Source organism: Clostridium sp., assembly GCF_036643715.1.
GTDB lineage: Bacteria > Bacillota > Clostridia > Clostridiales > Clostridiaceae > Clostridium.
In genome coordinates this window covers 1-43,437 of sequence record NZ_JAVXRL010000027.1, presented here as the reverse complement: position 1 = coordinate 43,437, position 43,437 = coordinate 1, and the positions used below count along the sequence as shown (strand labels likewise).

Below are 43,437 nucleotides of genomic sequence, written 5' to 3'. Positions count from 1 at the left end.
TAGATTATTGACAAGAAAATAAATATATAATCACAACAACAATTAATTAGAACATAGTTATATGTTTATATATTTTATAATGGAAACCATAAGCACTATAGGAAAAATATTAACGATGATGTATAATGAAAAAAAGTTTAAGAATTTGTTAAGGAATTAATAGTAAATTATTTAAGAAGTGATTTTTATACTTATAATATAACCGAAAATAGTGTGGGTATGATGCACTAGTAGAAAGGGAGTTTGAAAATTGAAAAAAGAGAGAATTTTAATTGTTGATGATGAAAAAGAAATAAGAGATTTAGTTGAGATATATTTAAAAGGCGAAGGTTACGATACACTAAAGGCAGGAGATGGTGAAGAAGCGTTATATTTACTTAAATGTAATGATATAGACCTAGTTATACTAGATGTTATGATGCCAAAATTAAATGGTATAGAAACATGCCTTAGAATAAGAGAAGAAAGCCAAATGCCAATAATAATGCTTTCAGCAAAATCTGAAGATGTTGATAAAATATTAGGGTTAAATATGGGTGCAGATGATTATTTAAGTAAACCATTTAATACATTAGAGTTAATGGCGAGAGTTAAATCTCAACTTAGAAGATATAAGAAATTTAACTCTTATCAAAGTAGAGAAGAAAACGAACTTACAATAGTAATCGACGATCTTGTAATTAAGCTAGATACTCATGAAGTTTTATTAGGTGAAAAAAGTATAAAGTTTACACCAACAGAATTTGATATTTTAGTTTTACTTGCGAAAAACAGAGGAAAAGTATTTTCAATGGTAAACATATATGAAAGTGTTTGGAATCAAGAATATATGGAGTCAGATAATACTGTAATGGTTCATATTAGAAAGATAAGAGAAAAAATAGAAGAAAATCCTAGAAGTCCAAGGTTTATCAAAACTGTTTGGGGGGTTGGATACAAAGTTGAAAAATAAAAAAAAGACTGAAAAAGTGAAAAAAGAAAAGCTTAGAACAAGAGTGTATAACAGGATTTTAAAATTAAAAATCATTGAAAAATCAAAAGAAGCTTTCTATTATGTTGATGAAAAAGTAAAAAAGAGCATAAGATTTGAACTTGTTATTGTATTTGGAGTTTGTTTTGGAATATCAGCTTTATCATATGTCCTTATGAATGACATGTTTAGAGATGTAAAAACAAATGCTGAAATAAGATATGATTATAGTACTATCGAAAGAAATGCACAGCAGATAGTAGACAATATAGAAAGAGATAAAAGAGAAAAAGGGTTTGACATAAAAGATGATGAAGCATTCAATGAAGCATTTAGAGTTGATACTACATCTGATAAAATTTATGTTACAGATATAGACGGAAAAGTTCTCCATAGAAATCAAAATGCATCAGAAGAAAAAATAGATATATTTAATACTTTAAAAAATGTATCGAAGAATACTAAAAGTGAAGTGGATGGAAATGAATACACATTAATATATCCTTTAGATATTAATGGCGGAAAATACTACTTAATATATAATGGAATACCACCAGCTGGAATTGAATATGTAAATTACGAAGTTTCAAATTCCTTCCTAGCATTAAGTCTTTCAATAATAATGTTTATTATAATTTTCCTTCTTGCAACAAACAAAAAAGCAAAATATTTAGATGAAATTGCAAAAGGAATTAAAAGTATAGCTGAAGGTGATTTAGAATATAACATTCCTGTAAAAGGAAATGATGAAATAAGTAATATAGCTATTAATGTTAATAATATGGCAGATGAAATAAGTACTAGAATAAATGCACAAAAAATATCAGAGCAGACAAAAGCTGATTTAATAACAAATGTTTCTCACGATTTGAGAACGCCTTTAACATCAATAATGGGTTATATAGGACTTGTTAAAGATAAGAAGTATGGTGATGAAGAAACAAGGGATGAATATTTAAATGTTGCTTACAATAAAGCTGAAAAACTTAAGATTTTAATTGAAGATTTATTTGAATATACAAAGCTTAATAATAACGGAATGAAATTAAATAAGGCGGAAGTAAATCTTGTTGACTTCGTATCACAAGTATCAGAAGAAATGAGACCATACTTTGAAGATTCCAATGTAGATCAAATAAAAACATTAACAGATCAAAAAATAATAGTTAGTATTGATACTAGTAAAATGGTAAGAGTTATTGAAAACTTATTAACAAATGCTGTAAAATATTCTTATAAGCCTGGAGCTGTAATTATAGGTGTTTATGCAAAAGATGGATACGCAACTATTGCAGTTAAAAATAGAGGGGAGAATATTCCACAAGCTAAACTTGATAAATTATTTGATAGATTTTATAGATTAGATGAATCAAGAAGTGCTGAACTTGGAGGCTCTGGCCTTGGTCTTGCAATTTCTAAAAATATAGTAGAAATGCATGGCGGAGCAATATGGGGAGAATGTTATGGCAATGACATTAGTTTCTATATAAGAATAAAAATATAAAAGTAACCAAATTTTAATAATATCTTAATCATATTTTAATCGAAGAATTGTTTATAACATTTAAAATATAGTAGAGATTAAGTAATTTGATGTAACCTTATTAGGGGGAATACAATATTCTATTATAGAGTAAGTATTTTTTCTTGGAGGCGTTATGCAAGATAAGGATGCTAATAGTAGATTTGGCATAGATTTAAATGAATATAGTACTGGAGTTAATTTTAAAACATTAGCAAGTAAAATTGACTTCTTGTACTTAAGATCTTCAGGTTCTGGAACGGGGAATTTTAGAGTAGATAAAAAGTTCCTAGAATTTGCGAACGAAAGCAGAAAATATGGTATACCAGTAGGAGCATACCACTTTGGAGTACCATCACTTAATTTAGTAAGTGCAGATTCTCAATGTGATGATTTCATTGATATTCTTCAAAAGGGATTTGGTAATAAAAATTACGGAGATTTATTCCCAGTACTAGATATAGAAACACCTATAGAACCTAAAATGGATACAGATGCACTGCTAAAATGGATAGACAGATTCAGAAAAAGATTCGAAAAGAAAACAAGAAGAAGATTAATGCTTTATACAGGATTATTCTTTATACAGCTTTATAACAATTTTAAAGCTTCTGATGGCACATATCCACTCAAAAACATGCCTTTATGGATAGCTATGTATAAGAGTGTTCCAAGCAATCCACCGTTTCCACCTGATATAGGGGGATGGACAAGGTGGAGGATATGGCAATTTACTGAATCACAAATAGTAAGCGGAGTTTCAAATCCAGTTGATGCAAACTGGGGTCCAAATAATTTGGACCTACTTGTTCAACCTAGTCAAGTTAAAGGATTAACTGCAACTATGGATAATGAATATATTTATGTTTCATGGAATAAAAATAGTGATATAGATTTATTAGGATATAATATTTTTGTTGATAACTATTGGGTTGGTACAGTTGATAAAAAAGATACAACTTTTAAGATTCCACTTAAGAGGATTTTTAGACCAAAGAGTCGAATATTAGATATAAGTATAGAAGCTTTTGATTATGATGGAGAAACATCTCAAATAAGAAGTAGAGTAAAGCTTGATGGTAGAAAAAAGATAAAGTAAAAAAGATTATAATATTTTGAAATTACAGGGTAGCGAATTACTAGTAATCTACTAGTAATTCGTTGACCTATAATATATTTTTAAAGGAATAATAATTTATAATTAACAAATTTAAGATGGAGGTAAGAACTTAGTGAAAAGTAGGGTTGAAAAGACTGCTTCTAAGGACGGAAGCAAAAGGAAGAAGCAAATAATAATTGCAAGCATTGCCCTTATTGTATTGGTTTGCGGTGGTATAGGTGCATATGCACTATCAATAAATAGCACTGTAAAAGAGTGGAATAATAAAATTTACCCTGGTGTAACTGTTGGGGGAATTGACTTAAGTGGAAAGACAAAAGAAGAAGGTATGACTTTATTAAAGGATAACTTCTCAAATAAAATTTTAGATAAGAAAATAGTAGTTAAAATAAAGGACAAGGATAAAGAATATGATGCAAAATATTCAGAACTTGAACCACATTATGAAATTGAAAAAGCTGTAGATGAGGCTTTTAGTTATGGGAAGGATTCAAATGTATTTGAACAAAATTCTATAATAAAGAAAGGTACATCAGACAAGCACGAAATTCAACTTAACTTTACTTATAGTGAGAAGAATTTAAATAATTTAGAAGATAAAATGATTAAAAAGTTCAACATAGCACCTAAAAATGCAAAAATGAACATAAGTAGTGGTGGAAACATTTCAATAACACCAGAAACAGTTGGATATGGTGTAAACAAAGAAGAACTAAATAAATCTCTTAAAGAAAATATAAATGGAGATCTTGATACGGAAACTTTAGTACAGTTAGAGTATAAAGAAGACAAGCCTAAAGTTACTAAAGAAGAGTTATCAAAAATAAATGGAGTAATTGGTTCATCTACTTCATCATATCAATCTTCAGATGCTAACAGATCAGCTAATATAGCTGCAGCTACTGAATTCGTTAATGGAACTCTTTTAATGCCAGGGGAAGTATTTAGTTATAGTGAGGCAACTCAAAGAGATAAAAGTAAGTACAAAGAAGGAAATGTATATATTAATGATAAGGTAGAAAAAGATATTGGTGGCGGAATATGCCAAGTATCATCAGCTTTATATAGAGCTGTAATGAAGGCTAATATAAGACCTGTAGAAAGACACAACCATTCAATGACAGTAGGATATGCAAAACCTGGACTTGATGCTACAGTTGCTTGGGGATATTTAGACTTGAAAATTAAGAACACATATGATACTCCAATATATATTCTAGGTACAACTTACAATAAAACAGTAGATTTTAAAGTGTATGGTGATACTAAAGAATTAAATGGAAAAACATACGATATGGTAAATGAAATTGTTAAGACTATTCCATCAACACAAGAAACTATAAATGATCCAAGCCTTCCAGAAGGAACAAGAGTAGTTGAATCTGCTGGAATAACTGGATACGTTGCAAAGGGATATCAAGTTACTTATGAAAATGGAAAAGTTATAAAGAAAGAATTAATTTCTACAGATACTTATAAAATGATTCCACAAAAAATAAAAGTTGGAACTAAGAAAAAATAATAAAAGTTAAAAAAAGTTTAATTAAGTAAATAAAAGTGGAAATTTTAACTAATTTCTCATAGAATATAAGTATATAAGATTATATAATAGAACAAGCTACGCTTAAGTGTAGCTTGTTTTTCTATAAACTGTTCTAATAAATAAAACTTGGAGATGGATAGATGACTTACAAAATGGTATGTATTGATATGGATGGAACATTGCTTGGCAAAAGGAAGTCTATATCAGAAGAGAGTAAGAAAGTAATAAAAAAAGTCAATGATAAAGGTGTAAAAGTAGTTGTTACAACTGGAAGATTATATAATAATGCAGCTTATTATTCAGATATAATAGGAGCGTCAGATGCAGTTATTGCTGGAAATGGAGCTGTTATTAGAGAGAAGAGAAAAGATGATATTATTTATAGAAGTAAAATAGATTCTAATATATGCAAAGAACTTCTTATGAAAGCTAAAGAGTGTGGAGTAATACTTCATCTTCACACATTAGATAGAATAATTACAAATAGTTATTTTAGTAATTTGATTGCAAAAATAGTACTTCCAGGAAGGAAATATAAGGATTTCCCTATACATACTGAAACTATAACCAATTCTAATGTAGAAAAAATATTAGAAAAATATAATGGTAAAGTTACAAAATGTATAATGTTTTCTACTTCAGCTCAGAAAACTAAAGATTTCAGAAAAGAAATAGAAAATATAGAAGGTATAGTTTGTTATTTATCTGGAGATAAAAGCATTGAAATAAATAAATGTGGTGTATCAAAAGGAAATGCAGTTAAAGCTTTAGGAGAGCACTATGGAATAAAAAAAGAAGAAATAATATGCATTGGTGATAATGAAAATGATATTTCTATGATTGAGTATGCTGGACTTGGAATTGCAATGGGCAACGGAATAGATAAGCTTAAAGAAAAAGCAAACTATATAACTGACACTAATGTAAATGACGGAGTACGTAAAGCTTTAGAAAAATTTATTTTAAAAAGTAGATAGTTATAATTAGTTATATTAATGAAAATACTACTTAGAGGAGGAGATTTTATGTTTAATCCATATAAAGTAGTATTTGATGAAAAAGCTTTACAATATTCACTTGGCACAGAACTTTTAAATAGATTTAAAGAAAGTGATTTAGAGGTTTTAGTAAATAAAGGTGGAAGAGTACTTGGCAAAAAAGATGATAGCGATTCTAAAAATTTCTTTTTAGGAAAGAGAACTTTAGTAATCGGTGTTAGAAAAATAACAGAATTTCAAAGTTGTAAGCCTTCAGCTAATTACCAATTACCACTATTAAGTGGCTGTAGTGGTATGTGTGAGTATTGTTATTTAAATACTCAACTTGGAAAAAGACCATACACTAAAGTGTATGTAAATATTGATGAAATATTAAATAAAGCATTTAAGTACGTTGAGGAAAGAAAGCCAGAGAAAACTGTATTTGAAGGTGCAGCAACATCAGATCCGATACCAACTGAACAATACACAGGTGCACTTAAAAAAACTATTGAGAAAATAGGTGAAAATGAATTTAGTTATTTTAGATTTGTAACTAAATTTTCAGAAATTGATTCATTAATTGGAATTAAACATAATGGTCATACGACTATAAGATTTAGTTTAAATACAAATAAAATAATTGATGAATTTGAAAAAGGAACAGATAGTTTTGAAGACAGGATTAATGGAGCTAAAAAGCTTTATAATGATGGATATAAAATAGGATTTATAATAGCACCAGTATTTTTATATGATGGATGGAAAGATGATTACTTAAAGCTTATAAGGAAAATTTCAGAAGAATTTAGTAATGCTAAAGAAGGTAGAGAAATAGAAATAGAAATAATATCACATAGATATACAGAACGTGCTAAAAATCAAATATTAACTGTTTATCCAAATTCTAAGCTTCCTATGGGGAAGGAAGGAAGAAGTTTGAAATATGGTCAATTTGGTTATACAAAGTATGTCTATGACAAGGAAAATATAAAAGAAATGAAAGAATTCTTCGAAGAAAAAATAAGGAAATATATGAATAAATGTATAATAAAGTATATAATTTAAAAGACTAATTTACTTAGGTTAAAATAAAGTAATTACAATTTACGTATTCTATAAATGCTTTGACTAATGAGAATTCATGTAGTATTATTTTTATTATAGCTTAATTTTTAGGCTTAGAAGAGTGAAAGATGAATGAAAATTCATCTTATTTTTTCTTTTTAGTTAATCAATGGAAGGTGATTTTTTGAATTTAAATATAGTAATGTATCAACCAGAGATACCTCAAAATACAGGGAATATAGCAAGAACATGTGTTTTAACAGGAGCTAAGTTACATTTAATTAAACCACTAGGGTTTGATATTAGTTCTAAGCAAGTTAAAAGAGCTGGCCTTGATTATTGGAGTGAATTAGATCTTGAGGTACATGAAAGCTATAAAGATTTTATGGAGAAATATGGGGAAAATAAAATATATTTAGCAACAACTCACGGGGGAGAACACTATGATGAAGTGAAATTCGAAGAAGGGGATTTCATAATGTTTGGAAGGGAAACATGTGGAGTGCCTGATGATGTTCATAATGCACATGAAGGGCTAAGAGTACCGATGATTAAAACTAGTACAAGAAGTTTAAATCTTTCAAATACAGTAGCCATAATTGCATATGAAGCATTAAGACAATTTGGATTTCCAAACATGAAGTAGAATTGAAAGGGGAATAGGGATGGAAAAAATAAAAATTATTACAGATAGTACTGTTGATTTACCGAAGGAACTTTTAAGGGAATTAGATATTGACGTACTACCAGTTCTTATAAATTTTGGGGAAGAAAGTTATTTAGATGGGGTTGAAATGGATCTAAATGAAGTGTTTAAAAGAATTGATGAGGGAGATGTATTTCCAACAACAGCTCAAATAACACCAAATAGATTTGTTGAAGTATATAAAAAGTACATAGATGAAGGATATAAAGTTTTATCAATAATTATGTCATCTGGTATGAGTGGAACTTATGAATCTGCTTGCCTTGCAAAGCAAATGCTTGAGACTGAGGATGTAGAAATAATAGATTCACAAACAATAACATCAGGACTTGGATTACTTGTTATAAGAGCAGCTAATTTAAGAGATCAAGGAAAATCAATTAAAGAAATAGCTACAGAATTAGAAGAGTTAAAACCTTATATAAGAAGTTCATTAAGCTTTGAATCATTAGATAATCTTGTAAGAGGTGGAAGACTTCCAAAGGCTGTAAGTGTTGTTACAGGAATTCTTGGAATTAGACTTATTTTAGAAGTTAGAGATGGGGTTATGGCTCTAAAAGATAAAGTAAGAGGAAATAAAAAGGCAGCTAAGAAGATTATTAATGATATAGAAAAATTAGTGCCTAGAAAAGATATACCAGTTGCGCTTATTAATTTAGATAGTGATGAGATTTATAACGTAATTAAAGAGTATTTAGATGATAATAATATAAACTATATAAATGTACCAATTGGTTGTTCAGTAGGAATACATTCAGGTAATAAAGCAGTTGGAGTATTTTTTGCAAGCGAAAATTAATAAATTATTATAAATAGTTAAAAGAAAAAAGCATCAAATTTTGATGCTTTTTTTTTTGAATTAAAAATTGTTATTTGGAGAAAATAATAGAGATAATTAAATATTGAGGTGAACATATGGATAAGGTGAAAAAGAACAAAGAAATAATAATTCTATTAATAATGGTATTTTATTTATATTTAATTTTTTTTATAAGTGGTTGTAGTTTGATGGATAAGAAAAGTTTAAGTGGGAAGTTGAAGGTTGGGCTCGTTGCACAAAGTTTTAATGATTTATCATTTGGACAAATAGCAAAAAAGGGGTTAGATGAAGCTGCGACTACTTATGATATTAAAACTGAGTTTGCAGAATTGAATGGAAAAACAGATGATGAAGATAAAATCTTTAGAAAATTTGCTGAAAATAATAATATTACTATTGCTATAGGAGAAGAGATGAAAGGAGAAATCCAAAAAGCGTCAAGGGAAAGAAGAGATAAAAATTTCACTATAGTTGATGAAAAGATAAATGAACCAAATGTTAAATCAATTACATTTAAACATCAAGAAGGTGCATTTCTGATGGGTATAATAGCTGGCAATGAAACTAAAACAAATAAAGTTGGTTTTATTGGTGGTATGGACAATAGAGTTGGTAATGAATTTTATGCAGGATATACAGCAGGGGTGAAAATTTCTAATGAGAAAGCATTAGAAGGTCTAATGGGAAGATCATTAGTTAGATTTACAGAAAATTTTTTAGATGAAAAAAAAGCATATGAAAAAGCTATTGAGTTATATGATTTAGGTTGTGATGTTATATTTCAAGCAGCGGGTAAGTCAGGACTTGGAGTATTTAAAGCAGCTAAAGAAAAGGGAAAGAAGGCAATTGGAGTTGATACAGATCAAAGAGTTACAGCACCGGAATATAAAGATGTTATTATATCATCAATGATAAAGAGTACTGATAAAGTTATGTTGAATTTATGTAAAGAAGCAAGAGAAGGAAGTTTTAAAAGTGGAATAAGGAATGTAGAGGAACTTGGATTAGCAGATGATATGATAAATTATGCACCATCAACTAAAGAGTGTGTTAGTAAAAAAACTATGGATGATGTTGAAAAATATAAGAAAATGATCATAGAGGAAGTCTTTGAAGTGCCATCAAAATTATTTGAAGTTGTAGGATTTAAAACCATTACACAATAAAATTTCTATGCTATAATTATAAAGAAAATAAAGAGTGAAATGGGTGAGCGCATGAAAATGGAATATTCTATTAATCTAACTCAAGAACAAAAGTTAGTTATGACTCAAGAAATGCAATTATCAATAAAAATGCTTCAAATGTCAGTTAATGATTTAAGAGAATACATAGATAAAGAATATGAAGAAAATCCAATACTTGATATAAAAGATCATAGCCAAGAGAAATCTTCAATTTCAGAAGATAAAACTATGGATAAATATGACTACAAAGAAATGGTAAAATATTTTGAGTTTGATAATTATGGAGCTCAAAGTTATGGATCATATGATAGTGATGATGATGTATCACCTTTTAATTTTATATCAGAAAAAAAATCACTAAAAGAATATTTAAAAGAAGAATTGATGGAATTATCAATTGATCAATATAGTAAAGAAATTGCAGAATATATTATAGAAAATTTAGATCACAGAGGATATTTAGAATGTGATTTAAAAGATATTTGTGAAGAACTTAAAATTCCCCTTCAAAAAGGGGAAGATGTTTTGAAAATAGTACAAGACCTAGAGCCTTATGGAATTGGAGCTAGAAATATTGAAGAGTGTTTACTTATTCAATTAGATAAGCTTGCTTTAGATGATGATATTATGGTTAAAATAGTAAAAAATCATTTAGGGGACATAGCTGAAAATAAATATGCAGCTATTGGAAAAAAATTAGGGATATCACCAAGAGAAGCTCAAAGGTATGGTGATGTAGTTAAGAAATTAGAACCAAAGCCTTCTAGAGGTTTTTATACAGGTGAAGAGGTTAAGTTTATAATACCTGATGCTGCAATTAGAGAGATAGATGGTGAGTACATAATTATAATGAATGATAGCGTACTGCCAAGATTATCTATAAATAATACTTACAAAGAGGTTATTAACAAAGATAAAGATAATGATGCGTCTAATTACGTTAAGGACAAACTAAATAAAGCATTATTCTTAATTAAGAGCATTGAGCAAAGAAGAAGTACTTTATATAGAGTATTAGAAAAGATAATATTAAAACAAAAGGAATATTTCGAAAAAGGTTATAATTATTTAAAACCTATGACTTTAAAAGAGATAGCAGAAGAGTTAGAAGTACATGAATCAACAATAAGTAGAGCAGTTAAAGATAAATACATATTAACTGATAGAGGAACTGTCAAAATAAAGGATCTCTTTACAACAGGAGTTTCTAATGGCGATGAGGACTTAGGAGTTGTTAAAATAAAGAATAAAATAAAAGAACTTGTTGACGGAGAAGAGAAAACAAAACCTTATTCTGATCAATTTATTTGTGATAAATTAAAAGAAGAAGGTATGAATATATCAAGAAGAACTGTGGCAAAATACAGAGAGGAACTTGGAATTAAGTCATCAAGCAAAAGAAAAAGACTTTAGCTTAAGTCTCTTTATATAAGGAATTGCAGTAGTTTTATATAGTAAATTAGGCAGAAAAATCAAAAAAAATTAAAATTATACTTCCAAAATTCATGAATTTAATTTATAATAGAACCTGTGGGACATAAAAGATAAGTATGGGACGTTTTGTGACCAAAGGGGTGTTGAAGGTGCAGGAAATATTAAGTTTGCAAAAGAAAATAGTTCCTGAACTTGTAGAGGTACTCGAAAAAAGGTACAATATACTAAGGACTATATTTTTAAACCAACCTATAGGAAGAAGAGTTTTAGCTAGTGAGCTTGATTTAAGCGAAAGGGTAGTTAGAACAGAAGTAAGTTTTCTTAAAGGTCAAGGGTTAATAGAAGTTAATACACCAGGTATGAATGTAACAAAAAGTGGTGAAGAAGTTGTTGATAAATTAAGTTCATTTATACATGAACTTAGAGGTTTGTCAGATATTGAAAAAGATATTAAAAATAAACTTTCACTTAAAAAAGTTATAATAGTTCCAGGAAATGTAGATAATAATCCAGCTGTTCTAAAAGATATCGGTAAAGCAGCTTCTAATTATTTAAGAAAAATAATTAAGAATAATTCGATTATTGCTTTAACTGGAGGTAGTTCAGTTAAAGAAGTTGTAGAGTCATTTAGAGAAGTAAAGAATTTATCTAATGTATTAGTAGTTCCAGCAAGAGGCGGTATGGGTAGAACTGTAGAGATACAGGCTAACACTTTAGCTGCATCGCTTGCAAAGAAAGTAAATGGAAGTTACAAAATGCTTCATGTTTCTGAAAATGTTAGCTTTAAGCTTTTAAAATCATTAAAAGAAGAAAATGATATTAAAGAGGTTGTAAAAAGTATACATAATGCAGATATATTTGTTTATGGAGTTGGTAACGCTGTTGAAATGGCACAGAAAAGAGGACTTTCCGAAGAAAGCATCTTAAGTCTTACAAAGCTTAAAGCTGTTGGAGAAGCATTTGGATGTTACTTCGATAAAGATTCAAAAGTGGTTTCAAAAACAACCGCTATTGGAATAAATATAGATGAAGCCAGAAAAATTAACACACATATTGTGGTTGCTGGTGGAGAAAATAAAGTAGAGTCGATTATTGCGACTCAAAGAGGTAATAAAAACGCTGTTTTAATTACTGATGAAGCTGCAGGAATAGAAATTTTAAGAGTTCTATGCAGTAAAAATAATTAATTTGTTTATAAAAAAAATTTTTATAAAAGCTATTTTTTAGGAGGTATTTACAATATGGTAAATGTAGCAATTAACGGTTTTGGAAGAATAGGAAGATTAGCATTAAGATTAATGATCAACAACCCTGAATTTAATGTGGTTGCAATCAACGACTTAACAGACGCTAAGACATTAGCTCACTTATTCAAATACGATTCAGCACAAGGAAGATTCGATGGAGAAATCGAAGTTAAAGAAGGAGCTTTCGTAGTTAACGGAAAAGAAATTAAAGTAACTGCAGAAAGAGACCCTAAGAACTTACCATGGGGAGAATTAAATGTAGACATCGTTTTAGAATGTACAGGATTCTTCGCTTCAAAGGAAAAGGCTTCAGCTCATATCGAAGCAGGTGCTAAGAAAGTTGTTATATCAGCTCCAGCTGGAAACGACCTTCCAACAGTTGTATTCAACATAAACAACGAAATATTAAAAGCTAGCGATACAGTTATCTCAGGTGCTTCATGTACAACTAACTGTTTAGCTCCAATGGCTAACGTATTAAATGAACAATTTGGATTAAAAGAAGGATTCATGACTACAATCCACGCTTACACAAATGATCAAAATACATTAGACGCTCCACATGCAAAAGGAGATTTAAGAAGAGCAAGAGCTGCTGCTGCTTCAATCATCCCTAACTCAACTGGTGCTGCTAAAGCAATCGGATTAGTTATCCCTGCATTAGCTGGTAAGTTAGACGGAAACGCTCAAAGAGTTCCAGTAATAACTGGTTCATTAACTGAGTTAGTTTGTGTTCTTGACAAGAAGACTACAGTTGAAGAAATAAACGCTGCAATGAAAGCTGCTGCAAACGAATCATACGGATACACTGAAGATCCAATAGTATCATCAGACGTAATCGGAATAAGCTTCGGATCATTATTCGATGCAACTCAAACAAAGATCATGGAAGTTAACGGAGAACAATTAGTTAAAGTTGCTTCATGGTACGACAATGAAATGTCATACACTAACCAATTAATCAGAACTTTAGGATACTTCGCTAACTTAAAGTAATCTATTAATTAGATAGCAAATAAAAAAGTTTTATAAGTCTGGTTTTGTAGTTAAGGCTATAAAGCCAGACTATTTTAAAATATAATTAAATTTATTTAAGAGGTGAAAAGAATGAACTTCAATAAAAAGACTGTAGAAGATATAGATGTAAAGGGTAAAAAAGTCTTAGTAAGATGTGACTTTAACGTACCATTAAAAGATGGTGTTATAACTGATGAAAATAGATTAAACGGAGCACTTCCAACTATTAAGTATTTAGTAGACAACGGTGCAAAGGTTATACTTTGCTCACACATGGGTAAGCCAAAGGGTGAACCAAAGCCAGAATTATCATTAGAACCAGTTGCTAAGAGATTAAGCGAAATGCTTCAATCAGAAGTTGTTTTCGCAGCTGACAACAATGTTGTTGGAGAAAACGCTAAAAAAGCAGTTGCAGAAATGAAAGACGGAGACGTTGTTTTATTACAAAATACAAGATACAGAAAAGAAGAAACTAAGAACGGAGAAGAATTCTCTAAAGAATTAGCTTCACTTGCTGATATCTTCGTAAACGATGCATTCGGAACAGCTCATAGAGCTCACTGTTCAACTGTTGGTGTAACTGATTACTTAGATACAGCTGTATGTGGATACTTAATCCAAAAAGAATTAAAGTTCTTAGGAAATGCTGTTGAAACTCCAGAAAGACCATTCGTTGCTATCTTAGGTGGAGCTAAAGTTTCAGATAAGATTGCAGTTATAAATAACCTTTTAGATAAAGTTGATACTTTAATAATTGGTGGAGGAATGGCTTACACATTCTTAAAAGCTCAAGGATACGAAATCGGAACTTCATTAGTTGAAGAAGAAAGAGTTGACTACGCTAAAGAAATGATCGAAAAGGCTGCTGCAAAGGGAGTTAAATTCTTATTACCAGTAGACCACAGAGTAGCTCCAGAATTCAAAGATATGGAAGCAACTATAACTGAAGATCAAAACATTCCAGCTGGAAACATGGGATTAGATATCGGACCAAAGACAGAAGCAATATATGCTGATGCTATAAAAGATGCTAAGACTGTAATCTGGAACGGACCTATGGGAGTATTCGAATTCGATAACTTCAATAAAGGTACAATTGCAGTAGCTAAGGCTATGGCTGATTCAAATGCAACTACTATAATCGGTGGTGGAGATTCAGCTGCAGCTGTAAACATCTTAGGATTCGGAGACAAGATGACTCACATCTCAACAGGTGGTGGAGCTTCACTTGAATTCTTAGAAGGTAAAGTATTACCAGGAATAGATGCTTTAAATAGCTAATATTTAAGTTTAGCCTAAATAGTTTTTATAAATAGTAGCCGCTCTTAGAAAATACAAAGAGTGGCTACCTTATTCCAAATAACAATAAAATAATTTAGAGGTGATTTTAATGAGAAAAGCAATAATCGCAGGAAACTGGAAAATGAACAAGACAATAGATGAAGCTGTAGAATTCATAAATGAATTCAAACCATTAGTAAAGGATGCTACTTGTGATGTAGTTTTATGTCCTACTTTTGTATGCTTAGATGCTGCTGTAAAAGCTGCTAAAGGATCAAATGTAAAGATAGCTGCACAAAACATGCACTTCGAAGAAAATGGAGCTTTCACTGGAGAAGTTTCACCAGTAATGCTTGAAGCTATGGGAATCGAATACGTAGTAATCGGACATAGTGAAAGAAGAGAATACTTCAATGAAACAGACGAAACTTGCAACAAGAAAGTTAAAGCTGCTTTCAAGCACAACATGACACCAATCCTTTGCTGTGGAGAAACTTTAGAGCAAAGAGAATCAGGGAAATTCGTTGAAGTTTTAGCTGCACAAATCACAGCTGACTTAGCAGGATTATCAAAAGAAGAAGCAGAAAAAGTTGTAATAGCTTACGAACCAATCTGGGCTATCGGAACAGGAAAGACTGCTACATCAGAACAAGCTAACGAAACAATAGCTGCAATCAGAAATGTTGTTGTAGAAATGTTCGGAAAAGAAGTTGCTGATAAAGTAAGAATCCAATACGGTGGATCAGTTAAACCAGCTACAATTAAAGAGCAAATGGCTCAATCAGACATAGATGGAGCTTTAGTTGGTGGAGCTAGTTTAGTAGCTTCAGACTTTGCTCAAATCGTTAACTACTAATATTAATTTATTAATGTAAAGTATTAACATACAAAGCAATAGTCATGATTGAATAATACCAATTCATTCATACTATTGCTTTTTGTTGTTTATGATAATTTCTTGTAGTATAATATAAGAGAAAAAATCACAATTAATATAAAAAAAGAATTTAATTATATTTTTTATAAATAGATGGAGGTAGAGTTATGGCAAAGAAACCAGTAATGTTAATGATATTAGACGGTTTTGGAATAGCAGAGGCTTCAGAAGGCAACGCTGTTTCATTAGCTAAAAAACCAAATTTTGATAGATTAGTAAAGGAATATCCTCATTCAATGCTTCAAGCTTCAGGAATGGCTGTTGGTCTTCCAGAAGGACAAATGGGTAACTCAGAAGTTGGTCATTTAAATATAGGAGCAGGAAGAGTAGTATATCAAGAGCTTACTAGAATAACTAAGTCAATAGCAGACGGAGAATTCTTCCACAATGAAGAACTTCTTAAAGCTATGAAAAATGCAAAAGAAAATAATTCAGCATTACACTTAATGGGATTATTATCAGATGGTGGAGTTCACTCACACATAAATCATTTAAAAGGACTTTTAGAATTTGCTAAAAAGGAAGGACTTCAAAAAGTATACGTTCATGCATTCATGGATGGTAGAGATGTTGCTCCTTCATCAGGTAAAGAATTCATAGAAAAGACTGAAGAAATGATGAAAGAAGTTGGAGTAGGGGAAATAGCTACAGTAAGTGGTAGATACTACGCAATGGATAGAGATAACAGATGGGAAAGAGTTGAACTTGCATACAATGCAATAGTTAAAGGAACAGGCGAAACTGCAACTAGTGCAGTAGAAGCTATAGAAAGCTCATACCATGATAATAAAACTGATGAATTCGTATTACCAACAGTAATAGAAAAAGATGGACACCCAGTTGCAACAGTTAAAACTGGAGATTCAGTTATATTCTTTAACTTTAGACCAGATAGAGCTAGAGAACTTACAAGAGCATTAACTCAAAAGGATTTCGATGGATTTAATGCAGAAAAGTTAGATGTAACATTTATAACAATGACTCAATATGATAAGACTTTCGAAGGTGTTAATGTAGCATTTAAAGCTCAAACATTAGAAAATACTTTAGGTGAATATGTCGCAGATAAGGGATTAAACCAATTAAGAATTGCTGAAACAGAAAAGTATGCTCACGTAACATTCTTCTTCAATGGTGGAGTAGAACAACCTAATGAAAATGAAGATAGAGCACTTATATCATCACCAAAAGTTGCAACTTATGATTTAAAGCCAGAAATGAGCGCGTACGAAGTAACTGATGAATTAGTAAAAAGATTAGATAGTGAAAAATATGACATGATCATATTAAACTATGCAAACCCAGATATGGTAGGACACACTGGAGTAATTCCAGCTGCTATTAAAGCTGTTGAAACTGTTGATGAATGCTTAGGCAAAATCGCAGCAAAAGTTCTTGAAAAAGATGGATCATTATTTATAACTGCTGACCACGGAAATGCAGAAACAATGATTGATTTCTCAACAGGAACACCATTTACAGCTCACACAACTGATCCAGTTCCATTTGTATGGGTATCAAACCATTCAGAAGGAAAGACATTAGAAGATGGTAAGCTATCAGACATCGCTCCAACAATGCTTGGAGAAATGGGTCTTAAAGCACCAGAAGAAATGACTGGACATTCATTAATAAAGTAATTTATTATAATTAATATAAAGAACTCACAGAATTTACTGTGAGTTCTTTTTTTAGCATTCAGGGTGAGATATTAAATCTCGCATGGAAATTTCATAATCGCCAAGTTGTGTTTTGAAGATTGTGACTTTAATATATACATAAGTATCTTCTTTAAGGTTCTCATAAACTAAAAATTTATGGGTTTTTCCATGAGGATCAGTAAATAAAATATAAATTGAAGTAGAATCTAATTTATTTATGTGAAATAAACTAGATTGTATTTGGAATAAGTGATTATAATTTGGACTTAAACTTTTTCTCATTTCTTTAATGTCCATGTCTTTAGAAAAAAGTCTTGTTATAAATATATTATCATCTGTATTATTTAATACTTTAAACGTTACCTTTGAATCTGTATTATTAGAAAACCAAAACATACTAATCTCCTAAAATTTATCTTTCACTTATAATATATAATTTATAGATTAAAAAGATTACTTTAGATTCATTTTATTTATAGTGTATTTTAATTTTGAATAATTATATATTGAAATGTTTTATATACACAAAATATAAAAGATGATAAAATAAGATATTGATTACTAAAGAATAATCAGTATTATTAAAGGGGGATTTATAATGAGAAAATTAATTAATGCATCATTTATTTATGCTATTTTAGCATTAGTAAGTGGAGTTTTTTATCGTGAGTTTACAAGAATATTTGAATTTACTGATAAAACTACATTGTCAGTATTACATGTACATTTATTTGTTTTAGGAAGCTTAGTGTTCCTACTACTTACTTTATTTGAGAAAGAATTTAAAATTACTAAGAATAAATTATTTAATAAGTTTTTTATTACTTATAATTTAGGTCTTATATTTATGATAGGTATGTTTGTATGGAGAGGTATTGATCAAGTGCTTGTATTAAATGGAGGCGCTATGGTTTCAGGAATAGCTGGAGTATCACATATTATATTCAGTGTTGGAATTATAATGATGTTTGTTGTAATAAGAAATGAAGTTTTAAAAAGCGAAAATTAGGAACAAAGTTTATAATAACCTTTATAAGATTATCACAATAAAAGATATATTTAATAATATATAGTGTGAAGAATAATATTTAGGTAGAAAAGATGAAAGTTAATTATGATTATTCTGTCTGCTTTGATAAAAATACAGAAAAATTATTTAGAAAAGGGGAGTACTTAGGACAAGGCAATAATGGAATAGTATTTGAGCTCCCTGGGAATAAAGTAGTAAAAATTTTTTTAAAAGAAAAAATTTGTAAGGCAGAAGGAAACACATTAAAGAGAACAAAGAAATCAAAATACTTTCCTAATATATATGTACATGGAAAACTGTATATAGTAAGGGAAAAGGTTTCAGGAGTACGTTTAGACAAATACATAAGAAGAAACGGAATAGATAAGCAATTAACTCATAAAATATATAAATTACTACAGGAGTTCGAATATTTAGGTTTTAAAAAACTTGATACAAGATGTAGAGATATTTATATAACTAAAAGTGGAAGACTAATGATGATAGATCCAAAAGGTTGCTATACTAGGAAAGTGGATTTTCCAAGACACTTAATGAAGAAACTTAATGCCCTTTCAATATTAGATGATTTTTTAAACCAAATGGAAGAAATAGATAAAGTTAAAGCTAAGCATTGGAAGTGTGAGATAGAGAAATATTTTATTAAGGAAAACATAGAATATATCCATAAATAAAAAAGTTAGAGGTTTTATTGCCTCTAACTTTTTTGTATGTGATTATACTCAAAAATGTTATGAATAAAGCAGTTAATTTGTTATGAAAATAGGGTGTATATTAATAAATTGAAAATAAATATCAATTGATTGAAAATATCATTGGATAGGAGTATAATATATTTAAATTAATAAATAATCAAATTAATAAATAATATTTGATCTTAATACAAATAATAATTATTGGTAATTGATTTTTAACGAGGAGGGTATTAAAAATGAAACAATATGCAGAAATAGTTGATATTTTAGCAAGAGAAATATTAGATTCAAGATCATTCCCAACAGTTGAGGTTGAGGTATATTTAGAAGATGGAACAGTAGGAAGAGCTGCAGTACCATCAGGAGCATCAACAGGAGTATTTGAAGCTGTTGAACTTAGAGATGGAGACAAGGATAGATTCAATGGAAAAGGTGTTTTAAATGCTGTAAAGAATGTTAATGATATAATAGCAGATGAATTAGTTGGTTTAAATGCTTTAGATCAAACTTTTATAGATAAGACATTAATAGAACTTGATGGAACTAAAAATAAAGGAAAACTTGGAGCAAATGCTATACTTGGTGTTTCACTTGCAGTTGCTAAAGCATCAGCAGAATTTTTAGGTTTACCTTTATATCAATATGTTGGTGGAGTAAATGCAAAAGTATTACCAGTACCAATGATGAACATCATAAATGGTGGAGAACATGCTGATAACTCAGTTGACCTTCAAGAATTTATGATAATGCCAGTTGGAGCAAAGACATTTAGTGATGCATTAAGAATGTGTTCAGATGTATACCATGCACTTAAGAAGATATTAAATGAAAAAGGATATTCAACAGGTGTTGGTGATGAAGGTGGATTTGCACCAAACTTAAAATCAAATGAGGAAGCTATTGAAGTTATTATAGAAGCTATAAAGAAAGCTGGAATAGAACCAGGAAAAGAAATGTTTATAGCATTAGACCCAGCATCATCAGAATTCTTTGAAGATGGTAAGTATGTATTAAAACATGAAGGAAAGACATTAACACCAAAAGAAATGGTTGATTTTTATGAAGACTTAGTTAATAAGTATCCAATTATCTCAATAGAAGATGGTATGGCTGAAGAAGATTACGAAGGCTGGAAGATCATGACTGAAAGACTTGGTAAAAAGATTCAATTAGTTGGTGATGATTTATTTGTTACTAATACAGAAAGATTAAAGATGGGTATTGAAATGGGAATTGCAAATTCAATTCTTATTAAACTTAACCAAATTGGTACATTAACTGAAACTTTAAATGCTATAGAAATGGCAAATAGAGCAGGATATACAGCAGTTATATCTCATAGATCAGGTGAAACAGAAGATACAACTATTTCAGATTTAGTTGTTGCAGTTAACGCAGGACAAATCAAGACTGGTGCACCAGGAAGATCAGAAAGAGTTGCTAAGTACAATCAATTACTTAGAATTGCTGAAGAACTTGATGATGTAGCTGAATACAGAGGAATGGACTCATTCTTCAACTTAAAGAAATAGAATAATATTTTAGCCCTGTATCAAATCACATTTGATACAGGGCTTTTTATTGTTACTATAAATCTAGTTTTTTATAAACTATAGTAAGAATATAAATTAAAAGTAAAAAAATACAGAACATAATTAATGTATATTGAGGTTCTAGAAATGGTAAAGTTGATTCCATGAATTTTAAATTGAAATAATCAAAAGCAGGTAAATTTAATAAGCAATATTTTATTTTATCAATTGGGAAAATAGTGAATATTGTTATGTTAGACAAAACTAATAGTATACTATATCCAAAAGGAATAAATATATTTTTAATTTTTATTGATAACAATATAGTTATTGGGCATATAAACATATTAAGTAAAAATGATTTAAAAAATATACTTAAATTTTCGTTAAGTAGCAATTGTAAATTGAAATCTTGAAATGATAATTTTGACATGAATAAAGTTGCAAAAATTGTAATTGAATACATTAATAAACTTAAGATAAATAATACAAAAAATTTTGATAATATTAATTTTAGTGGTGATAAAGGGTATGAAAAATATATATTTTCATTTTTATCTAAAAACTCTCGTGAGTATATATAACTGCAAACAATATTAATAATTAATGGAAAGAGTATTAAAACATTTATAGTTAAGCAAGTTGCAATAAAATTACTTGATGATATATTATTTTTAGAAATTATCATTGGAACAATTAAAGGCGTTATAATCATTAATAATGGTATAAAAGTTTTCTTTAGTTTTATTAATTCGACTTTGAAAATATTAAGCATTAGTTTGACCTCCAACTAAATTAAGAAAATACTCTTCTAAAGATTGATTAACTATATTTATTTCCTTTATTGAAATAGAATTTTCAATAAGCTCTTTATTTAATAGAGCAGTGTCTATAATTTCATCAAATATTCTAATTTCGTTATTATTTGTAATTGAATAGTTTTGAATAGATTTGCTTTTCTCTAGAAAAATTGAACACTTATTTAAATCATTAGTGTTTATTCTAATATAAGATTTCTGTAATTTTAGAAGTTTATCTTCATTTAAAACATCTACTAAATAACCATTGTCAATAATTGATATAGTATCTGCAAGTTCTGAAACTTCACTTAATATATGGCTAGATAAAAGGATCGATATATTACTGTTACGGGATAGGTCTAATAAAATATTTCTAAGATCTTTTATACCAAGTGGGTCTAGCCCATTTGTTGGTTCATCTAAAATAAGTATATTAGGCTTATGAAGTAAGGCGCGGGCTATACCCAATCTTTGTTTCATTCCAAGTGAAAAGTGTTTTACTTTTTTATTTAGTATTTCTTTGGAATTTAAATTAACTATTTTTAGAACATCATAAATATAGTTTTCGTTAGCTATACCCATCATTAGTCTATGAATATTTAAGTTTTCATAGCAAGTAAGATTAGGATAAAATGATGGATATTCGATAACACTTCCAATATGTTTTGTGGATGTGTTTTTAGAATAGGGGTCACCATTTATAAGTATTTTTCCTGATGTTGGCTTTGTAAGGCCAAGTAACATTTTTAATGTAGTAGTTTTACCTGCTCCATTTTTCCCCAAAAAACCATGGATTTCACCTTTTTTTATATTTAAGTTAAGATCTTTTATAACAAAGGTGTTTTTATATTGCTTATTTAAATTTATAGTTTGTATTATATAACTCAAAGTATCACCTCTTAATAATTTATAAGTTAAGTTTAATAAAAAAATTTATCTTCTAAATTATAAAAATATAATATTTCTATGATAAATATATTTTAAAAATGAAAGTTGTAGGTTTTTTAGTTGATAAGACATCTATTGATCCGTTTATTAAATTAGCAAGTTCCTTTGATAAAAATAGTCCAAGACCGGTACCAGAAAAGTTTGAGCTATTTTTGCCACGATACCATTTATCAAATAGAAACCTAAGTTCATTTTCATTTATACCGATACCATTATCTGAAATTAATATTTCTAAATTATCTTTATAGTTATTTAATTGTATTGATAAGTAATTACCGTCTTTACCGTATTTAATAGAATTAGATATTAAATTTGACAGTATTCTAAACATTATATGTTTGTCGTTATATATATAAATATCATCCTTTGGTAAATCTATATTTACATCTATATTGTTAATAGAAATATCATTGTAATAAATTAAAATAATTTCTCGTATAAGTTCACATAAATTAAAGGTTTCTTTAGAAATAACAATCTTTTTACAATCAATTTTGCAAATTGTAAATATTGAATCGATGTAATTTTGGATTACTTTAGTATTTTTTCTTATATAGTCTATTTCTTTCGAGTTTTCATTACTCTCGCTTAATAAATCAGAAAAACCAATGATTGCAGTTAAAGGAGTTCTTAAATCATGAGAAATATTCGTAAGCATTGATTTAATATTGGACTCTTTAAAATTTAAATCATTATTATGTTCATTTAGTAAAGATATATATTTATTTAGTGCTTTTACATGATTTATAATAGTTGTATTTGATGAATATATACTAATTTCTTGTAAGGGATATGATTTATTACTAAAGCTAATTTGCTTTGTAATATAGCTAATTGATTTATGAAGAGAAATTATATATATAATGAGAATAACAATTATAAAACAAAAAATATAATTAATCATATATCACCTAATTTATATCCTATACCCCAAACAGTTTTAATGTACTTTGGAGATTTTGGGGAGTCCTCTAGTTTTTCTCTAAGTCTTTTTATTAGAGCTGTCACAGTATTATCACCACTCATAAAATCTTCACCCCAAATTAAGTCATACAAGTTTTGTTTAGTAAAAACTTTTGATGGGTTTTTCATAAATAGGTGAAGGAGGCTAAACTCTTTAGAAGTTAGCTGAATTTCATTATTACCTTTTATTAAAATATAATTGTCTAAATTTAATGTTAAATCCCCAATAGAAATTTTATTATTTGTTTTTATTACATCTATGTCTTTATATGAGTATGAATTAAATCTTCGTAAATTTGCTTTTATTCTTGCTTTTAATTCTGTATTTGAATAGGGTTTTTTTATGTAATCATCAGCACCTAGTGTTAATGCTATAGCAAGGTCAGCGTCATCATCTTTTGCAGAAACAACAATTATAGGTGACTTTGTTATAGATCTAAAAAAAGGTATTAAGTCAAAACCATCAATATCCGGTAGCATTAAGTCTAAAATTATTAAGTCAAAACTAGAGTGGATTAACTTCTTAGCATCTTCTCCGGAATATGCTTGTACAACCTTAAATCTTTCTTTTTCTAATAAGTTTTTCATTAAAATATTTAAATCGTATTCGTCTTCTATTATTAAAACTGATAAATTATTAATCATGATTACCCTCCTAATATAATGTAAATATTACATAATTATACCATTTTATACATTGGGAGAGAAGTTATAAAAGAATATAATGTTTTAAGTGGTTTATAATATAATTATTAGTATTATATGAGAATAGGAGATGAAGCGTAAGAATTTTACAAAAATATGTAAAACTATATAGAAATATTAATTGCGTTATGATATACTTATGTGGTTAAGAATGTGAAATATAGATTTAAATATTAGGAGGTGTTTCCCATGAAAACAGCATTATTCGTTGTTGAAGCTATACTTGGTCTAGTGATTATTGTATCAATACTTATGCAACCTAGTAAGTCAGACGCGTTAAGTGGACTTATTCAAGGTAGCAACAATGATACTTTCTTCTCAAGAAATAAATCAAGAACAAGAGAAGTTATGTTAGAGAGAACAACCGTTATTTCAATGTTACTATTCGTAGTAAATACAATGGCATTAAATATGATTTAGTATTTGTGGGAAGCACAAATTAAATTTTAGTCAGTCAAATTTATTTGGCTGGCTTTTTTGAATTTCAAAATAATATTTTTAAAACTTGTTTATACATAATTCTAATATGGTTATTAACTTCATAGGTATATATTAGCATGATTTATGCTAAGAATATTAAAGAGAGGTGTGGAGTTATGAACTTATTAATACTACCACTAATTTGTGGAATCATTGCATTTGTTTTTTTAATTTTCATTATTAAGGGTATTATGAAAAAAGAAGATGGAACTGGAATTATGAAAGAGATTGCATCACATATAGAAGAAGGTGCTATGGCTTTTATAAAAAAGGAGTATAAATATTTATCAATATTTATTGTAGCAATATTTTTGTGTATAGCAATATTTTTAAGCTACAAAACTGCAATTGCATTTTTAGTAGGTGCAATTTTCTCAATGATAGCAGGCTTTGTTGGAATGAGAACAGCAGTTAAAGCTAACGTTAGATGTGCACAAGCTGCTAAGTCAGGAATAAAAAAAGCTTTAGGCGTTGCATTTTCAGGTGGTGCAGTTATGGGACTTTGTGTTGTATCCCTTGGAATAATTGGACTTACTATATTCTCATTTATATTTGACTTAAATGCAGAATATATAACAGGTTTTGGACTTGGTGCATCATCAATAGCGCTTTTTGCAAGAGTTGGAGGTGGAATATATACAAAGGCAGCAGATGTTGGTGCTGATTTAGTTGGAAAAGTTGAAGCTGGTATACCAGAAGATGATCCAAGAAATCCAGCAGTTATAGCAGATAATGTTGGAGATAATGTTGGAGATGTATGTGGTATGGGAGCAGATCTTTTTGAATCATATGTTGGTTCAATAATATCAGCAATTACTTTAGGTGGATTCTTATCAGTTACAGTACTTGGAAAAGAAGCTTCAATATATCCACTTATACTTGCAGCCGTTGGAATAATATCTTCAATTATAGGTATTTTTGCAGTTAATATGTATAAAGGTGATAATCCACAAAAAGCGCTTAATTTAGGAAGCTTTTTATCAGGGGGAATAGCTCTTGTACTTAGTGGGTTTGTATGCAACTACTTATTTAAAGATTTAAAATTATTTATACCAATAGTAGTTGGTGTATGTGTTGGACTCCTAATTGGTAAAATAACAGAAGTATATACATCATCTGATTACAAGTCAGTTAAGTATATGGCAGAAGAATGTAATACAGGTGCTGCAACTAATATAATTGCAGGACTTGCAGTTGGGATGAAATCAACTGTTATTCCAATAATTTTAATAGTAATTGGAATTTTAGTTTCTTATTTTGGAGCAGGTGGAGCGGACAATTCATTAATAGGATTATATAGTATAGCACTTTCAGCAGTTGGTATGCTTTCTACTACTGCAATTACAGTAGCAGTTGATGCTTATGGACCTATTGCAGATAATGCAGGTGGTATAGCTGAAATGAGTGGACTAGATGAAGAAGTTAGAGAAGTTACAGATAAACTTGATTCTGTTGGTAATACAACAGCAGCAATAGGAAAAGGTTTTGCTATTGGCTCTGCCGCATTAACAGCATTAGCATTATTTGCATCATATACTCAAGCTGTTAAATTAGATACAATTAATTTGCTTAATCCACTAACTTTGGTTGGTGTTTTAATTGGGGGAATGCTTCCATTTTTATTTGGTGCTCTTACTATGCAATCAGTTGGTAAAGCAGCAGGAGAAATGGTATCAGAAGTTAGAAGACAGTTTAAAGAAAAACCAGGTATTTTAGAAGGAACAGAAAAGCCGGATTATTCTACTTGTGTTGAAATTTCAACAAGAGCAGCGCTTAGGGAGATGTTACTTCCAGGAATTATAGCAGTTCTATCACCGATTGTAGTTGGGTTACTACTTGGAAAGGAAGCATTAGCTGGACTTATATGTGGAGGCGTTGTAACTGGGGTTATGATGGCGATACTAATGTCAAATGCAGGTGGTGCTTGGGATAATACTAAAAAGTATATTGAAAGTGGAGTTCATGGTGGAAAAGGTAGCGATGCTCATAAAGCAGGAGTAATTGGAGATACAGTTGGAGATCCATTTAAAGATACATCAGGTCCTTCAATGAATATATTAATTAAACTTATGACAATAGTAGCAGTTGTATTTGCGCCACTTATAGTTGAATTTGGTGGAATATTATTTTAAAATAATATAGTAGAATAAGCTATTTTCTTATAGAATATTAAATTCTGAATAAGAAGATAGCTTTTTTTGTATAATAAAGGTAGTTTATGCTATAAAATATATAATTTACTTAAAGAACAATTGTTATTAATGTATAATGTGTTAGTATATAGATAGAATAATATATTAGAATAATGGATAGCATATACTAATGATATATGATTAATACGGAGGAATGAAATGGGAATAAAACACACATTATTAGAATTTATGCGTGAAGACGCATATAGACCAATGAATTTAACAGAACTAGTTGCAGTTTTCGATATAAGATCAGATGAGATTAGAGCTTTTAAGAAGGTACTTAAGACTATGGAAAAAGAAGGCTTAATAGTACTAACTGCAAAGGAGAAGTACAGTATTCCAGAAAGACTAGGGCTAGTTGCAGGAAGACTGCAAGGTCATCAAAGAGGATTTGGATTCGTAATACCAGAAAATGAGGGCGAAAAGGATGTATTCATACCATCATCATGCATGAATGGCGCAATGAATGGAGATAAAGTATTAGCACAAGTAACAAGAGAAGATAGAAATGGTAAGAAGAGAGAAGGCGAAATTGTTGAAGTTGTTGAAAGAGCAAATAACAAAATAATTGGTGTTTATGAAAGCAGCAAGAATTTTGGGTTTGTTATTCCAGAAGATACTAGACTTCACCAAGATATATTCGTATCTAAGAAAGATAAAAATGGTGCTAAAGACGGTGATGTAGTAATTGTTGATATTACTAAGTGGCCAGAAAAGAGAAGAAGTCCTGAAGGTACTGTAACTGAAGTTTTAGGTCAAAAAGGTGACAGAGGTCTTGATATTCTTACTATAATAAAGAAATTTGGATTACCAGAAGATTTTCCAGATAAAGTTGTAAATTACACAAACAAAATAGAAGAAGAAATAGACCCTAAAGAATATAAGAGAAGAACTGACTTTAGAGATGTAAAAATGGTTACAATAGATGGTGAAGATGCTAAGGATTTAGATGATGCTGTATCTATAGAAAAATTACCAAACGGAAATTTCAAGCTTGGAGTACACATAGCGGACGTAACTAATTATGTTAGAGAAAAAGATCCACTAGATACAGAAGCATTAAAAAGAGGTACATCAGTATACCTTATAGATAGAGTTATACCAATGCTTCCTAAGAAACTTTCAAATGGAATATGTTCACTTAACCCTCAAGTTGATAGATTAACACTTAGCTGTGTTATGATAATTGATAAAACAGGTAAAGTTGTAGAACATTCAATACATGAAGGTATAATAAGAACTAACGAAAGAATGACTTACACAGATGTTACAAAGATTCTAGTAGATAAAGACGAAGAATTAATAAAGAAGTATGATTACCTTTATGAAGACTTCAAGGCTATGGAAGAATTAGCTACTATATTAAGATCTAAGAGAATGAAGAGAGGGGCAATTGACTTTGATTTTGAAGAAGCAAAGATTACCCTAAATTCACTTGGAAAACCAATAGAGATAAAACCATATCCAAGAGAAATTGCTAATAGATTAATTGAAGAGTTTATGCTTGTATGTAATGAAACAGTTGCAGAATATATGTACTGGACTAACTTACCATTCGTATATAGAGTTCATGAAAATCCAGATGAAGAAAAGCTTACTAAGTTTAGAGAGTTTATTTATAATTTAGGATATTCAATGAAGTGGAGTCAAGAAGTTCATCCAAGAGCACTTCAAGAAGTATTAGAAAAAGTAAAAGGAAAGAAAGAAGAAACTGTTGTTAGTACACTTCTTTTAAGATCAATGATGAAAGCTAGATATTCACCTGAAAGTTTAGGTCACTTTGGTTTAGCTGCAAGATATTACTGTCACTTTACATCACCAATTAGAAGATATCCAGATCTTCAAATTCATAGAATTATAAAGGAACAGATAAATGGTAAAATTGATCCAAGTAGAGCTAAGAAGCTTATTGGAATAGTTGATTATTCTTCAAAGCAATCTTCAGAGACAGAAAGAGTAGCACAAGAAGCTGAAAGAGAAGTTGATGATTTAAAGAAAGCAGAATACATGCAAGAGAGAATTGGAGAAGAATTCGATGGAATCGTATCTTCAGTTACTTCTTTTGGTATGTTTGTAGAACTTCCAAGTACAATAGAAGGTTTAGTTCATATTACAGCATTAGAAGATGATTATTATGTTTATGATGAAAATCATTTATCTCTAATTGGAGAAAGAACTAAAAATATTTATAGACTTGGAGATGAAGTAAAAGTTAAATGTAGTAAAGTTGATATAGCAAATAGAGAAATATACTTCGATTTAATAGTTGACGAAAAGGAAGAAGACAGAAAAGAAGAGGCTCTAAAAGAGCTAAATGAAAAAATTCCACAAGTTAAAAAAGAACTAAAAGAAGTATTAGCATTAGAAGAAAAAGACGCAGAATAAAATAATTTTAAAGGTCTAAAAACATTATGATAACTATAAATGTTATCATACATGTTTTTAGACTTTTCTATATTAATATTTTATATATTAAAGTTCACATAATATATAGAAGAATTGCTAATTATCATAACTTATATTATAATTTTACTAAGTGATAGATAGGTTTAAATAAGAAGTAGGTGATAAATTTGGTAAGAAAGAAAAATTCAAATTCTTTAGCAGAAAATAGAAAAGCAAGACATGATTATTTTATAGAAGAAGCTATTGAAACAGGACTTGTTCTTGTTGGAACAGAAGTTAAGTCTATAAGAAAAGGAAGAGTAAATCTTAAAGAATGTTATGCAGAAGTTAGAAATGGTGAAATATTTATAAGAGGAATGCACATAAGTCCATATGAGCAAGGAAATATTTTTAATGTAGATCCATTAAGAGATAGAAAACTTCTTCTTCATAAAGAACAAATAGGAAGACTTGCAGGTTTAGTATCAAGAGAAGGATTAACACTTATCCCTCTTTCATTATATTTAAAAGAAGGTAAAGTAAAAGTAGCTCTTGGAATTTGTAAGGGTAAGAAAAATTATGATAAAAGAGATTCACTTCTTGAAAAAGCACATAATAGAGAAGTACAAAGAGAATTAAAAAATAAAAATAAATATTAATATTTATAAATGAAGGGCTAAATAGTAGAGAAAGAAGGGGAATATAACATATATAATGATGTTATCTCTTTAACTTTAGTATATAGCTCTTATTTTTGCGTTATAATGTAAATAATTTGTAAATACATAAAATATTACTTTGTTTGGTATTATAATGTATATATAGCTCATAATGAGTATTAGACAAAAGATGTATATCAGGGGGAAGTTACATGGATTTTGATAAGAGAATTTTAAATTCGCATAAAAGAAGTATGGAATATGGAATAAAGATAGACAACAAAAGTTCCAATAGAATATTAAATGAGGATGAACTTCACAATGTAGTAAATGAAAATTTAGAATTAATAAATATATCTAAAATATATATGGACATGTTTAATGATGTTTTAAAAGATGAAGAATTTATAATCGTACTTACAGATAAGGATGGTTGTATATTAAGGGTAAGTGGCAAAGAAGCTATAGTAAGGGAATATGAAAAGTTAAATATAACAGAAGGCATGTACATGGATGAAAAAAATATAGGTACAAATGCTATGGCTATAGCTTTAGAAGAAAATAGAGCAGTTCAAGTTACAGCAGAGGAACATTACATAAATATGTTTAAAGGGCTTACATGCTCAGCAGCGCCTATTCATGGAAAGAATGGCGATATTATAGGTACTCTTAACTTGACTTCAGAGTGGATGAATAAACACCCTCATTCATTAGGACTTGCTATATTTTGTGTTAAAGCTATAGAAAAAGATTTAGAGAAAAGGCATATTAATAATATATTAAAAGAAGCTTATAATTACGTTGGTAGTGTTATGGATAATGTGGATAAAGGAATAATAACTGTGGATTCTGATGGTAGGATCAACAATGTTAATAGCCTTGCATGTGAAATTCTTAACACGATTTCAGAAGATTTAATTGATGAAAGAATAGATGCAATAGTTCCAGCCTGGAAAAATATTGCACTAAGTTTTGAAAGAGATAATTATAAAACTTATATAAAGGAAATAAAGCTTTTAAATGATACAAATAATAGAACATTAATAACAGTAAAACCAATTAAGTTAAATGAAAAGATAGTTGGGTCAGTTGTTACTATGAGTAAGAAAACAGAGATACAAGGAAATGGTGATAAGTCCCCTTCAGCGTATAAAACTTTTGATGATATTTTAGGTGAAAGTGATGCTATATTAAATGTTATTACTAACTGTAAGATAGTTGCTAATAGCCCATCAACTGTTCTTATTCAAGGGGAAAGCGGAACAGGTAAGGAAGTTTTAGCACAAGCTATACATAATTTTAGCTATAGAAGAGATAAAAACTTTGTCGCAATAAATTGTGGTGCTATACCTAAAAACTTAATTGAAAGTGAACTTTTTGGTTATGAAGAAGGTTCATTTACTGGAGCTAAAAAGGGTGGAAAGATTGGTAAATTTGAAATAGCAAATGGAGGAACTGTATTTTTAGATGAGATTGGAGAAATGCCACTTGAAATGCAAGTTCATTTACTTAGAGTTATACAAGAAGGAAGAATAACAAGAATAGGAAGTGAAAAAGAAATTCCTATTGATGTAAGAATAATTGCTGCAACTAATAAAGATTTAAAGGAAGAAGTTAAAAATGGTAATTTTAGAGAAGATCTTTTTTATAGATTAAGTGTAATTCCAATATATTTACCACCTCTTAGAGAACGTAAAGGCGATGTTTTTAAATTGATTGAACATTTTTTAAGAATTAAAGCATTTAAACTTAATAAAAATGTTCCAACTATTGATGAGAATTTATATAATAAACTAATTAATTATTCTTGGCCTGGGAATATAAGAGAACTTGAAAATTGTATTGAAAATATAGTTAATCTAGACGGAAAAATATCATATGAGTTTCAAGGTGAAAATGAAATAAAAAGTAAAGTAAAAGAAGAAGTATCAATAGATAATGAAGATGAAAATGGAATATATATAGAAATAGGTAATGATTTTAACATTAAGGATATAGAAAAAATATTAATCGAAAAAGCTATTAAATGTAATCAATATAATATGAGTAGAACTGCAAAAGCTTTAGGAATAAGTAGAAACACATTATATTATAAAATTGATAAATATAATATATATTAACTGTTTTAAAATAGGACAGTGTAATAAAATAATACAAAAATAAAGAGGCGTATGTACTAAAAAAGTACATGTGCCTTATTTTTACATTAATTACAAAAAGCTTAGAAATGGTACAGATACTAACTTATTGTTAAATTTATAACGTTTGGCATAAAAATTGCTAATATTAATATATATAAATGTAAAACGAATACATATAAAAGGAGCGACGATATTAGATGTACAAAATAGTATCTAAAAGAGAACTGACAAAAAACATATATTTAATGGACATAGAAGCAAAGAGAGTTGCAAACTCAGCAAAACCTGGACAGTTTATAATAGTTAAAAATGATGAGATGGGAGAAAGAGTTCCTTTAACAATTGCAGATTTTAATAAAGAAAAAGGAACAGTATCAATAGTATTCCAAGTTGTTGGTGAAGCAACAAAAGAGTTAGAAAGATTTGAAATTGGTGATTTTGTAAGTGATTTTGTAGGACCACTTGGAAGAGAAAGTGAATTTGTTACAGAAGATATAGAAGAGTTAAAGAAAAAGAAATTCATATTCATAGCAGGGGGAGTTGGAGCTGCACCAATATATCCTCAAGTTAAGTGGATGAAAGAGAATGGAATAGATGTAGATGTAATTATAGGAAGTAGAACTAAAGACTTACTAATATTAGAAGATGAAATGAGAAGTGTAGCAAAAAATCTTTATGTTGCAACAGATGATGGATCATATGGATTTAATGGAAGAGTTACTGATATGTTGACACATTTAGTAAAAGATGAAGGAAAACATTATGATGAGGCTATAGTTATAGGACCTATGATAATGATGAAATTCATGTGTATGTTAACTAAGGAACTTGGAATAAAAACTACAGTTAGTTTAAATCCAATAATGGTTGATGGAACAGGAATGTGTGGTGCATGCAGAGTAACTGTTGGAGATGAAGTTAAGTTTGCATGTGTTGATGGTCCAGAATTTGATGGTCACCTAGTTAATTTTGATGAAGCAATGAGAAGACAAACTATGTATAAGACAGAAGAAGGTAGAGCTATTCTTAAGAAAAGAGAAGGAGACACTCACCATGGTGGATGTGGACATTGCGGAGGTGATAAATAATGAATATGGAAGAAAGGCTTAAGAAAGTTCCAGTACGTGAACAAGATCCAAAAGAAAGAGCAACAAACTTTGAAGAAGTTTGTTTAGGATACAACGAAGAAGAAGCTGTAAAAGAGGCAAAGAGATGCTTAAATTGCAAAAATCCAAAATGTGTTAGTGGATGTCCAGTATCAATCGATATACCTGGATTTGTTAAGGAAGTTTCTGAAGGTAAATTTGAAGAGGCAGCTAAAGTTATATCTAAATATAGTGCACTTCCAGCTGTATGTGGAAGAGTTTGCCCTCAAGAAAGTCAATGTGAAGGTCAGTGCGTACTTGGAATAAAAGGTGATGCAGTTTCAATTGGTAAACTTGAAAGATTTACAGCAGATTGGAGTATGGAAAATAACGTAGACCTTTCAGAAAAAGAAGAGAGTAATGGAAAAAAGGTTGCGGTTATAGGAAGTGGTCCTGCTGGACTTACATGTGCAGGTGATTTAGCTAAAAAAGGATATGACGTAACTATATTTGAAGCTCTTCATAAAACAGGTGGAGTTTTAGTTTACGGTATACCAGAATTTAGACTTCCAAAAGATAAAGTAGTAAAAAAAGAAATTGAAAATATAACAAAACTAGGTGTCAAAATTGAGACTAATGTAATTATAGGTAGAACTATAACTATAGATGAGCTTTTAGAAAATGAAGATTTTGATGCAGTGTTTATAGGCTCAGGTGCTGGACTGCCAAGATTCATGGGAATAAAAGGAGAAAATGCAAATGGAGTGTTCTCAGCAAATGAATTCTTAACAAGAGTTAATTTAATGAAAGCATTTAAAGAAGATTATAAAACCCCTGTAAGTTTAGGAGAAAAGGTTGCTGTTGTCGGTGGAGGAAATGTTGCTATGGATGCCGCAAGAACAGCTTTAAGATTAGGTAGCGAAACACATATAGTTTATAGAAGAGGTGAGGAAGAACTTCCAGCTAGACTAGAAGAAGTTCATCACGCTAAAGAAGAAGGAATAATATTTGATCTATTAACTAATCCAACTGAAATTTTAACAGATGAAAATGGATGGGTTAAAGGAATGAAATGTGTAAGAATGGAGCTTTCAGAACCTGATGAATCAGGAAGAAGAAGACCAGTTGAAATAGAAGGTTCAGAATTTATTATGGATGTGGATACTGTAATAATGTCCCTAGGAACTTCACCTAATCCACTAATATCACATACAACAAAAGGTTTAGATATTAATAAGAGAAAGTGTATAGTTGCAGAAGAACACTCAGGTAAAACTTCAAGAGATGGAGTTTATGCAGGAGGTGATGCAGTAACTGGTGCAGCTACAGTAATACTTGCGATGGGTGCAGGTAAAGATGCTGCAAAGGCAATAGATGATTATTTAAAAGATAAATAAATAAAATTTATATAAATTAAAAAGGGATTTAGGAGGAATATATTATGGCAAGATTTACATTACCAAGAGATATTTATCATGGAGCAGGATCAATTGATATCCTAAAAAATATTGAGGGAAAGAAAGCAATGATAGTTATGGGCGGTGGCTCAATGAAAAGATTTGGTTTCTTACAAAAAATCGAAGATAACTTAAAAGAAGCAGGAATAGAAGTTAGAATATTTGATGGTGTTGAATCAGATCCATCAGTTGAAACAGTAATGAAAGGTGCAGAAGCAATGAGAGACTTCGAACCTGATTGGATTGTTGGACTTGGTGGAGGATCACCAATTGATGCAGCTAAAGCTATGTGGATATTCTATGAGCATCCAGAATTTACATTCAAAGAAGCAATAGTACCATTTGGATTACCAAAGCTTAGAAATAAAGCTAAATTCATTGCAATAGCTTCAACTAGCGGAACAGCAACTGAAGTAACAGCTTTCTCAGTAATAACTGATTATGCAGCAAAAATCAAATATCCTTTAGCTGATTTTGAAATAACACCAGATATAGCAATAGTAGATCCAGACCTTGCAGAAACAATGCCAAAGAAATTAGTAGCACATACAGGAATGGATGCTATGACTCATGCTATAGAAGCATACGTTTCAACTATAGCAGATAACTTTACAGACCCATTAGCACTTAAGGCTATAGAAATGGTTAGGGACAACATTAGAAAGTCATATGATGGGGATAAGAAGGCAAGAGCTGATATGCATGATGCTCAATGCTTAGCTGGTATGGCATTTAGTAATGTATCACTTGGAATAGTACATTCAATGGCTCATAAAATAGGTGGAGTATTCCACGTACCTCATGGTTGCGCAAATGCTATATTACTTCCATCAGTAATAGAATTTAATAAAGTTGAGTGTAAAAATAGATTCGTTGAAATAGCTAATATGTTAAAACTTAGTGGAAATACTGATGATGAATTAGTAGACTCACTAGTTGAACTTATAAGAGATTTAAATAAAGAACTTAATATACCATTAACATTTAAAGAATATGGTGTTGATGAAGAAGAATTTAAAGCAAATGTTAAATTCATGTCTGAAAATGCAGTTATAGATGCATGTACTGCAACTAATCCAAGAAAAGTTGATGCTGACTTAATAGAAGGAATTTTTAAAGCAGCATTTTATGGTGAAGAAGTTAAATTTTAATTGAATATATAAAACATAATAATCCCTATATCTATGGTTAAACTGTAGATATAGGGTTTTATTTTTTAAGTGTGACCAAAATGTAAACAATGCATAAAATGTAAGAAAAATATAAGAAATTATAGTAGAATGGTAAAGTAACTTCTTATGTAAACCTTAGCATAAGGAAAACTTAACCAATCAGTGAAAGGAAGGATTAAATGAACAACAAGAAAAAAGGAATTTCTCTTGTACTAATTGCAACATTATTTTGGGGAATGATGGGTGTAACTAGTAGAACATTAACTAATGCAGGAATAAATTCCATGAGTATTTCATTTTTCAGATGCTTAATTGCAGCTGTAGGATTCAGTATTTTTTTATTTATATTTAACAAAAATGCCTTCAAGGTAGATTTAAAAGGAATTATAGTTAGTGCATTATATGGTATAGTAACATTTGGTTTATCATTTACTACATTTAACATAGCAGTAGAGAGAGTACCAATAGCAGTTGCTACAGTACTTATGTTTACAAACCCAATATGGGTAACAATTTTTAATGCAATATTCTTTAAAGAAAAAATTACAGGAAAGAAAGCGGTTGTAATTGCACTTGCAATAACAGGATGTCTTTTAATTTCAAATATATTCGGAGTAGGACTTGAGAATCTAGATATAATTGGATTATTAATAGGACTTTCAACAGGAGTTCTTTTTGCACTTCAACTTGTAATACCAAGGTTCTTTGAAGGTCAGTACTCAAAAGACAGTATGCTAATATACGGATTTATAGCAAGTGCTATAGTATTAGCATTATTTACAGACTTTAGTGGAGTAAATACAGCAATTACAACAAATTCATCACCAACATTTGTTGTACTTAATATATTATCAATTGGTGTACTTTCAACATTCATTGCAAACATTGCATATGTTAAGGCAACAGATTTTATTGATTCTGGAATGGCATCAGTATTAGTTGCACTTGAGCCTGTACTTGGAAGTTTATTTGCTTACTTAGTATATGGAGAAACATTAACAGCACTTCAATTAATTGGAGGACTTATAATTGTTTGTGCAGCCATATGGCTCGCAAAAACAGGGGATTAATTAATTTAGGAGCTATTATATAGCTCCTTTTCTGTTTGTAGGGGGTTAATAAAAAATAGGAGGAATAACACTTTGGAAGAATATAATAAGGAAAAGAAACTTAAGATGAGTAGATTAATTAAGAAAACATTTAAAGATTTCAAATTTAATTTATTTGGTTGCATATATTTTGAGATGTGCTATAGAATACTGACTGCTTTTATATTTATACCAATACTATATTTCATTTTTAAGTATTTTCTGCATAGTGAAGGCTTAGATACAATAACAAATAAAAGTATAATCTCTTTTGGACTTAGTATAGAAGGGATAGTATGTATATTTATTATGGTTATTTTAGCCTTTTGTCTTGTATTTATTGAGATTGGAGCATTAACTTATATAGGTGTAAAATCACATAGAAGAGAAAAGGTTAAAGCATTAGATGGGCTATTTAATATAACAGGTATATTAAAAGATACATTTGATAGAGGAATGATTCCTTTAATAATAATAACTGGGGTAATTGGACCATTAACAGGAATTGGACTTTGTAGTTCACTGATTAGAAATTATTCAATTCCGCCATTTATAACAATAGAGTTATCTAAAACAATGGGAGGAAAAATATTATACGCACTAATAATTGCTATATTAGTTGTATTTTTATTAAGATGGATTTTAGCAATACCAATTGTAGTTATCGAAAAAGTTAAAGGTCGAGAAGCTGTAAAGAGGAGTTATAATGTTTATAAAAATAATAGATGGAAATTATTAAAATCTATACTAATATGGGCAATTACAATAGCACTAATTGAAGTATTATTAATTATAATAATACTTGTATTTGGAATGGGAATATCAAAGTATATATTAGGTTCAACAAGTATATCAAGTAAAGTATTTTTAGATATACTATTAATTATATTTTATATAGGATTTATTATAGCATCAATTATTACAACACCATTATTTGTTTCGTTCTTAGTTGAACTTTATTATGAGCTAAGAGGGAATGACGTTAATGAGAGAGAGTTTAAATGTTCTTATGATTACAAGAATAATGCTATATATAAAATATTTAAGAGGTACTCTAAAGTATTTGTAGCAATACTTACATTAATATTTATAATATTTAGTGGATTTATAGGATATAGAGTAGTATTCCATAGAGTTAATTCTTCAAAAACTGATATAACAGCACATAGAGGTGCAAGTACAAAAGCTCCAGAAAACACGTTAGCGGCAATAGAAGAAGCAATAAACCAAAAAGCTGATTATGCTGAGATTGATGTACAGACAACGAAAGATAATAAAGTTATATTATTACATGATAGTACATTTAGAAGAACAGCTAAGGATAGCAGAGCACCAAAAGATATGACTTTAGATGAAATAGAAAAGCTTGATAACGGGTCATTTTTATCAAAAGAATTTAAAGGAGAAAAAGTGCCAACTTTAGAAGAGGTATTAAATGCAGCAAAGGGGAAAATAAAGTTAAATATAGAACTTAAACCAAAGGGTGATAGTGATAAGTTAGTTAATGATGTAAGTGAAATAATTGAAAAGCATGAAATGGAAAATGAAGTTATGATATCATCAAGTAATTACAATTCACTTCAAGATATGAAAAAGGTAAATCCTAAATTAAAGGTTGGATATATTGTAATTGCAGCCTTTGGAGATTTTGAAAAATTAAATGTAGATTTCTTTTGTTTAGATTCATCTTTAGTAAACTCAAATACGGTATATGCACTACACGCATTAGGAAAGAAAGTAGATGTATTTACTATAAATACTAAAGAGCTTGCAGAGAAAATGCTTTATTTAGGTGTAGATAATATTATAACTGATGATGTACCGATGGTTAGATCAGTTAAATCAGAATTTGAAGTTTCAGATGTTCATGATTATACTAATTCATTTTACGAATCTGTTCTAAGTATAATTAAATTTGCTAAAATTTAAAAAAAGTTGTTGCATATTTAAGCAAAAGTGATATTATAATAGTATAAATAATAAAAAAATGATAATCCTTTGATAAGGAAGAGTAAGTAAATTAAGCTTCATTAAAGAGAGCTAGGGGTGGTGGAATCTTAGCAAGAAGAGATTTAGTGAATGGACCTTGGAGGAATAAAACGAAATCTAATGTTTAGAGAGTAGCATTTATGGTGGGCTGCACCTTATAGCGGATAGAGTATGATAGTACTTGAAATTAAGGTGGTGTTTAATTTATTACATATATTAAGCACAATTTAGGTGGCAACGCGGAAAGTTTATAATCCGTCCTATGTATTTTACATAGGACGGTTTTTTGTTTTATAAAATAGTTTTAAGGAGGTGATCTAAGTGGTATGAAATGATGAAACATTAGGTGAGTGGCAAATGAAATTTATTAAATTAAAAGGAGAATTGATTAATATGAATAGAAATGAAAATACTAAAAATATGATAATGAATGCTTTACTGCTAGGGATTGGGGCTTTGCTTCATCAAATTACACCAGCACTTGGATTACCAATGCAACCGGATTTTGCATTAGCTATGTTGTTTATAATTATGATTTTAAATAGAGGAAAATATAAGACATGCCTTGTAGCAGCTATTATTACTGGAATTTTTACTGCTATGACTACGAAGTTTCCAGGTGGACAAATTCCAAATGTTATTGATAAGTTAGTTACTGTTAATGTTGTATTTGTTATTATGATGATTATGGATAAGATTAATGTTATTAAAAATATGACAGAAGAAAAGAGAAGAAGAATAGAGAGTTTTGTTATTTTTCCAATTGGAACTTTAGTTAGTGGAGTAGCCTTTTTAGGATCTGCAAGTGTAATTGTTGGGTTACCTGTAAGTTTTATAAGTTTATTTATAACTGTAGTTGTTCCGGCTGTAATAGTTAACTTAGCTGGGGGGATGGTATTATTTAAAGTTATTAATACTTCAATGAAGAGGGCTATTACTAGTTAAATGATATTTAAAATTGAATAATATATTTTAAGCAACTAATTAGATTAATAAACTAATTAGTTGTTTTTATTATGAGGTTATAAAAGAAAATGTAATTATTAAAGTTGTGACGAAAAAAGAAAAACGAAATAAATTGAATGATTATGGAAAAAAAGATAAAATTTTGATGAAGGGTAAATTTTATATAGGAGGGCATTTAGATGAGGGGGAAAAAGAAAATTTGTTGGGGGATTTTAGTTATATTTTTAGTTAGTATATTTCAGCCAACAATATCATATGCAAAGGATATGGTAGGAAGTATAAGCACAACAAAAAAAGAGGAAGTGAATAAAAGCACAATTAAGGATAAGGATATCATAGTTTCAGAAAAACTTAAGGTAATTATAGAAAAGTTGGATACTAAGGAAAATATAGAAAAGTTTATAATAACGAATGAAGAAATAAAAGATATGAAAGAAATATCGAATAAATATGAGATAGCTGTAGATAAAATATATGTGTCAAATAAATATAATAAAACTAATGAATTATTTGAATTAAGACAAAAAATAATTAATTATTCAAATATTTTATGTAACGCAAGAAGTACTGGTAAGGAAATAAAAGAAGAATTTAAAGAACTTGAAAAAATAATTGTAGAAATAAATATAGAATTACTAGATAATATTATTTTATTAATTGATGAAAATATAAAAGATAGACCAGTTGACATAAATAATAACATATTTATAGAAATTAAAGATATGCATGAAAAGGCAAAAGTAATCCATGAAAATAATGGAACTATCCAAACTGTAGATATACAGAAATATGCATATAGTAAAGGTTTGCAAGTGCTTGAGAATCTTAGTATTGAACTTCCAGAGGAAGATAACGGAGAAAAGCCAGAAGAAAAACCAGAAGAAAAGCCGGAGGATAAACCAGAAACTGAAGATAAAAATATAGATACGGACGAAGACGGTTTGAAAGATTTTATAGAAGATTTATTTAATGGTGATAAAAACAAAGAAGATACAGATGAAGATGGTTTAACGGATGAACAGGAATATATATTACATCCTTACTGTAAATTGGATAATCCAGATACCGATGGGAATGGAATAAGTGACTTATATGAGGATATAGATAAAGATGGACTTAGTAATGAAGATGAATTTAAATATAATACTCATCCATTGATTAAAGATACAGATTTAGATGGATTAAATGATAAGGATGAAATATTAATTCATGAAACTAATCCAAATAAAAAAGATACAGATGAAGATGGATTAACAGATGGTGAGGAAATAGAATTAGGGACGAATCCGTTAAAAAAAGACTCTGATAACAATGGAATAGATGATGGTGATGAAAAATATACAAAAGTAATAGAAGAAAATGAAATTAATATTGAAGCTAAAGGTGAAAAAGAAGCAATAGAATCAATACGTATAAATGAGAGTAATGATAATGTCGATGGAAATATACCTGGACAGATTTCTAAAATATATGATGTTAATTATGAAGGTAACATTGAAAATTTAAAAGTTACATTTAATATAGACAATAAAAGTAAAAACTTTAAGAATTTAGAGGATTCTAAAGTAATGTACTTTGATGAAGAGGCAAAAGTACTAAAATTAGTCGATGAAAATCAACAGTACAATTCAAAATCAAATCAAATTACAGTAGATGCTAAAATGGGAAAAAGGTTTATTCTCGTATCTTATAGTACTTGGATTAGAGCGTGGCAAGATTATAAGCCATCTCTAGGTAAACCAAATGTAGATGGAAATCTTAAAAGAGATTTTTTAATTTTGATGGATAACTCGGCTATTATGAGGTTTGGTTATGATAAAGAAAATGAAAGAATCGGAGCTACGGAATGGTTTACAGATAGATTATTTAAGGATGATAGAATTGCATTTGCTAAATATAACAAAAAAATTCAAGAAGATAGTGTAGTAAATCTTACGAACAATAAAGATGATATAAAGAAAGCTTTAAATGAAGAGATAGATGATGATTATTTTTTAGATAGTATAAAAGATATATGGGGGGATGCATTAAGGATAATAAAGCCAGATGATGAAAAAGATAAAGACAGAGAAAAATATATAATATTTTTAACAACAAGTTATCCAAATGATGAATATGAAACAGCAATAAGACTATCAAAATATGAGAAGGTTAGGGTTGCTGTTTTTGATTGTCATAAGTATTTTACAGATCATGATTACTATAAAAAATTGGCATATCAGACTGGAGGTAAGTACTTAGATCCGTACTATCATTCAGCAAACTTATGGGGATCTTATAAAATAACATTAGATTATGCTGGTGGGGGAAATAATATAGATAACACAGGCAAAGATAGTGATGGTGATGGAATAAGTGATGAACTAGAAACTAATGGAATTAGGGATGGATATGGGGTACCATACAAAACTAATCCTAATGATATGGATACTGATAAAGATGGAATAGAAGATGGAGCAGAAGTATGCTTAGTAGAACATGATGAACAAAATTTTGAAATGGAAAATAAAGAACCTATTGGAATGGAAGAGGAGAACGGAGGTAAATACTTTAGATTTTTAAGTGATCCAAGTAAAGCAGATACTGATGATGATGGAGTAGATGATTTATATGAGGTAGAACTTGGTATATCAAATCCATTTAGGGCAGATGAAGATTATGATAGACTAAGTGATTTAGAAGAACTTGAAATTGGTACGAACACAAAATTAGCAGATACAGATGGAGATGGTTATAGTGATAAGAAGGAGTCTACTTCTAAAAATCTGAATCCACTCATATATGATACTCCTATAAGTGTATTTCAATATGTAGATGAATTTTTAAGTGGTTTTCTATTAGGTGATTTAATAGAAAATCCAACAACTATAAATTTAGTTGGAGCTATAGCAGGGAATTTAACACCAATGGTAGGAACGGCAGCAGATGTAAGAGATATGATTATTAATGCTGTAGATGGAGACTTTGTAACTGCAGGGTTGAATCTAGCAGGAATAATACCAGGGTTAGGTGATTCTGCACAAGTTGTTGCTAAATTAACAAGTTTTTTCGAAAATTTTAAGTATGCAGATAGGTTAACAGAGGTGCTTCCTATTGTATTAAAGTGGGGAGATGAACTGCTACCAAGTGCAGCTAAATTAGATTTAATAAAGAAGATGCTTATTGCTAATGGCGCAATCCATTCTATTGGAAATTTCTTTGGTATAAATGGTGATAATAGTAGAGCAATATCTAAAGACGAAATTAGTGAACAAATTTCAGAGATACTTTTAAAAATATATAACAAAGTTGAAATTGATATAGGTGATTTTGTAAAATCTATTGAGGAATTAGGTAAACTAGATGATGCTTTTATAAAAAAGGATTTTAAGAGATTTGGAGAACTAATAAGAGAAGTTGCATTAGATGAAAATAATAAGTATTCTGTAGAACTAGCAAAGAAGTTTTTGGAAGATACTTCACTACATTTAGACATAATTACAATGAAATCTACGAAAGAACAAAAACAAGCTATGATAAGTAGGTTGAAAGGATATATAGGGGAGTTTATAGATTCTAATAAAAATTTGAAGGAGAATTATACTAGTTTATTAAGTAGCACTAAGAAAGTAGTTAACCATGGGCCAGATGTTGTTGGATGGAAACAAGTTGGTGATA

At 29.4% G+C, this 43,437-nt stretch carries 34 protein-coding genes, 1 pseudogene and 1 other annotated feature; of the genes and pseudogenes, 30 read left to right on the top strand and 5 right to left on the bottom strand.

Annotated features, from left to right (window positions below; translation table 11 throughout):
- The first annotated feature begins 250 nt into the window (after window positions 1-250).
- The 15 genes from RSF37_RS09255 (at window position 251) to gpmI (ending at window position 17,469) form a co-directional block, all read left to right on the top strand.
- Window positions 251-952, top strand: a complete 702-nt coding sequence (locus RSF37_RS09255) for a response regulator transcription factor (protein ID WP_332564127.1) — start codon at window positions 251-253, stop codon at window positions 950-952.
- Window positions 942-2,474, top strand: coding sequence for a HAMP domain-containing sensor histidine kinase (locus tag RSF37_RS09250; protein WP_332564126.1), 1,533 nt, complete (start codon window positions 942-944; stop codon window positions 2,472-2,474). The genes RSF37_RS09255 and RSF37_RS09250 overlap by 11 nt, the downstream gene beginning before the upstream one ends.
- Window positions 2,475-2,628: 154 nt before the next feature.
- Window positions 2,629-3,591, top strand: a complete 963-nt coding sequence (locus RSF37_RS09245; protein ID WP_332564125.1) for a glycoside hydrolase family 25 protein — start codon at window positions 2,629-2,631, stop codon at window positions 3,589-3,591.
- A 133-nt stretch (window positions 3,592-3,724) separates the two neighbouring features.
- Complete coding sequence (locus tag RSF37_RS09240; protein ID WP_332564124.1) at window positions 3,725-5,134, top strand: VanW family protein; 1,410 nt, start codon at window positions 3,725-3,727, stop codon at window positions 5,132-5,134.
- Window positions 5,135-5,295: 161 nt separating this feature from the next.
- Window positions 5,296-6,132 carry a Cof-type HAD-IIB family hydrolase gene (locus tag RSF37_RS09235; protein ID WP_332564123.1) on the top strand — a complete coding sequence of 279 codons (837 nt, stop codon included), beginning with the start codon at window positions 5,296-5,298 and terminating at the stop codon, window positions 6,130-6,132.
- 48 nt (window positions 6,133-6,180) lie between these two features.
- Complete coding sequence (gene splB, locus RSF37_RS09230; RefSeq protein WP_332564122.1) at window positions 6,181-7,200, top strand: spore photoproduct lyase; 1,020 nt, start codon at window positions 6,181-6,183, stop codon at window positions 7,198-7,200.
- Window positions 7,201-7,384: 184 nt separating this feature from the next.
- Window positions 7,385-7,846: a tRNA (cytidine(34)-2'-O)-methyltransferase gene (locus RSF37_RS09225; RefSeq protein ID WP_332564121.1), complete on the top strand. Its 462-nt coding sequence runs from the start codon at window positions 7,385-7,387 to the stop codon at window positions 7,844-7,846.
- Window positions 7,847-7,865: 19 nt separating this feature from the next.
- Window positions 7,866-8,705, top strand: a complete 840-nt coding sequence (locus RSF37_RS09220) for a DegV family protein (RefSeq protein ID WP_332564120.1) — start codon at window positions 7,866-7,868, stop codon at window positions 8,703-8,705.
- Window positions 8,706-8,821: 116 nt separating this feature from the next.
- On the top strand, window positions 8,822-9,892 hold the full coding sequence (locus RSF37_RS09215; RefSeq protein WP_332564119.1) for a BMP family lipoprotein: 1,071 nt from the start codon (window positions 8,822-8,824) through the stop codon (window positions 9,890-9,892).
- A 51-nt stretch (window positions 9,893-9,943) separates the two neighbouring features.
- Entirely contained in the window at window positions 9,944-11,326 is a 1,383-nt protein-coding gene (rpoN, locus tag RSF37_RS09210) for an RNA polymerase factor sigma-54 (protein ID WP_332564118.1), read from the top strand.
- Window positions 11,327-11,496: 170 nt separating this feature from the next.
- Window positions 11,497-12,534: a sugar-binding transcriptional regulator gene (locus RSF37_RS09205; RefSeq protein WP_332564117.1), complete on the top strand. Its 1,038-nt coding sequence runs from the start codon at window positions 11,497-11,499 to the stop codon at window positions 12,532-12,534.
- Between the two features lie 54 nt (window positions 12,535-12,588).
- Complete coding sequence (gene gap, locus RSF37_RS09200; protein ID WP_332564116.1) at window positions 12,589-13,590, top strand: type I glyceraldehyde-3-phosphate dehydrogenase; 1,002 nt, start codon at window positions 12,589-12,591, stop codon at window positions 13,588-13,590.
- Window positions 13,591-13,701: 111 nt separating this feature from the next.
- Entirely contained in the window at window positions 13,702-14,892 is a 1,191-nt protein-coding gene (locus RSF37_RS09195; RefSeq protein WP_332564115.1) for a phosphoglycerate kinase, read from the top strand.
- Between the two features lie 109 nt (window positions 14,893-15,001).
- Window positions 15,002-15,748: a triose-phosphate isomerase gene (gene tpiA, locus RSF37_RS09190; RefSeq protein ID WP_332564114.1), complete on the top strand. Its 747-nt coding sequence runs from the start codon at window positions 15,002-15,004 to the stop codon at window positions 15,746-15,748.
- Window positions 15,749-15,936: 188 nt separating this feature from the next.
- Entirely contained in the window at window positions 15,937-17,469 is a 1,533-nt protein-coding gene (gpmI, locus tag RSF37_RS09185; RefSeq protein ID WP_332564113.1) for a 2,3-bisphosphoglycerate-independent phosphoglycerate mutase, read from the top strand.
- Window positions 17,470-17,520: 51 nt separating this feature from the next.
- On the opposite strand, the gene RSF37_RS09180 is transcribed toward gpmI, so the two are convergent.
- A complete protein-coding gene (locus tag RSF37_RS09180; protein WP_332564112.1) occupies window positions 17,521-17,886 on the bottom strand; it encodes a hypothetical protein in 366 nt (121 codons plus the stop codon).
- A 202-nt stretch (window positions 17,887-18,088) separates the two neighbouring features.
- On the opposite strand from RSF37_RS09180, the gene RSF37_RS09175 reads away from it, so the two are divergent.
- The 3 genes from RSF37_RS09175 to eno all read left to right on the top strand — a co-directional run bounded on the left by RSF37_RS09175 (window position 18,089) and on the right by eno (window position 20,747).
- Window positions 18,089-18,499, top strand: a complete 411-nt coding sequence (locus RSF37_RS09175) for a DUF2871 domain-containing protein (protein WP_332564111.1) — start codon at window positions 18,089-18,091, stop codon at window positions 18,497-18,499.
- A 92-nt stretch (window positions 18,500-18,591) separates the two neighbouring features.
- On the top strand, window positions 18,592-19,194 hold the full coding sequence (locus tag RSF37_RS09170) for a protein kinase (RefSeq protein ID WP_332564110.1): 603 nt from the start codon (window positions 18,592-18,594) through the stop codon (window positions 19,192-19,194).
- A 257-nt stretch (window positions 19,195-19,451) separates the two neighbouring features.
- A complete protein-coding gene (gene eno / locus RSF37_RS09165; RefSeq protein ID WP_332564109.1) occupies window positions 19,452-20,747 on the top strand; it encodes a phosphopyruvate hydratase in 1,296 nt (431 codons plus the stop codon).
- Window positions 20,748-20,802: 55 nt separating this feature from the next.
- Here eno and RSF37_RS14790 read toward each other — a convergent pair whose 3' ends face one another.
- The 4 genes from RSF37_RS14790 to RSF37_RS09150 form a co-directional block, all read right to left on the bottom strand.
- Entirely contained in the window at window positions 20,803-21,522 is a 720-nt protein-coding gene (locus tag RSF37_RS14790; RefSeq protein ID WP_442878716.1) for an ABC transporter permease, read from the bottom strand.
- On the bottom strand, window positions 21,515-22,435 hold the full coding sequence (locus tag RSF37_RS09160) for an ABC transporter ATP-binding protein (protein ID WP_332564108.1): 921 nt from the start codon (window positions 22,433-22,435) through the stop codon (window positions 21,515-21,517). The genes RSF37_RS14790 and RSF37_RS09160 overlap by 8 nt, the downstream gene beginning before the upstream one ends.
- Window positions 22,436-22,511: 76 nt before the next feature.
- Window positions 22,512-23,153, bottom strand: coding sequence for a sensor histidine kinase (locus RSF37_RS09155; RefSeq protein ID WP_332564107.1), 642 nt, complete (start codon window positions 23,151-23,153; stop codon window positions 22,512-22,514).
- Window positions 23,154-23,395: 242 nt separating this feature from the next.
- Window positions 23,396-24,103 carry a response regulator transcription factor gene (locus RSF37_RS09150; protein ID WP_332564106.1) on the bottom strand — a complete coding sequence of 236 codons (708 nt, stop codon included), beginning with the start codon at window positions 24,101-24,103 and terminating at the stop codon, window positions 23,396-23,398.
- Window positions 24,104-24,352: 249 nt separating this feature from the next.
- On the opposite strand from RSF37_RS09150, the gene secG reads away from it, so the two are divergent.
- The 12 genes and pseudogenes from secG to RSF37_RS09090 all read left to right on the top strand — a co-directional run.
- The gene (gene secG / locus RSF37_RS09145; RefSeq protein ID WP_332564105.1) at window positions 24,353-24,583 is read left to right on the top strand and encodes a preprotein translocase subunit SecG; all 231 of its coding nucleotides are present in this window, start codon (window positions 24,353-24,355) and stop codon (window positions 24,581-24,583) included.
- A 176-nt stretch (window positions 24,584-24,759) separates the two neighbouring features.
- Window positions 24,760-26,775: a sodium-translocating pyrophosphatase gene (locus RSF37_RS09140; RefSeq protein WP_332564104.1), complete on the top strand. Its 2,016-nt coding sequence runs from the start codon at window positions 24,760-24,762 to the stop codon at window positions 26,773-26,775.
- A gap of 219 nt (window positions 26,776-26,994) precedes the next feature.
- Window positions 26,995-29,223, top strand: coding sequence for a ribonuclease R (rnr, locus tag RSF37_RS09135; RefSeq protein WP_332564103.1), 2,229 nt, complete (start codon window positions 26,995-26,997; stop codon window positions 29,221-29,223).
- A 188-nt stretch (window positions 29,224-29,411) separates the two neighbouring features.
- Complete coding sequence (gene smpB, locus RSF37_RS09130) at window positions 29,412-29,882, top strand: SsrA-binding protein SmpB (RefSeq protein ID WP_332564102.1); 471 nt, start codon at window positions 29,412-29,414, stop codon at window positions 29,880-29,882.
- 212 nt (window positions 29,883-30,094) lie between these two features.
- Window positions 30,095-32,002: a sigma-54-dependent Fis family transcriptional regulator gene (locus tag RSF37_RS09125; protein WP_332564101.1), complete on the top strand. Its 1,908-nt coding sequence runs from the start codon at window positions 30,095-30,097 to the stop codon at window positions 32,000-32,002.
- 218 nt (window positions 32,003-32,220) lie between these two features.
- A complete protein-coding gene (locus RSF37_RS09120; protein WP_332564100.1) occupies window positions 32,221-33,111 on the top strand; it encodes a sulfide/dihydroorotate dehydrogenase-like FAD/NAD-binding protein in 891 nt (296 codons plus the stop codon).
- Window positions 33,111-34,505 carry an NADPH-dependent glutamate synthase gene (gltA, locus tag RSF37_RS09115; RefSeq protein ID WP_332564099.1) on the top strand — a complete coding sequence of 465 codons (1,395 nt, stop codon included), beginning with the start codon at window positions 33,111-33,113 and terminating at the stop codon, window positions 34,503-34,505. The genes RSF37_RS09120 and gltA overlap by 1 nt, the downstream gene beginning before the upstream one ends.
- Before the next feature lie 44 nt (window positions 34,506-34,549).
- On the top strand, window positions 34,550-35,716 hold the full coding sequence (locus RSF37_RS09110) for an iron-containing alcohol dehydrogenase (RefSeq protein WP_332564098.1): 1,167 nt from the start codon (window positions 34,550-34,552) through the stop codon (window positions 35,714-35,716).
- A gap of 200 nt (window positions 35,717-35,916) precedes the next feature.
- Window positions 35,917-36,807, top strand: a complete 891-nt coding sequence (locus RSF37_RS09105; protein WP_332564097.1) for a DMT family transporter — start codon at window positions 35,917-35,919, stop codon at window positions 36,805-36,807.
- Between the two features lie 72 nt (window positions 36,808-36,879).
- On the top strand, window positions 36,880-38,754 hold the full coding sequence (locus RSF37_RS09100) for a glycerophosphodiester phosphodiesterase (protein WP_332564096.1): 1,875 nt from the start codon (window positions 36,880-36,882) through the stop codon (window positions 38,752-38,754).
- A 60-nt stretch (window positions 38,755-38,814) separates the two neighbouring features.
- Window positions 38,815-39,080, top strand: a binding site (T-box leader).
- A 127-nt stretch (window positions 39,081-39,207) separates the two neighbouring features.
- Entirely contained in the window at window positions 39,208-39,759 is a 552-nt protein-coding gene (locus tag RSF37_RS09095) for a tryptophan transporter (RefSeq protein WP_332564095.1), read from the top strand.
- Window positions 39,760-39,959: 200 nt separating this feature from the next.
- A pseudogene (locus RSF37_RS09090) lies at window positions 39,960-43,437 on the top strand (hypothetical protein); the annotation flags it as partial.

What these genes read in the sequence shown, in the direction of transcription:
- RSF37_RS09245 (WP_332564125.1), top strand. Translation starts at nt 2,629, where the DNA reads ATGCAAGATAAGGATGCTAATAGTAGATTTGGCATAGATTTAAATGAA.
- RSF37_RS09235 (WP_332564123.1), top strand. Translation starts at nt 5,296, where the DNA reads ATGACTTACAAAATGGTATGTATTGATATGGATGGAACATTGCTTGGC.
- splB (WP_332564122.1), top strand. Translation starts at nt 6,181, where the DNA reads ATGTTTAATCCATATAAAGTAGTATTTGATGAAAAAGCTTTACAATAT.
- RSF37_RS09220 (WP_332564120.1), top strand. Translation starts at nt 7,866, where the DNA reads ATGGAAAAAATAAAAATTATTACAGATAGTACTGTTGATTTACCGAAG.
- RSF37_RS09215 (WP_332564119.1), top strand. Translation starts at nt 8,822, where the DNA reads ATGGATAAGGTGAAAAAGAACAAAGAAATAATAATTCTATTAATAATG.
- rpoN (WP_332564118.1), top strand. Translation starts at nt 9,944, where the DNA reads ATGAAAATGGAATATTCTATTAATCTAACTCAAGAACAAAAGTTAGTT.
- gap (WP_332564116.1), top strand. Translation starts at nt 12,589, where the DNA reads ATGGTAAATGTAGCAATTAACGGTTTTGGAAGAATAGGAAGATTAGCA.
- RSF37_RS09195 (WP_332564115.1), top strand. Translation starts at nt 13,702, where the DNA reads ATGAACTTCAATAAAAAGACTGTAGAAGATATAGATGTAAAGGGTAAA.
- tpiA (WP_332564114.1), top strand. Translation starts at nt 15,002, where the DNA reads ATGAGAAAAGCAATAATCGCAGGAAACTGGAAAATGAACAAGACAATA.
- gpmI (WP_332564113.1), top strand. Translation starts at nt 15,937, where the DNA reads ATGGCAAAGAAACCAGTAATGTTAATGATATTAGACGGTTTTGGAATA.
- RSF37_RS09180 (WP_332564112.1), bottom strand. Translation starts at nt 17,886, where the DNA reads ATGTTTTGGTTTTCTAATAATACAGATTCAAAGGTAACGTTTAAAGTA.
- RSF37_RS09175 (WP_332564111.1), top strand. Translation starts at nt 18,089, where the DNA reads ATGAGAAAATTAATTAATGCATCATTTATTTATGCTATTTTAGCATTA.
- RSF37_RS09170 (WP_332564110.1), top strand. Translation starts at nt 18,592, where the DNA reads ATGAAAGTTAATTATGATTATTCTGTCTGCTTTGATAAAAATACAGAA.
- eno (WP_332564109.1), top strand. Translation starts at nt 19,452, where the DNA reads ATGAAACAATATGCAGAAATAGTTGATATTTTAGCAAGAGAAATATTA.
- RSF37_RS14790 (WP_442878716.1), bottom strand. Translation starts at nt 21,522, where the DNA reads ATGCTTAATATTTTCAAAGTCGAATTAATAAAACTAAAGAAAACTTTT.
- RSF37_RS09155 (WP_332564107.1), bottom strand. Translation starts at nt 23,153, where the DNA reads ATGCTTACGAATATTTCTCATGATTTAAGAACTCCTTTAACTGCAATC.
- RSF37_RS09150 (WP_332564106.1), bottom strand. Translation starts at nt 24,103, where the DNA reads ATGATTAATAATTTATCAGTTTTAATAATAGAAGACGAATACGATTTA.
- secG (WP_332564105.1), top strand. Translation starts at nt 24,353, where the DNA reads ATGAAAACAGCATTATTCGTTGTTGAAGCTATACTTGGTCTAGTGATT.
- RSF37_RS09140 (WP_332564104.1), top strand. Translation starts at nt 24,760, where the DNA reads ATGAACTTATTAATACTACCACTAATTTGTGGAATCATTGCATTTGTT.
- rnr (WP_332564103.1), top strand. Translation starts at nt 26,995, where the DNA reads ATGGGAATAAAACACACATTATTAGAATTTATGCGTGAAGACGCATAT.
- RSF37_RS09125 (WP_332564101.1), top strand. Translation starts at nt 30,095, where the DNA reads ATGGATTTTGATAAGAGAATTTTAAATTCGCATAAAAGAAGTATGGAA.
- RSF37_RS09120 (WP_332564100.1), top strand. Translation starts at nt 32,221, where the DNA reads ATGTACAAAATAGTATCTAAAAGAGAACTGACAAAAAACATATATTTA.
- gltA (WP_332564099.1), top strand. Translation starts at nt 33,111, where the DNA reads ATGAATATGGAAGAAAGGCTTAAGAAAGTTCCAGTACGTGAACAAGAT.
- RSF37_RS09110 (WP_332564098.1), top strand. Translation starts at nt 34,550, where the DNA reads ATGGCAAGATTTACATTACCAAGAGATATTTATCATGGAGCAGGATCA.
- RSF37_RS09105 (WP_332564097.1), top strand. Translation starts at nt 35,917, where the DNA reads ATGAACAACAAGAAAAAAGGAATTTCTCTTGTACTAATTGCAACATTA.
- RSF37_RS09095 (WP_332564095.1), top strand. Translation starts at nt 39,208, where the DNA reads ATGAATAGAAATGAAAATACTAAAAATATGATAATGAATGCTTTACTG.